The organism is Microbacterium aurantiacum, assembly GCF_040532595.1.
In the GTDB taxonomy this organism is placed as follows: domain Bacteria; phylum Actinomycetota; class Actinomycetes; order Actinomycetales; family Microbacteriaceae; genus Microbacterium; species Microbacterium chocolatum_B.
Genome location: NZ_JBEVYX010000002.1, coordinates 565,575 through 622,442, shown reverse-complemented (window position 1 = coordinate 622,442; position 56,868 = coordinate 565,575). Strand labels below are relative to the sequence as shown.

General features: G+C 69.7%; 55 protein-coding genes (2 of these 55 running past the window's edge). 40 read left to right on the top strand and 15 right to left on the bottom strand.

Annotated features, from left to right (window positions below; translation table 11 throughout):
• Positions 1-575 carry the 5' portion of an alkene reductase gene (locus ABXJ56_RS15200; protein WP_354000558.1) on the bottom strand. 502 nt of this gene lie to the left of the window's left edge, so the window shows 575 of its 1,077 coding nt (coding positions 1-575); it begins with the start codon at positions 573-575; the stop codon falls past the left edge of the window.
• Positions 576-698: 123 nt separating this feature from the next.
• Between ABXJ56_RS15200 and ABXJ56_RS15195 the strand changes: the two genes are divergently transcribed.
• Entirely contained in the window at positions 699-914 is a 216-nt protein-coding gene (locus ABXJ56_RS15195) for a multidrug transporter (protein WP_354000557.1), read from the top strand.
• A gap of 18 nt (positions 915-932) precedes the next feature.
• On the opposite strand, the gene ABXJ56_RS15190 is transcribed toward ABXJ56_RS15195, so the two are convergent.
• Both ABXJ56_RS15190 and ABXJ56_RS15185 read right to left on the bottom strand, forming a co-directional pair.
• A complete protein-coding gene (locus ABXJ56_RS15190) occupies positions 933-1,772 on the bottom strand; it encodes a MerR family transcriptional regulator (protein WP_354000556.1) in 840 nt (279 codons plus the stop codon).
• A 68-nt stretch (positions 1,773-1,840) separates the two neighbouring features.
• Positions 1,841-2,341, bottom strand: coding sequence for a glutathione peroxidase (locus ABXJ56_RS15185; RefSeq protein WP_354000555.1), 501 nt, complete (start codon positions 2,339-2,341; stop codon positions 1,841-1,843).
• Between the two features lie 132 nt (positions 2,342-2,473).
• On the opposite strand from ABXJ56_RS15185, the gene ABXJ56_RS15180 reads away from it, so the two are divergent.
• The gene (locus ABXJ56_RS15180; RefSeq protein ID WP_354000554.1) at positions 2,474-2,977 is read left to right on the top strand and encodes a cupin domain-containing protein; all 504 of its coding nucleotides are present in this window, start codon (positions 2,474-2,476) and stop codon (positions 2,975-2,977) included.
• 52 nt (positions 2,978-3,029) lie between these two features.
• Positions 3,030-3,983: a L,D-transpeptidase gene (locus tag ABXJ56_RS15175; protein WP_354000553.1), complete on the top strand. Its 954-nt coding sequence runs from the start codon at positions 3,030-3,032 to the stop codon at positions 3,981-3,983.
• Between the two features lie 12 nt (positions 3,984-3,995).
• Here the strand turns inward: ABXJ56_RS15175 and ABXJ56_RS15170 are convergent, their stop codons facing one another.
• Positions 3,996-4,778: an SDR family oxidoreductase gene (locus tag ABXJ56_RS15170; RefSeq protein WP_354000552.1), complete on the bottom strand. Its 783-nt coding sequence runs from the start codon at positions 4,776-4,778 to the stop codon at positions 3,996-3,998.
• A 174-nt stretch (positions 4,779-4,952) separates the two neighbouring features.
• On the opposite strand from ABXJ56_RS15170, the gene ABXJ56_RS15165 reads away from it, so the two are divergent.
• From ABXJ56_RS15165 to ABXJ56_RS15145, 5 genes are all read left to right on the top strand, one after another.
• Positions 4,953-5,945, top strand: a complete 993-nt coding sequence (locus tag ABXJ56_RS15165) for an aldo/keto reductase (protein WP_354000551.1) — start codon at positions 4,953-4,955, stop codon at positions 5,943-5,945.
• Positions 5,946-6,013: 68 nt separating this feature from the next.
• Positions 6,014-6,505 carry an A24 family peptidase gene (locus ABXJ56_RS15160; protein WP_354000550.1) on the top strand — a complete coding sequence of 164 codons (492 nt, stop codon included), beginning with the start codon at positions 6,014-6,016 and terminating at the stop codon, positions 6,503-6,505.
• Positions 6,506-6,575: 70 nt separating this feature from the next.
• Positions 6,576-7,631: a YihY/virulence factor BrkB family protein gene (locus tag ABXJ56_RS15155; protein ID WP_354000549.1), complete on the top strand. Its 1,056-nt coding sequence runs from the start codon at positions 6,576-6,578 to the stop codon at positions 7,629-7,631.
• Positions 7,624-8,343: an NAD(P)H-hydrate epimerase gene (locus ABXJ56_RS15150; RefSeq protein WP_354000548.1), complete on the top strand. Its 720-nt coding sequence runs from the start codon at positions 7,624-7,626 to the stop codon at positions 8,341-8,343. Before ABXJ56_RS15155 ends, ABXJ56_RS15150 begins: the two co-directional genes overlap by 8 nt.
• A 114-nt stretch (positions 8,344-8,457) precedes the next feature.
• Positions 8,458-10,959: a glycogen/starch/alpha-glucan phosphorylase gene (locus ABXJ56_RS15145; protein WP_354000547.1), complete on the top strand. Its 2,502-nt coding sequence runs from the start codon at positions 8,458-8,460 to the stop codon at positions 10,957-10,959.
• A gap of 42 nt (positions 10,960-11,001) precedes the next feature.
• Here the strand turns inward: ABXJ56_RS15145 and ABXJ56_RS15140 are convergent, their stop codons facing one another.
• Positions 11,002-11,733 (bottom strand): glutamine amidotransferase, encoded by a 732-nt coding sequence (locus ABXJ56_RS15140; RefSeq protein ID WP_354000546.1) that lies wholly within the window; start codon positions 11,731-11,733, stop codon positions 11,002-11,004.
• 67 nt (positions 11,734-11,800) lie between these two features.
• On the opposite strand from ABXJ56_RS15140, the gene ABXJ56_RS15135 reads away from it, so the two are divergent.
• Both ABXJ56_RS15135 and ABXJ56_RS15130 read left to right on the top strand, forming a co-directional pair.
• Positions 11,801-12,022, top strand: a complete 222-nt coding sequence (locus ABXJ56_RS15135; RefSeq protein WP_354000545.1) for a response regulator — start codon at positions 11,801-11,803, stop codon at positions 12,020-12,022.
• Positions 12,019-12,714: a CYTH domain-containing protein gene (locus ABXJ56_RS15130; RefSeq protein WP_354000544.1), complete on the top strand. Its 696-nt coding sequence runs from the start codon at positions 12,019-12,021 to the stop codon at positions 12,712-12,714. Before ABXJ56_RS15135 ends, ABXJ56_RS15130 begins: the two co-directional genes overlap by 4 nt.
• 57 nt (positions 12,715-12,771) lie before the next feature.
• Here the strand turns inward: ABXJ56_RS15130 and lpdA are convergent, their stop codons facing one another.
• Positions 12,772-14,169 carry a dihydrolipoyl dehydrogenase gene (gene lpdA / locus ABXJ56_RS15125; RefSeq protein ID WP_354000543.1) on the bottom strand — a complete coding sequence of 466 codons (1,398 nt, stop codon included), beginning with the start codon at positions 14,167-14,169 and terminating at the stop codon, positions 12,772-12,774.
• 10 nt (positions 14,170-14,179) lie between these two features.
• Entirely contained in the window at positions 14,180-14,857 is a 678-nt protein-coding gene (locus ABXJ56_RS15120) for a copper resistance CopC family protein (protein WP_354000542.1), read from the bottom strand.
• 129 nt (positions 14,858-14,986) lie between these two features.
• Here ABXJ56_RS15120 and ABXJ56_RS15115 point away from each other — a divergent pair, with 129 nt between their 5' ends.
• From ABXJ56_RS15115 to ABXJ56_RS15105, 3 genes are all read left to right on the top strand, one after another.
• Positions 14,987-15,496, top strand: coding sequence for an FHA domain-containing protein (locus ABXJ56_RS15115; RefSeq protein ID WP_354000541.1), 510 nt, complete (start codon positions 14,987-14,989; stop codon positions 15,494-15,496).
• Positions 15,496-16,188 (top strand): transcriptional regulator FtsR, encoded by a 693-nt coding sequence (gene ftsR / locus ABXJ56_RS15110; RefSeq protein ID WP_354000540.1) that lies wholly within the window; start codon positions 15,496-15,498, stop codon positions 16,186-16,188. The genes ABXJ56_RS15115 and ftsR overlap by 1 nt, the downstream gene beginning before the upstream one ends.
• Positions 16,189-16,288: 100 nt before the next feature.
• Entirely contained in the window at positions 16,289-16,834 is a 546-nt protein-coding gene (locus ABXJ56_RS15105; protein WP_354000539.1) for a MerR family transcriptional regulator, read from the top strand.
• Between the two features lie 43 nt (positions 16,835-16,877).
• Here the strand turns inward: ABXJ56_RS15105 and ABXJ56_RS15100 are convergent, their stop codons facing one another.
• Positions 16,878-17,687 carry a ParA family protein gene (locus ABXJ56_RS15100; RefSeq protein ID WP_354000538.1) on the bottom strand — a complete coding sequence of 270 codons (810 nt, stop codon included), beginning with the start codon at positions 17,685-17,687 and terminating at the stop codon, positions 16,878-16,880.
• A gap of 72 nt (positions 17,688-17,759) precedes the next feature.
• Here ABXJ56_RS15100 and ABXJ56_RS15095 point away from each other — a divergent pair, with 72 nt between their 5' ends.
• Genes ABXJ56_RS15095 through def form a run of 3 tightly spaced genes read left to right on the top strand, consistent with a single transcriptional unit; the run spans position 17,760 to position 23,330 of the window.
• The gene (locus ABXJ56_RS15095) at positions 17,760-21,167 is read left to right on the top strand and encodes a pyruvate carboxylase (protein ID WP_354000537.1); all 3,408 of its coding nucleotides are present in this window, start codon (positions 17,760-17,762) and stop codon (positions 21,165-21,167) included.
• A 49-nt stretch (positions 21,168-21,216) separates the two neighbouring features.
• Positions 21,217-22,836, top strand: coding sequence for a MinD/ParA family ATP-binding protein (locus tag ABXJ56_RS15090; RefSeq protein ID WP_354000536.1), 1,620 nt, complete (start codon positions 21,217-21,219; stop codon positions 22,834-22,836).
• A gap of 2 nt (positions 22,837-22,838) precedes the next feature.
• Complete coding sequence (gene def / locus ABXJ56_RS15085; protein WP_354000535.1) at positions 22,839-23,330, top strand: peptide deformylase; 492 nt, start codon at positions 22,839-22,841, stop codon at positions 23,328-23,330.
• A 133-nt stretch (positions 23,331-23,463) separates the two neighbouring features.
• Here the strand turns inward: def and ABXJ56_RS15080 are convergent, their stop codons facing one another.
• Positions 23,464-25,290, bottom strand: coding sequence for an AMP-dependent synthetase/ligase (locus ABXJ56_RS15080; protein WP_354000534.1), 1,827 nt, complete (start codon positions 25,288-25,290; stop codon positions 23,464-23,466).
• Between the two features lie 182 nt (positions 25,291-25,472).
• On the opposite strand from ABXJ56_RS15080, the gene ABXJ56_RS15075 reads away from it, so the two are divergent.
• The 3 genes from ABXJ56_RS15075 to ABXJ56_RS15065 are packed head-to-tail and all read left to right on the top strand — an operon-like array spanning position 25,473 to position 28,488.
• Positions 25,473-26,408: an ROK family protein gene (locus tag ABXJ56_RS15075; RefSeq protein ID WP_354000533.1), complete on the top strand. Its 936-nt coding sequence runs from the start codon at positions 25,473-25,475 to the stop codon at positions 26,406-26,408.
• A 4-nt stretch (positions 26,409-26,412) separates the two neighbouring features.
• On the top strand, positions 26,413-27,108 hold the full coding sequence (locus tag ABXJ56_RS15070; RefSeq protein ID WP_354000532.1) for a lysophospholipid acyltransferase family protein: 696 nt from the start codon (positions 26,413-26,415) through the stop codon (positions 27,106-27,108).
• 42 nt (positions 27,109-27,150) lie between these two features.
• Complete coding sequence (locus ABXJ56_RS15065) at positions 27,151-28,488, top strand: class II 3-deoxy-7-phosphoheptulonate synthase (RefSeq protein ID WP_354000531.1); 1,338 nt, start codon at positions 27,151-27,153, stop codon at positions 28,486-28,488.
• Between the two features lie 19 nt (positions 28,489-28,507).
• On the opposite strand, the gene pknB is transcribed toward ABXJ56_RS15065, so the two are convergent.
• The gene (pknB, locus tag ABXJ56_RS15060; RefSeq protein ID WP_354000530.1) at positions 28,508-30,451 is read right to left on the bottom strand and encodes a Stk1 family PASTA domain-containing Ser/Thr kinase; all 1,944 of its coding nucleotides are present in this window, start codon (positions 30,449-30,451) and stop codon (positions 28,508-28,510) included.
• A 43-nt stretch (positions 30,452-30,494) separates the two neighbouring features.
• Positions 30,495-31,475 carry a LysM peptidoglycan-binding domain-containing protein gene (locus ABXJ56_RS15055; RefSeq protein WP_354000529.1) on the bottom strand — a complete coding sequence of 327 codons (981 nt, stop codon included), beginning with the start codon at positions 31,473-31,475 and terminating at the stop codon, positions 30,495-30,497.
• Between the two features lie 144 nt (positions 31,476-31,619).
• Between ABXJ56_RS15055 and ABXJ56_RS15050 the strand changes: the two genes are divergently transcribed.
• Positions 31,620-31,967, top strand: coding sequence for an Rv2175c family DNA-binding protein (locus tag ABXJ56_RS15050; protein WP_354000528.1), 348 nt, complete (start codon positions 31,620-31,622; stop codon positions 31,965-31,967).
• Between the two features lie 39 nt (positions 31,968-32,006).
• Here the strand turns inward: ABXJ56_RS15050 and ABXJ56_RS15045 are convergent, their stop codons facing one another.
• Complete coding sequence (locus tag ABXJ56_RS15045; RefSeq protein ID WP_354000527.1) at positions 32,007-33,101, bottom strand: polyprenyl synthetase family protein; 1,095 nt, start codon at positions 33,099-33,101, stop codon at positions 32,007-32,009.
• Positions 33,102-33,166: 65 nt separating this feature from the next.
• Here ABXJ56_RS15045 and ABXJ56_RS15040 point away from each other — a divergent pair, with 65 nt between their 5' ends.
• The 10 genes from ABXJ56_RS15040 to ABXJ56_RS14995 all read left to right on the top strand — a co-directional run bounded on the left by ABXJ56_RS15040 (position 33,167) and on the right by ABXJ56_RS14995 (position 44,026).
• Complete coding sequence (locus ABXJ56_RS15040) at positions 33,167-33,541, top strand: DUF3040 domain-containing protein (RefSeq protein WP_354000526.1); 375 nt, start codon at positions 33,167-33,169, stop codon at positions 33,539-33,541.
• A gap of 163 nt (positions 33,542-33,704) precedes the next feature.
• The gene (gene mraZ / locus ABXJ56_RS15035; RefSeq protein ID WP_354000525.1) at positions 33,705-34,136 is read left to right on the top strand and encodes a division/cell wall cluster transcriptional repressor MraZ; all 432 of its coding nucleotides are present in this window, start codon (positions 33,705-33,707) and stop codon (positions 34,134-34,136) included.
• A gap of 101 nt (positions 34,137-34,237) precedes the next feature.
• The gene (rsmH, locus tag ABXJ56_RS15030) at positions 34,238-35,191 is read left to right on the top strand and encodes a 16S rRNA (cytosine(1402)-N(4))-methyltransferase RsmH (protein ID WP_354000524.1); all 954 of its coding nucleotides are present in this window, start codon (positions 34,238-34,240) and stop codon (positions 35,189-35,191) included.
• Positions 35,188-35,784, top strand: a complete 597-nt coding sequence (locus ABXJ56_RS15025) for a hypothetical protein (RefSeq protein ID WP_354000523.1) — start codon at positions 35,188-35,190, stop codon at positions 35,782-35,784. Before rsmH ends, ABXJ56_RS15025 begins: the two co-directional genes overlap by 4 nt.
• Positions 35,785-35,816: 32 nt before the next feature.
• The gene (locus ABXJ56_RS15020; protein ID WP_354000522.1) at positions 35,817-37,604 is read left to right on the top strand and encodes a peptidoglycan D,D-transpeptidase FtsI family protein; all 1,788 of its coding nucleotides are present in this window, start codon (positions 35,817-35,819) and stop codon (positions 37,602-37,604) included.
• A gap of 25 nt (positions 37,605-37,629) precedes the next feature.
• Entirely contained in the window at positions 37,630-39,042 is a 1,413-nt protein-coding gene (locus ABXJ56_RS15015; RefSeq protein ID WP_354000521.1) for a UDP-N-acetylmuramoyl-tripeptide--D-alanyl-D-alanine ligase, read from the top strand.
• Complete coding sequence (mraY, locus tag ABXJ56_RS15010) at positions 39,039-40,151, top strand: phospho-N-acetylmuramoyl-pentapeptide-transferase (RefSeq protein WP_354000520.1); 1,113 nt, start codon at positions 39,039-39,041, stop codon at positions 40,149-40,151. Before ABXJ56_RS15015 ends, mraY begins: the two co-directional genes overlap by 4 nt.
• A complete protein-coding gene (gene murD / locus ABXJ56_RS15005; protein ID WP_354000519.1) occupies positions 40,133-41,695 on the top strand; it encodes a UDP-N-acetylmuramoyl-L-alanine--D-glutamate ligase in 1,563 nt (520 codons plus the stop codon). Before mraY ends, murD begins: the two co-directional genes overlap by 19 nt.
• The gene (gene ftsW / locus ABXJ56_RS15000) at positions 41,652-42,896 is read left to right on the top strand and encodes a putative lipid II flippase FtsW (RefSeq protein ID WP_354000518.1); all 1,245 of its coding nucleotides are present in this window, start codon (positions 41,652-41,654) and stop codon (positions 42,894-42,896) included. The genes murD and ftsW overlap by 44 nt, the downstream gene beginning before the upstream one ends.
• 32 nt (positions 42,897-42,928) lie before the next feature.
• Positions 42,929-44,026: a UDP-N-acetylglucosamine--N-acetylmuramyl-(pentapeptide) pyrophosphoryl-undecaprenol N-acetylglucosamine transferase gene (locus tag ABXJ56_RS14995; protein WP_354000517.1), complete on the top strand. Its 1,098-nt coding sequence runs from the start codon at positions 42,929-42,931 to the stop codon at positions 44,024-44,026.
• Here ABXJ56_RS14995 and ABXJ56_RS14990 read toward each other — a convergent pair.
• Together ABXJ56_RS14990 and ABXJ56_RS14985 are read right to left on the bottom strand one after the other, a co-directional pair.
• On the bottom strand, positions 44,016-44,399 hold the full coding sequence (locus ABXJ56_RS14990; RefSeq protein WP_354000516.1) for a GntR family transcriptional regulator: 384 nt from the start codon (positions 44,397-44,399) through the stop codon (positions 44,016-44,018). The genes ABXJ56_RS14995 and ABXJ56_RS14990 overlap by 11 nt on opposite strands.
• The gene (locus ABXJ56_RS14985) at positions 44,396-45,322 is read right to left on the bottom strand and encodes a hypothetical protein (RefSeq protein WP_354000515.1); all 927 of its coding nucleotides are present in this window, start codon (positions 45,320-45,322) and stop codon (positions 44,396-44,398) included. Before ABXJ56_RS14985 ends, ABXJ56_RS14990 begins: the two co-directional genes overlap by 4 nt.
• Before the next feature lie 100 nt (positions 45,323-45,422).
• On the opposite strand from ABXJ56_RS14985, the gene murC reads away from it, so the two are divergent.
• The 9 genes from murC to ABXJ56_RS14940 all read left to right on the top strand — a co-directional run bounded on the left by murC (position 45,423) and on the right by ABXJ56_RS14940 (position 52,930).
• On the top strand, positions 45,423-46,835 hold the full coding sequence (gene murC, locus ABXJ56_RS14980) for a UDP-N-acetylmuramate--L-alanine ligase (RefSeq protein WP_354000514.1): 1,413 nt from the start codon (positions 45,423-45,425) through the stop codon (positions 46,833-46,835).
• Between the two features lie 3 nt (positions 46,836-46,838).
• A complete protein-coding gene (locus tag ABXJ56_RS14975) occupies positions 46,839-47,831 on the top strand; it encodes an FtsQ-type POTRA domain-containing protein (RefSeq protein WP_354000513.1) in 993 nt (330 codons plus the stop codon).
• Between the two features lie 165 nt (positions 47,832-47,996).
• Positions 47,997-49,136 (top strand): cell division protein FtsZ, encoded by a 1,140-nt coding sequence (gene ftsZ / locus ABXJ56_RS14970; RefSeq protein WP_053547280.1) that lies wholly within the window; start codon positions 47,997-47,999, stop codon positions 49,134-49,136.
• Between the two features lie 13 nt (positions 49,137-49,149).
• Positions 49,150-49,866 (top strand): YggS family pyridoxal phosphate-dependent enzyme, encoded by a 717-nt coding sequence (locus tag ABXJ56_RS14965; RefSeq protein WP_354000512.1) that lies wholly within the window; start codon positions 49,150-49,152, stop codon positions 49,864-49,866.
• A gap of 32 nt (positions 49,867-49,898) precedes the next feature.
• A complete protein-coding gene (locus ABXJ56_RS14960) occupies positions 49,899-50,360 on the top strand; it encodes a cell division protein SepF (RefSeq protein ID WP_354000607.1) in 462 nt (153 codons plus the stop codon).
• Positions 50,361-50,369: 9 nt separating this feature from the next.
• The gene (locus ABXJ56_RS14955; protein ID WP_354000511.1) at positions 50,370-50,675 is read left to right on the top strand and encodes a YggT family protein; all 306 of its coding nucleotides are present in this window, start codon (positions 50,370-50,372) and stop codon (positions 50,673-50,675) included.
• Between the two features lie 129 nt (positions 50,676-50,804).
• Complete coding sequence (locus ABXJ56_RS14950) at positions 50,805-51,416, top strand: DivIVA domain-containing protein (RefSeq protein WP_354000510.1); 612 nt, start codon at positions 50,805-50,807, stop codon at positions 51,414-51,416.
• 4 nt (positions 51,417-51,420) lie between these two features.
• Positions 51,421-52,008: a signal peptidase II gene (lspA, locus tag ABXJ56_RS14945; protein ID WP_354000509.1), complete on the top strand. Its 588-nt coding sequence runs from the start codon at positions 51,421-51,423 to the stop codon at positions 52,006-52,008.
• Position 52,009: 1 nt separating this feature from the next.
• Positions 52,010-52,930 (top strand): RluA family pseudouridine synthase, encoded by a 921-nt coding sequence (locus ABXJ56_RS14940; RefSeq protein WP_354000508.1) that lies wholly within the window; start codon positions 52,010-52,012, stop codon positions 52,928-52,930.
• A 4-nt stretch (positions 52,931-52,934) separates the two neighbouring features.
• Here ABXJ56_RS14940 and ABXJ56_RS14935 read toward each other — a convergent pair whose 3' ends face one another.
• The gene (locus tag ABXJ56_RS14935) at positions 52,935-53,408 is read right to left on the bottom strand and encodes an NUDIX hydrolase (protein WP_354000507.1); all 474 of its coding nucleotides are present in this window, start codon (positions 53,406-53,408) and stop codon (positions 52,935-52,937) included.
• Positions 53,409-53,591: 183 nt separating this feature from the next.
• On the opposite strand from ABXJ56_RS14935, the gene dnaE reads away from it, so the two are divergent.
• Positions 53,592-56,868: the 5' portion of a DNA polymerase III subunit alpha gene (gene dnaE / locus ABXJ56_RS14930; protein ID WP_435405016.1), read on the top strand. The gene runs 194 nt beyond the window's last position; only the first 3,277 of its 3,471 coding nucleotides appear in the window; it begins with the start codon at positions 53,592-53,594; the stop codon falls past the right edge of the window.

The following is a 56,868-nucleotide window of genomic DNA, read 5'->3' as shown; positions in this document are numbered from 1 at the left end:
TCGCGGCGGTTGGAGGCGGGGGAGAGGAACTCGTGAAGGAGGTAGCCGTTCGCGGAATGCAGCTCGACGCCGTCGATTCCGGCGTCGACGGCGCGCCGTGCGGCACGGACGATCTCGTCGCGCACCGTCGCCAGCTCCCCGGTCTCCAGCGCGTGCGGCACGGGGAAGTCGACCTTCGACCCGTCGGCGAGGCGGGTCTGGCCCTCGATGGCGATCGCGGACGGCGCGACGATGCGAGCGGTTCCGGTGATGCCGGTGTGCGACACACGGCCCCCGTGCATCATCTGCATGAAGACGGTGCCGCCGGCGGCGTGCACGGCCTCGGCGACACGCGCCCATCCCGCAGCCTGTGCGTCGGTGGCGATGCCGGGCTGCCCGGGGTACGCGCGCGACTCGGCGCTCGGGAACACACCCTCGGTGACGAGCAGACCGATCCCGGCACGCTGGGCGTAGTACTGCGCGACCAGATCACCGGGCACACCCGCGTCGTCCGCGCGAAGCCGGGTCATCGGGGCGAGCGAGACGCGGTTGCGGAGAGCGAGGGACCCGACGGTGATGGGGGAGAAGAGCGTCACGGAGAATGTCCTTTCGTCGACCATTGTTCCGGGCCGGGACAACGGTCGGGTCGGGATCGCTATTCCTGAGAGCTCTCTGTCAACCCCGCCGCCCGCGCAGCAGGAGAGCCCTAGCGTGAGGGCATGGACACACCCTCCGAGCAGGACGCGCAGCGCGCGAAGGATCGGCACGACCAGTTGACCACCGCGCCCGAGGCGACGGAGGAGGATGCCGCGCCCCGGATCCGGGTGACCGAGCATGACGGCATCCGTCGGATAGACATCGACCCGGATGCCGCGGTGCGGCCCGGAATGGGGCAGACCGGCGCTGATGCCGGGGAGCCCGGGTCATCCCGCTGATCCGACCTCGCCGTCGGATCACCGGGCGACGGGCACCTGCAGCTCGGTGACCCAATCGGGACCGGGCACGTGCCCGTCCGCCTGGAGGTACACCTCGCGGCAGTCGCCGACGATGCGATAGCCGTCGGCGACGACCCTTTCCATCAGCATCCCCCAGGACTCCCCGATTCCCGCCATATCGCCGTGGTGACGCAGCGTGGCGGCGAGCGGGATCGGGGGCAGCGTGACCACGTCGTACCCGACACCGGGCACAGGGTCGGCCTCCGCGGTGTACGCGACGTGCACACCGAGCCGATCGTCGTCGCGGGGTTCGTACCAGAAGATCCCGGGCTCGATCACACGGCGCCCGGCCTGCGCCAGCGCTCGATCGAGTCGATCGATGAGTGGTCCGATCGTGGGTGAGACGTTCTCGGGTCCCACGCCTGGAGCCACGCCGTCCATGGCGTAGACGGTGACGGGTGCAAGCTCCGCGTAGACGACATCCGGCAGGGTGGTTCCCTCCAGCTGACGGAGTCTTCGCTCGATGCGGGCGAGGCGGCGCCGGTCGTCGTCGACGGATGCCGACAGCTCGCGATGTCGCTCGGCGAGCACCGTCCGCAGCGCGGCATCGTCGTCGCCGGCGGAGCCCATGGCGGCGATGCGCTCGAGCCCGACCCCCAGGCCCCGCAACTCCGCGATCCTCAGCGCTTGTGGGAGCTGATCGATCGTGTAGGAGCGGTAGCCGGTGCGGTCGTCGACGCGGGCAGGCCGCAGGAGCCCGATCGCGTCGTAGTGCCGCAGCATCCGTGCACTCACCCGTGTGAGGGCGGCGAATTCTCCGATGGTGTACATGATGTCGACCACGATCGACCTTGACACGGTGTGAAGGTCAAGTCCACGGCGAGGGAGCGCCGCCGAGGACGGCTCGTAGCGCGCCGGATCTCGTGTCAGGCGGACGCGCCTCCGCCGGGCAGCGCCTTCTCGATCGCCGCGATGACCTCGGGCGCATCGGGCTTCGTCCGCGGGGAGAAGCGGGAGACGTGGCCGTCGGGACCGACGACGAATTTCTCGAAGTTCCAGCTGATCCCGCCTGCCTTGCCGTCGTCGGTCGGGACGGTGGTGAGCTGCTGGTACAGCGGGTGCGCCTTCTTGCCGTTGAGCCGCACCTTCTCGGACATCGGAAAGGTGACGCCCCACGTCGTCGAGCAGTACTCCTCGATCTTCTCCTCCGAGCTCAGCTCCTGCAGGAACTGATTGCTCGGGAACCCGATCACCGTGAAGCCGCGCGGGCCGTACTCCTTCTGCAGCGCCTCGAGGGTCTCGTACTGCGGCGTCAAGCCGCATCGCGAGGCGACGTTGACGACGAGCGCGGCCTTTCCGTCCGTCAGTGCGCCGAAGGTCGTCTGCTCGCCGCGGATCGTGGTGATGGGGATGTCACGAAGGTCCATGCCCGCATCATCCCGCGCCGCGGCGTTGTGAGCGGTGACTTCGGCCCGGTTCTCAGCCGATTCTTACGCGCGCGCGTCGCGCGCCCTAGGCTGGCCACACCCGGGAGGGGGTCGCCCATGAGGAATCGTTCTGTGCGCACGCTGCTGCTCGTCCCGACCGCCGCACTCGTGCTGGCGATCGCGGCCTGCTCCGCCCCGGCGGGACCGTCCCCCGTATCCGGAACCCCGTCGGTCGGCCTCAGCGGGGAGGCGTCGCCGTCCGCGGCTCCCGTCTCAGCCGTGGATGTGGCGACCGGCGAGATCGACGAGGGGGTCGTGGTCGACGTCCCCGATGCCGGCGACGGTGTCGGCGTGACGTTCCGCGAGATCACCCTCGCGCCCGGCGCAAGCACGGGCGTGCACTGCCATCACGGGCAGCTCATCGCCGTGGTCCAGGCGGGGGAGCTCACGCACTATGCCGCGACACATCCCGACGGCGTGCGCGTTTACGCCACGGGGGAGGCGATCATCGAGGGAGCGGGCTACCCGCACGAGGGCGTCAACGAGGGTGATGACCCCGTCGTCCTGTGGGTCACCTACGTCATCCCCGAGGGCGAGCCCCTCGCCGAGACCGACCTCGATCGGTGCGATCCCTGAGCGACGGCGACGGCGGCTTGCAGGCAGGCCGCGCCCGGGCGAGCATGGACGCATGACGGATGCGCCCGACCCCGACGCCGCCCCCGAGTCATCCGCGCTCTCACGCCGCCGGTGGCCGTGGGTCGTCGGCGGGGCCGCGACGCTCACGATCGCGGTGGGGGTGGCGCTCGCCGTCTCGGGACTCACTGCCGCGCCCGACGCCGCGCCGGCCCCGTCGCCCACGTCGACAGCGGTGACGACCCCGTCTCCCGCACCCACGTCCACTCCCACTCCCACCCCGACAGTCGCGGAGTTCCCCGCTAATACCGTCGCGTACGACCCCGCGGGGCTGGCGCAGGTGGATGTCTTCGCCGTCAACGCGGGGCTTCCCATCGACGACGACCCGTACGCGGTGCCGAGCGAAGCGATCGCGACTCCGCGCGCGGCGGGCGCTCCCGTCTTCGCCGACCCGACGGCGGAGCCGATCGGCTTCCTCCCGGCGACCCTCCCATTCGACGGGACGTCGGTTCCGGTCGTCGAGCGCCAGGAGCACTGGCTGAAGGTGCTCCTCGTCGGACGACAGGCCGTTCCCTCTCAAGGGAACGCCGCGCAGGTCGCCGGGTGGGTCCGAGCCGCCGACGTCGACGTCGTCCCCTCCGACGCGCACGTCGAGGTCGCCATCGGCGCCCGCACGATCGACATCGTGCGGGGCGGGGAGCGGCAGACGATCGCGACGGACTTCGCCTGGGGCACAGACGCGACACCGACCCCGCTCGGGCGGTCGTACATCATGACCACGCGCGTCGTCCCCGAGTTCGGCTATACCCGCGGGCACCCCATCGTGTACCTGTCGGTGCAGTCCCCGACGCTCGACGGGTTCGGCGGAGCGGATGCCGCGGTGACGGCGTTCCACTACCACGACGAGCGGTCGGGGGCGATCTCCAACGGCTGCGTGCGGGTGGATCCCGCCGCGATCGCCGCGCTCGCCGAACTGCCGCAGGGAACCCCGGTCCTGATCAATCCGTGACGGCGGTGTCGCTCACCACGTGGAATCGCCTCGCATGACCGCGTCCGAGCCGCCGTCGATGAAGATCACCTGGCCGCACAGGTGCGCGTTCTCCTCGCTGACCAGCCACGCCAGAAGGTAGGCGGCGTCGCGCGGGGGGAAGATCCCGTTGAGCGGCATCGGCACCATCTGCAGGATCGCGTCCCGCGCCTCCTGCGTGCTGGTGAACTGCTCCGTCATCGCCGTGGACACGACCCCCGGTGCAATGGCGTTCAGGGGGATCCCTGCACCCGCCCACTCCGGGCTGGGCGCGTGGCGGCGTATCCACCGGGCGAGCGCGCGCTTGGTCGTGCCGTAGATCGCGTTCGCCTCCTCCGGCGATCCCGCCGCCAGCTCACCCGCCCGGCTGAGTGCTGCGTCCTCGTCGCCGTCGAGCAGCCGATCGAGGAGTGCCTCGTCGGGCGGATACAGCGACGCCATGGACGCCGTGGCCACGGCGCGCGGCGCGGGGGACTCGGCCAGCAGCGGCCGGAGCCCTTCGAGCGTCGCGACGGCGCCGAAGTAGTTGACCGCCGCAGTGGCGACGGTCGGCGACGCGAGACCTGCATTAGCGATCACCCCGTCGACGACGCCGCCGGAGAGGTCTCGGACGCCGGAAACCATCGCCGCGCGTCCCTCGGATGTCGTCAGATCCGCGTCGATGTCGCTCCCGCGCAGGTCGACGCCGATGATCCGGTTCCCGCGCTCGGCGAGCAGCTCCGCCGTCGCCCGCCCGATGCCGCTCGCCGCGCCGGTGATCACGATCGTGCGTGTCATGGCTTCCGTCCTCCATTCCCTCCGGCGCCGATGCCGATGGCAGCTAGGATGCGCCGACATCTCGAGTGTGCGGCTTCGGCCGACGTACCGCCACCGCGCGTGGCCGTGAATATCGCGGTGCCCGCAGGCGCTGCCGTGCGTGACATGCTGGGCGAGGACTATCGAGGAGGATCCATGCAGCAGCGACCCTTGGGGCACACCGGCCGGAACGTCTCGGTGATCGGACTCGGCACCTGGCAGCTCGGTGCCGACTGGGGCGCGGTGACCGAGGAGGACGCCATCGCGGTCCTCGCGGCATCCGTCGAGCACGGCGTCACGCTGTTCGACACCGCCGACGTGTACGGCGACGGGCGCAGCGAGTCGATCATCGGGCGATTCCTCGCGGAGCGGCCCGGCCACGACGTCACCGTCGCGACGAAGATGGGGCGGCGCATGCCCCAGGAACCGGAGAACTACAGCCCGGACAACTTCCGCGCATGGACGGAGCGGTCGCGACGCAATCTCGGCGTGGACACGCTCGATCTCGTGCAGCTGCACTGTCCTCCGTCCGCGGTCATCGAGGCGGACGGCACGTTCGACGCCCTCGACGCTCTGGTCGCGGACGGCGCCATCGCGGCGTACGGCGTCTCGGTGGAGACGGTCGCGCAGGCGCGCGCCGCCATCGCCCGCCCCGCGGTGACGAACGTCCAGATCATCTTCAATCCGTTCCGGCTCAAGCCGTTGGACGAGGTCCTTCCCGCCGCCGCTGCCGCCGGTGTCGCCGTGTTCGCGCGCGTTCCGCTGGCATCGGGTCTGCTGTCGGGCCGCTACACCTCCGCCACCACGTTCTCCGCCGATGACCACCGGAGCTACAACCGTCACGGCGAGGCCTTCGACCGAGGCGAGACCTTCTCGGGCGTCGACTACGACACCGGTGTCGCGGCGGCGACGGAGCTGGCGGCCGCGCTGCCGGAGGGCGTCTCCCTCCCGGCCGCGTCGCTCGCCTGGATCGCGGCACAGCAGGGCGTCACGAGCGTCATCCCGGGGGCGCGCAACGTCGGTCAGGCGCAGTCGAACGCCGCCGCTGCGCATCTGCTCGAGGGCGGATTCGACCTCGCCGCGTTCGATGCAGCCGTCCGCCGGGTCTACGACGAGAGGCTCCGCGCGGACATCCACCCGCAGTGGTGAACGGTCTGCGCGCCGGGGTTGTCCACAGCCTGTGCGCGCAGACTCCGCGCCGCGGCTAGCCTCGGCTCGTGCTCCCCGAGATCCTGCGCGCCGGCATCCTGCTCGCGTTCCTCGGGTGGGGCGCCGTGCTCGCCGTCATCGACGTGCGTTCGCACCGCCTCCCGAACCGGATCGTGCTTCCCGCGTATCCGGTCGCGATCGCGGCACTCGGGCTCCTGGCCGCGGCATCCGGCGATGCGGGCTCCTTCATCCGCGCTCTCGTCGGCGGGGTCATCCTCTTCGGCGCCTATGCGCTCCTGCGCAGCGTGCGCGGGAGCGGACTCGGCGGGGGAGACGTGAAGCTCGCCGGCGTCCTCGGCCTCCTCCTCGGCTTCGCCGGGTGGGGAAGTCTCCTGGTCGGCGCGGCGGCCGCGTTCGTCTCGGGCGGCCTGTACGCCGTCGCTCTCCTCGCCCTTCGCCGCGCGGACCGCCGCACCGCGATCCCGTTCGGGCCGTGGATGCTCCTCGGCGCGTGGATCGGTCTCCTCGTGCCGAGCCTGACGGGGAATCCGCCGCTCTGACGTCCCTGTCACACATCGCCGAGCCTGTCGACCCCCGGGAGGCGTCATCGACGATGGATAGGGTGGCGGAATGGCAGACCTGATCGCGAAAGTGACCGCCTGGGCGCTCTCGCTCCGTCTCGTACGGACGTTCCTGCACTACTCCGAACGCCGCGGCGCGATGCTCGCGGACTCGATCACCTATCGAGCGCTGTTCTCCGTGTTCGCCGGCGTTCTGCTCGGGTTCTCCTTCGCCGCGCTGTGGCTGAGCGACAACCCCGTCGCATGGCAGTCGCTCATCAGCGCCGTCGACTCCGCGATCCCCGGGCTGCTGGGCGAGGGCGGCCTCATCGACGTCAACGACATCGCCGCCCCCGCGGGTCTCACGGTCGCCGGCATCCTGTCGCTCCTCGGACTCGTCGGCGCGGCGATCGGCGCGATCGGATCGCTCCGCGCGGCGCTGCGGGCGCTCGCCGACCGCGTCGCCGAGGACACGCTGTTCCTCTGGGTGATCCTGCGGAACCTCGCCCTCGCCATCGCGATCGGTGGGGGATTCGTCCTCTCCGCCGCGGCGACCTTCGCCGGCACCGCCTTCATCGGCAGCGTGCGGGAGTGGATCGGCATCGGCGACGGCACGTTCGCCGAGATCGCGACCCGAGGATTCTCCATCGTGGTGGTCTTCCTCCTCGACGCCGGCCTGATCGCCCTCGCTTTCGTGACGCTCGCCGGGGTGAAGGCGCGCCCGAAGACGATCATCGGCGGGGCGGCCATCGGCGGCGTAGGGCTGGTGGTGCTGCAACAGCTGTCCGGACTCTTCGTCGGAGGTGCCGGATCCAACCCCCTCCTCGCCTCCTTCGCCGCTCTCATCGCGCTCCTCCTGTGGTTCAACCTGTCGGCGCAGGTCATCCTCCTGGCCTCCTCGTGGATCATCCTCGGCGTCGCCGAGGATGCCGACCGGGTGCGCGAGCGCCACGGGGCCCCGACGTTCATCCTGCGACGCGTGCGCAAGGCCGAGGACGGCGTACGCGTGGCGACCGAGGAGCTGGCTGCCGCGCGGGCGGCGGCAGATACCGAGCGCGAAGCGACGCTCGCCCGAGCGACTGATGCCGGAGCACACGGCTCAGTGAAGGACGACGCCCGTGGCTGAGGCCGGAGTGGTCGTCCCGGTGTTCACCGCCGACGTCATCCGGAGGGCCGAGAAGCCGTTCCTGGAGAAGGGCGAGCCGCTCATGCGTCGCGCGGCGACGGCGCTGGCGGATCTCGCTCGCGCAGAAGTCGCGTCTGCCGCCGAGAAGATCCCGAGCGGCACGCACATCCGACGTCCCCGTGTCCTCGTCCTCGCCGGGCCCGGCGACAACGGCGGCGACGCGCTGTACGCGGCCGCCGAGCTGGCCGAGGGGGCCGACGTCGATGTCCTCCTCGTCAGCGACCGCTTCCACGAGGCGGCATTCGCCGCGGCGCTCGCCGCGGGGGCGCGTCGCGTCGAGATGTCCGCGGCGCGCGATTCCGCGTCGGAGTACGCGCTGATCCTCGACGGCATCGTCGGCATCGGAGCATCCACCTCGCTGCGCGGGACCGCGCGCGAGGCCGTCCGGGTACTGCGCCCGCTCGTGGAGGGCACCGAGACGAGCGTGATCGCCGTCGACGTGCCGAGCGGCGTGCACCCCGACACCGGCGCGCACGACGGCGAGGTGTTCGCGGCATCCCTCACCGTCACCTTCGGCGGGACGAAGGTCGGCCTTGTCAGCGACGACGGTGCGCCCGTCGCGGGACGCGTCGTCCTGGTCGACCTGGGGTTGGACCTGTCGCCCGACGACGGCAGGGGAACGGCGGAGATCAGCGCGATCATCGCCGGCTGAGGCACCCGCTCGGACGCGTCGCGCGCCTTCGCGCGACGTGACGACTTCATTAAGGTCTGCTGGATCTTTCCCTGCCGGTATGCGTCCGGGCCCTCGCACCGCTATTTTCTTGTCGTGCCCGATCAAATCTCGCCTGTCTCGAGCAAGCCGACTCACGCGCTCGCCCTCGCCCCCGTCCCCACGCCCCCCAGCACGGTCGACGGCTTCGTCAAGCAGTTCCTGGAGAACCTCAACCTGGAGCGGGGCGTGACCCTCTCCACCGCCAGCCCGAACGACCGGTACATCGCGCTCGCCACCACCGTCCGCGACTTCCTGGTCGCCCGGTGGCTCGAGGACATCCGGCGGCAGAAGGAAGCGCAGGCGAAGGGCGTCTGCTACCTCTCGGCCGAGTACCTGCTCGGTCGTCAGCTCGACAACAACCTGCTCGCCACGCGTCTCACCGACATCGCGACCGAGGCTCTCGCGTCGTGCGGCATCGACATCGACGACATGCGCGCGCTCGAGGTCGAGCCGGGCCTCGGCAACGGCGGACTCGGTCGCCTCGCCGCGTGCTTCATCGATTCGCTCGCGACGATGAGCGTCCCGAGCATCGGGTACGGCATCCGATACGAGTACGGCATCTTCCGCCAGACGTTCGTGGACGGCCAGCAGGTCGAACAGCCCGACGCGTGGCTGACGCTCGGGTCGCCGTGGGAGTTCGCCCACCCGGAGGCCGCGCAGACCATCTCGTTCGGCGGATACACCGAGACCTATGACGACGACGGGGTCCCCCGCAGCCGCTGGGTTCCGGGGTGGAACGTGCAGGCCGTCCCCTACAACTACATGGTCCCCGGCTACCACAACGGCCGGGTGAACACCCTCCGCCTGTGGCGGGCGGTGGCGACCAACGCCTTCGACCTCCGGATCTTCAACTCCGGCGACTACGAGGAGGCGGTCCGCGCGCAGACGTACGCGGAGAACATCTCCAAGGTGCTGTACCCCGAGGACTCCACCCCGCAGGGCAAGGAGCTGCGTCTGCAGCAGCAGTACTTCTTCGTCGCAGCATCCATCCGCGACTTCCTCGACCACATGCTGGCTCCGGGCTTCGACCTGTCGAAGCTGCCCGACCGCGTCATCTTCCAGCTCAACGACACCCACCCCGTGATCGCCGTCCCGGAGTTCATGCGGGTCCTGGTCGACGAGGAGCACATGGAGTGGGATGCCGCATGGGAGATCACCCGGCAGTGCTTCGCCTACACGTGCCACACCCTCCTCCCCGAGGCGCTCGAGGTGTGGTCCGTCGAGCTTCTCGGTCGGCTACTGCCGCGTCATCTGGAGATCATCTACCGCATCAACGACGCCTTCCTCGAGGAGGTGCGCGAGCGCTTCGGTGACGACGAGATGCGCATCCGCAACATGTCGATCATCGCGGAGTTCCCCGAGCGGTCGGTGCGCATGGCGTACCTCGCCACCGTCGCGGGAGCGAAGGTCAACGGTGTCGCCGAACTGCACTCTCAGCTGCTGCGCGAAAAGGTCCTCCCTGACTTCGATGAGTTCTACCCGGGGAAGTTCACCAACGTCACCAACGGCGTCACGCCCCGACGGTTCCTGCGGTTGGCCAATCCCGGGCTCGCCGGTCTCATCACCGACGCACTCGGTGCCGGGTGGACCGTCGACCTGGAGCGCCTGCGGGGGCTCGAGTCCTTCGCAGAGGATCCCGAGTTCCGGGCGCGCTTCGCGGAGGTCAAGGCCGCCAACAAGCGTGTGCTCAGCGACGTCCTGCGCGCGCGCGACGGGTTCGAGGTCAGCGACGGCCACATGCTCGACGTCATGGTCAAGCGCCTCCACGAGTACAAGCGGCAGATGCTGAAGGTGCTGCACATCGTCACGTCGTACGAGCGCATCGTGTCCGGCCGGGTGCGGGCGGAGGACGTCCAGGGCCGAGCATTCATCTTCGGCGCCAAAGCCGCGCCCGGCTACGCGATGGCCAAGCGCATCATCCACCTCATCAACGCGGTGGGCGAGGTGGTCAACAGCGACCCTCGCGTCCAGGGGCGGCTGCAGGTCCTCTTCCCGCCGAACTACAACGTCACCCTCGCTGAGCGTGTCATCCCCGCCGCGGATCTGTCCGAGCAGATCTCGCTCGCGGGCAAGGAGGCCTCGGGTACCGGGAACATGAAGTTCGCCCTCAACGGCGCGCTCACCATCGGCACCGACGACGGCGCGAACGTCGAGATCCGCGAACTCGTCGGCGACGACAACTTCTTCCTGTTCGGCATGACCGAGCCGGAGGTCGAGGCGCTGTGGAGCCGCGGGTACAAGCCGGCGGAGTTCTACCAGCAGGACGACGATCTGCGTCGCGCGATCGACCTGATCGCCTCCGGCGCGTTCTCCCACGGAGATCGGACCGTCTTCGAGCCGATCGTGTCGAATCTGCTCTACGACGACCGCTTCATGGTCCTCGCCGACTATGCCTCGTACATCCAGGCGCAGGATCGTGTCGACGCCGCCTACGCCGATCAGGACGCGTGGACGAAATCGGCGATCCTCAACATCGCCCGATGCGGCTTCTTCTCGTCGGACCGTTCGATCCGTGACTACATCGACCGGATCTGGCACACGCCGCCGATGCTGTGACGCCGGACGGAGGACGTCCGCTGACGCCGGGATCCGTCGGCGTCAGCGGGCGTACCGCTCGACGAAGGCCCGGAGCATGTGCGGGGGTTCGCTGACAGCGGCGCGTCGCACGGCCGCGAGGGTGAGGTCGAGCTCGTCCGAGGCGAAGTACCCGTAGTCGGCGTACGCGTGGATGCGAGTGGTGATCCCGGCGAGATCGAGCTCCGGGTGGAACTGGGTCGCATAGACGTTGCGTCCCACGCGGAACATCTGCACCGGGCACGCTGCCGACGAGGCCAGGAGGGTCGCCGACGGCGGCAGTCGCGAGATGGCCTCCTTGTGGCCCACGAAGGCGGAGAAGGACGCCGACATGCCGGCCAGCAGCGGGTCCGCGCGGCCTTCGGCCGTGAGCGTCACGTCGACGACGCTGATCGGTTCGGAGTGGACGCGGTCGATCACCGCGCCCTGGTGTGCGCCGAGCGTGCCCACGCCGTAGCACGCACCCAGAAACGGGATGTCGCGGGCGACGACGTCATCGAGGAGCGCGGCGAACTCCCGCTCCACACGCACTTGGACCGCTGACTTGCGCTCCGCAGGATCGGACGCGTTGAACGGGCCGCCGCCGACGAAGACGCCCGAGACGGTGTCGAGATCGAACGCGGGCATCGGCCCCGACTCCAGACGCACCCGGATGAGTTCGCGCTCTTCGAGGCCGGTGTAGCGCAGGAACAGCGCGTACTCCTCGTCGGCGGGCACGTCTTCGGCGCGCGTGGCGAGGAGGACGAACGGCTTCACGTGACCACGATAGTGCGCGACGCGCAAGTGCCTGCTCCCGCCTCCGGGGCCGGACTATGCTCACGGCATGGCTATCGCACGACTGCATCAAGGACCCCTCGACGGACAGCTCCTCCCGCTGGAGGAGGACGACCTCGAGCGCCTCATCGTCCCGTACAGCGAGACTCAGGTCGTCTACGAGCGCAAGGGCGAGCCGGAGAATACCGGTGACAGCGACGGACCGACCGAGATCAACTTCTGGTTCGTCGCGGCGGAGGACGTCATCGATCCTGCGGGCGATTCGGTGTGAGCGCAGCGATCGATCCGGCGGCGCCGTCGCCCGCAGACGCGGAGCCGTCGCGGACGGTGGAGATCGAGCTCAAGTTCGATGTCGACGACACCGTCTCCATTCCGGACTGGACCGTGCTGCCCGGGGTGACGGCCGTCGGCGATCCGGAGTTGCGCGACCTCGATGCGCTCTATTTCGACACGCTCGACTTCGCCCTCGCCCAGCGCGGGTACGCTCTGCGGCGACGCCTGGGCGGACCCGACGCCGGCTGGCACATCAAAGGCCCGCGCGTGCGGGGCGCTCGCGTGGAGATCGGCTGGCCGCTGGGAGAAGAGGATCCGGCCACCGCAGAGGCGGAGGGCATCGGCCTGGTCCCGGCGCTCCCGGACGAGGTTCGGGCGGCGGTCGCGGAGATCGTCACCGGCGCCGTGGGCCCCATCGCCCGCCTGCGCAACGCCCGCACGGCGTACGCCCTGACGGATGCCGCCGGCGGCATGGTGGCGGAGGTCGTCGACGACCACGTCGCCGCGCTGGATGCACGCACCGGCGCCGAGCGCGGCTGGCGCGAGTGGGAAGTCGAGCTCGGCCCGGCGGCCCCGGCGGACGATCACGAACGCGCCGCGTTCTTCGCCGCCGTCGTCGAGGCGGTGTCTTCTGCGGGCGGCCGGGAGGCGGCCTCCGCATCGAAGCTCGCCCGTGCCCTCGGCTACTGACGGCAGACACGCAGAAGGGGCGCGGGCTGAACGCCCGCGCCCCTTCTGCGTGTCTGATCAGAGGTTGATCATGTGCCCTGCGAGGCCGTGGAACGCCTCCTGCAGACCCTCCGACAGCGTGGGGTGGGTGTGGATGTTCCGGGCCGCCTCGAGCGCGGTGAGGTCCCACTTCTGCGCGAGGGTGAGCTCGGGGAGAAGCTCCGAGACGTCGGGACCGATGAGGTGTCCGCCGAGGAGCTCGAGGTGCTCTCCGTCGGCGATGAGCTTGACGAAACCGATCGGCTCGCCGAGGCCGTTGGCCTTGCCGTTCGCGGAGAAGGGGAATTTCGCGACCTTGACGTCGTATCCGGCGTCGCGTGCCTGCTGCTCGGTGAGTCCGAACGATGCGACCTGCGGCGAGCAGAACGTCGCACGCGGCATCATGCGGTAGTCGCCGAGGGTCATCGTCTCGGCCTTGCCGATGGTCTCCGCAGCCACGACACCCTGGGCCTCGGCCACGTGGGCGAGCTGGAGCTTCGCGGTGACGTCGCCGATGGCGTAGATGTGCGGCACCGAGGTGCGCATGTGGTCGTCGATCTCGATGGCACCGCGGTCGGTGAGCTTCACGCCGGTGGTCTCCAGGCCGAAGCCCTCCACGTTCGGGGCGAAGCCGATCGACATCAGGACCTTGTCGGCCTCGATCGAGCCCTGGGCGCCGTCCTTGCCGGTGTACGTCACGGTGACCTTGTCGCCGGAGTCGACGACCGTCTCGACCTTCGTGGAGGTGAGGATGTCGACGCCGTACTTCTTGTACTGGCGTGCGATCTCCTTCGAGACGTCCGCGTCCTCGTTGGGGAGGGCGCGATCGAGGAACTCGATGATGGTGACCTTGACGCCGTAGTTCGTCATCACGAAGGCGAACTCCATGCCGATCGCGCCGGCGCCCACGATCACGATGGAACCGGGGAGGTCGCGCGTCATGATCTGCTCTTCGTAGGTCACGACGTTCTCGCTCAGCTCCACACCCGGGAGCAGGCGCACCTTCGATCCGGTCGAGATGATCGCGTTGTCGAAGGTCACCTCCTCGGTGGAGCCGTCGCTCTTGGCGACCGAGAGGGCGTTCGGGCCCGTGAAGGTGCCTCGCCCCTCGTACTCGGTGACCTTGTTCTTCTTCATGAGGAAGTGGATGCCCTTGACGTGGGTGTCCGAGACCTTGCGGCTGCGATCCCACGCGACACCGAAGTCGAAGTGCACGTCACCCGAGATGCCGAACAGCTCGGCCTTGTCGTGGAACGTGTGGGCGAGGTCGGCGTTCTTCAGGAGAGCCTTCGAGGGGATGCAGCCGACGTTCAGGCACACACCACCCCAGTACTTCTCCTCGATGATCGCGACCGTGAGGCCGAGCTGTGCGGCGCGGACGGCCGCGACGTACCCGCCGGGGCCAGCGCCGAGGATGGCGACGTCGTAGTGAGGCATGGCTCCCAGCCTATCGCCCGGCGGCGGCGTCGGAACCGGCGCGCGCACCCGCGCGGTTACGACGCGCGCGGGAGACCACCAGATAGGTCACGGCGGCGACGAGCAGCAGCAGGACGACACCGCCGACGATCCATGGCGTGGCCGACGAGGCCGGTTCGCTCGTGACCGGTGCGGGGGTGGCCGTCTCGACGGGCGCCACCGTCGCCTCTGCGGTCGGCGTCGCCTCCGCCGTCGGCGTGGTAGGCGCCGTCGTGGTGGGGCTCGGTGCGGGGGGAGCGGTCACGGTGAAGGCGAACTCGCCGGAGATCGGGTGCCCGTCGCTGGAGACCACCTTCCACAGGACCGTGACATCGCCGGATGCCGCGCCCGAGAGCGGCTGCGTGAGGGTGGTGCCGTCGACGACGGGTGCCCCGTCCGTCAACGTCGTGCCGGCGGCATCCGTCACCTGGACCTCGGAAGCGCCCTCGTCGGGGGCGATGTTCGCGCTGAAGGTCAGTACCAGGGCGTCCGGGAGCGTCTCCACGGCGGAACCGGCAGCGGGATCGCTCCCGATCAGCTCGTCGTGCGCTGCTGCCGGGGACGCGGGGAGGAGGATCGCGGCGAGCAGGAAGGCGAACGCCATGCATGCGGCGGCGAGCGTCTGACGGGGGGAGCGGCGGACGGGGAGGGAGGAGCGGGTGATCGTCACGCGGACGAGGGTATCGACCCCCGTTCCACGGAAGCTGAACGGCATCGACCCCCGACGGCTCCGGCGCCTCGTCCCGCTCTCATCCAGGTGCGAGCATCGGCTAGGCTGGCACCTCGAAAGGAGCACCACGTGGAGGACTACCGCCGGCCAGAGCCGGACGACATCCGTCGGTCTGCCGATGCACGGGGCGACTTCGTCGGCTCCGACCGTGGCAGCGACGTGACCCAGACGTTCGGGCACGATTCCGACCTGTCGTTCGTGCCGTTCGGCAGCGACCTCGGCGAGGCCGAACTGGAGGCGATCGACGCGCTGCCGTCGGGTGCCGCGCTTCTCATCGTCCGGTCGGGTCCGACCGCCGGTGCGCGCTACCTCCTCGACTCCGACGTCACGACCGTGGGTCGTCACCCCGAGGCCGACATCTTCTTCGACGACGTCACGGTATCCCGTCGTCACGCGGAGATCACCCGTCAGGGAGCCGCGTTCGAGCTCGTCGACCAGCGCTCCCTCAACGGCACGTACGTCAACGGCGAGCGGGTCGATCGCGCGACGCTGATCAACGGCGCCGAGGTGCGGGTCGGGAAGTTCCGTCTGAACTTCTTCGTCTCGCCCGTCGATCTCGCCGCTTCCTCGGAAGGCTGATGCCGGCCGCCGCCGCCCGCGAACGCTCGTCGTCCGCGGGTCTTCTCAGCATCGGCCAGGTCCTGGCCCGGCTCTCTCCGGACTTCCCCGCGCTCACCTCCAGCAAGCTCCGCTTCCTCGAGGTCCAGGGCATCGTCACCCCGATGCGTACGGAATCCGGCTACCGGAAGTTCTCGACGGCCGATCTCGATCGGCTGCGTCTCGCCCTCACGCTCCAGCGCGACCACTACCTGCCGCTCTCGGTCATCCGCGATTATCTCGCCGACGTCGATGCGGGGCGCGACCCGGCCACACCCACGGCCGTCCCGCCGCCGTCGATCGTCCCCGCGCCGCGCCGCTACCGCCGCGACGAGCTGCTGTCCGCGTCGGGGGCTGCTCCACAGCTGCTCAACGACGCGATCAGCACCGGCATCATCACCGCCGCGGAGTCGTACCCGGAGCAGACGGTCGCCCTGATGCGATCGCTGGTCGCCCTCGACCGGCACGGCATCGAACCGCGCCACGTCCGAGCCCTGCGTCAGAACGCAGAACGCGATGTGGCGCTGGTGGAGCAGGCGCTCGCACCGATGCTGCGCCGCACCGACGCGAACTCCCGCGGGCGCGCCGGCGAAGTGGCCGGAGAGTTGACCCGGCGCCTCGATGAGGTGCGCTCGACGTTCGTGCGTGCCGCGCTCGACAGACTGCTGTCCTGATCGTGTCGGGCGACACGCCGAGGCCCGATCGCCGGATGTCATTGCCGGAGGGCCCCGGCTCACCTAACGTGGAGACATCCGAATCTGAGGGGGGACGAGCATGAGCGCTCGTGAAGCGGCCGACGAACAGCCTTTCGTCGCCGACCTCCTGTTCACCGACGGTCTGCCCCAGATGGATGACGAGGTCGGGTACCGCGGTGCCGTCGCCGCGCGGGCCGCGGGAATCACCTACCGTCAGCTGGACTACTGGGCCCGCACCGAGCTGGTCGAACCCACCGTCCGCGGCGCGAGCGGCTCAGGGTCGCAGCGCCTCTACGGATTCCGCGACATCCTCGTCCTGAAGCTCGTCAAGCGACTGCTCGACACCGGTATCTCGCTGCAGCAGATCCGCACCGCGGTCGACCAGCTCCGCGCCGCCGGCATCCGCGACCTGGCCGGGACGACGCTGATGAGCGACGGCGCCTCCGTCTACCTCTGCACCTCGAACGACGAGGTGATCGATCTGGTCAGCCGCGGGCAGGGCGTGTTCGGCATCGCCGTCGGCAAGGTGCTCCGCGAAGTCGAGTCGACGCTCGTCGACTTCGATGCGCAGACGCCCGAGATCATGGACGAGCTGTCCGCTCGTCGCGCCGCACGCTCGGCCTGATCAGCACCCCGACCGCCCCGCTCGGAACGGCACGCTGCGCGGATCAGGTCGTGACGGCGCCGGGAACCGGGATGCGCCCGGTACGGATGATGCGATCGAGCAGTGCGTCGAAGTCGGCGGCGAGCTCCTGTGCCGAGTCGCCGGGCCAGATGTGCAGCGGCTTGGCCGCACCCTGCGCCTGCTGCAGCGACGTGCGCTCGGGCAGCTGCGGGGTCAGGACGAGCGGGCCGAACATGTCGCGCAGCTCCTTGATGCGGAACTGGTGCTCGATCGACTGCGGACGCACCCGATTGACGACGATCCCGAGCGGCTGCAGCCGCGGCGAGAGACCGCGACGGATCTCTTCGATCGCGCGCAGCGCGCGATCGGCCGCGGCGACGGAGAAGAGGCCCGGCTCGGTCACCACGACGACGCGGTCGGATGCCGCCCACGCGGTGCGCGTCAGGGCGTTGAGCGACGGGGCGCAGTCGATCAGCACGAGGTCGTACTCGTTCTCGATGGTCGCGAGCGCTTCCTCGAGCTTCCAGACATCCCGCACCGACGGGTGCGGACCGTCGAAGTTGATGGCGGACGGACTGCCGATCATCACATCGATCGTGCCCGGGTGCACCTTCGCCCAGCCGCTGGAGGTGATCGCCTGCTTGACGACCTTGTCCTTGGGGTTCGCCAGGACGTCGGCGACGTTCAGGCGACCGGCGACCTGGATGTCCATGCCCGTCGACACGTCGGACTGCGGGTCGAGGTCGACGACGAGCGTCCGGACTCCCCGCGCGAATGCGGCGGAAGCGAGTCCCAGCGTCACGGTCGTCTTACCCACCCCGCCTTTGAGCGAGCTGACGGAAAGTACGTGCACAAGGCCCTACGTTACCGTCCCCTAGGCTGAGAGCACACTCAGCCCGTCCGCACCTCACCGCTCGGAGGTCGAATGTTCCGCAAGATCCTGGTGGCCAATCGTGGGGAGATCGCGATCCGCGCCTTCCGCGCGGCGTTCGAACTCGGTGCGCGCACCGTCGCGGTGTTCCCCTACGAGGACCGCAACTCGCTGCACCGGCTGAAGGCCGATGAGGCGTACCAGATCGGGGAGAAGGGGCATCCCGTCCGCGCGTATCTCGACGTCGACGAGATCATCCGCGTCGCTCGCGAGGCCGGGGCGGACGCCATCTATCCGGGGTACGGCTTCCTGTCGGAGAACCCCGAGCTGGCCGAGAAGGCCGCCGCGCAGGGGATCGCATTCATCGGGCCCCCGGCATCCGTTCTCGAGATGGCCGGCAACAAGGTCACGGCCAAATCCCACGCCGTCGCCGCCGGGGTTCCGGTCCTCCGCTCGACCGAGGCGTCCGACGACGTCGACGCCCTTCTCGCGCAGGCCGAGGACATCGGCTTCCCGATCTTCGTCAAGGCCGTCGCCGGCGGCGGCGGGCGGGGCATGCGCCGGGTGGAGACCGCCGGTGAGCTGGCACCGGCGCTCGCCGAGGCGATGCGCGAGGCGGGAAGCGCCTTCGGCGACGCGCGGGTGTTCCTCGAGCAGGCGGTGCAGCGGCCGCGCCACATCGAGGTCCAGATCCTCGCCGACACGGCGGGGGAGACGGTGCACCTTTTCGAGCGCGACTGCTCGGTGCAGCGGCGCCACCAGAAGGTCATCGAGATCGCACCGGCCCCGAACCTCGACCCGGATGTCCGCGACGCCCTGCACGCGTACGCGGTGGCCTTCGCGCGATCCATCGGCTATCAGAACGCAGGCACCGTCGAGTTCCTGCTCGAGACGGCGGGCCCCCGCACGGGCGAGGTCGTCTTCATCGAGATGAACCCGCGTATCCAGGTCGAGCACACCGTGACGGAGGAGGTCACCGACGTCGACCTCGTCCAGTCGCAGATGCGCATCGCGGCCGGTCAGTCGCTCGAGGACCTCGGGCTCACGCAGGATCGCATCCACCTGCGGGGCGCCGCGCTGCAGTGCCGCATCACGACAGAGGACCCGGCACAGGGCTTCCGCCCGGACACCGGCAAGATCACGACGTACCGGTCGCCGGGTGGAGCCGGCATCCGCCTCGACGGCGGGACGACCGCCGCGGGAGCGCAGATCAGCCCGCACTTCGACTCGATGCTCGCCAAGCTGACCTGCCGTGGTCGCGACTTCGGCGCCGCGGTCGTGCGCGCCCGACGCGCCCTCGCGGAGTTCCGCATCCGCGGAGTCTCCACGAACATCCCCTTCCTGCAGGCCGTCCTCGACGACGCGTCCTTCGTCGCCGGCGATGTGAGCACGGCGTTCATCGACGAACGGCCGGGACTCGTTCGCGGTCGGGAATCGAAGGACCGCGGAACGAAGATCCTGAACTGGCTCGTGGACACCACGGTCAACAAGCCGAACGGCGACAACCCGCTCACGGTCGACCCGCGCCTGAAGCTTCCCGCCGTCGACCTCACCGCGTCGGCGCCGGAGGGATCCCGCCAGCGCCTCCTCGCCCTCGGCCCCGAGGGATTCGCCCGGGACCTGCGGGCGCAGACCGCCCTCGCCGTCACCGAGACGACCTTCCGCGATGCGCACCAGTCCCTCCTCGCCACCCGCGTGCGCACGAAGGATCTGGTCACCGTCGCTCCCTACGTCGCCCGGCTCGCACCTCAGCTGCTGAGCGTCGAGGCGTGGGGCGGGGCCACCTACGACGTCGCGCTGCGCTTCCTCGGCGAGGACCCCTGGGAACGCCTGGACAGGCTGCGGCAAGCGCTGCCCAACGTCGCGATCCAGATGCTGCTGCGCGGCCGCAACACCGTCGGCTACACCCCGTACCCCACGGAGGTCACCGATGCCTTCGTCGCGGAGGCGGCGTCCAGCGGCATCGACATCTTCCGGGTGTTCGATGCGCTCAACGACGTCGCGCAGATGCGTCCCGCGATCGACGCGGTGCGCGCGACCGGCACCGCTGTCGCCGAGGTGGCCGTCTGCTACACGGGTGACCTGCTGAACCCCGCCGAAGACCTCTACACGCTCGACTACTACCTCCGCCTCGCGGATCAGATCGTCGACGCCGGTGCGCACATCCTCGCGATCAAGGACATGGCGGGCCTGCTGCGTCCGGCCGCGGCGAGCCGTCTGGTGTCTGCCCTCCGCGAGCGTTTCGACGTGCCCGTGCACGTGCACACGCACGACACCGCCGGTGGTCAGCTCGCCACGCTGCTCGCGGCCAGCGCCGCGGGAGCGGACGCCGTCGACGCGGCCGCCGCGCCGATGTCGGGCACGACGAGCCAGCCTTCGCTGTCCGCGCTGGTCGCCGCCCTCGCCCACACCGAGCGCGACACGGGGCTGGACCTCGAGGCGGTCGGGGACCTGGAGCCGTACTGGGAGGCGGTACGTCATCTCTACGCTCCCTTCGAGTCCGGTCTGCCCGGACCGACCGGTCGGGTCTACCACCACGAGATCCCCGGGGGTCAGCTCTCGAACCTCCGCCAGCAGGCGATCGCCCTCGGCCTGTCCGAGGACTTCGAACTCATCGAGGACATGTACGCCGCGGCGAACCGCATTCTCGGCCGCGTTCCCAAGGTCACTCCGTCGTCGAAGGTCGTGGGTGACCTGGCGCTCCATCTCGCCGCGGTCAAGGCGGATCCCGCCGACTTCGAGGCGAATCCCGGAAAGTACGACATCCCCGATTCCGTCGTCGGCTTCATGGCGGGCGAGCTGGGTGACCTCCCGGGCGGGTGGCCGGAGCCCTTCCGCAGCAAGGTGCTCGCAGGGCGCGACGTCCGCGTGGCGGTGACCCCGCTGACGGATGCCGAGGCGCAGGCGCTCACGGAGGACCGCGACACACGCCGGCAGACGCTCAATCGACTGCTCTTCCCCGGGCCCACGCGAGCGTTCGCACAGGTGCGCGACGTGTTCGGCGACGTGAGCGTTCTCGACACCGCCGACTACCTCTACGGACTCGCCCCCGGAAGCGAGCACGTCGTGGAGATCGAGCGCGGCGTGCAGCTGTTCGTCGGGCTCGAAGCCATCGGCGAGGCCGACGACAAAGGCATGCGCACGGTCATGACGACCCTGAACGGACAGCTCCGACCGGTCTTCGTCCGAGACCGGAGCATCCAGGTCGAGGCGCGACAGGCCGAGAAGGCGGACACCACGCGGCCGGGTCAGGTCGCCGCACCGTTCTCGGGCGTCGTGACGCTGAAGACCGGCGTGGGGGAACGGGTGAGCGCGGGCGACGCGGTCGCGTCGATCGAGGCGATGAAGATGGAGGCCGCCATCACGGCCCCCGTCGACGGCGTCGTGGAGCGCCTCGCGATCGCCCCGACCGCACAGGTCGAGGCCGGCGACCTTTTGGTCGTCATCCGCCCCGCCCAGTAGCCTGGAGCGCGGCGAGATCGCCGCCCCCTGGCTTTTGGAGACATCCGCAGTGACGCCCGACCATCCCGACCACCCCGCCGACGACGCCGAGAACGGCGTCCTCGCCGACACGGGCAGCATCGATTCCGCGCCCCTCGGTCTCCTGGGAACCCCGACGGCGCACGTCCCCGTGCAGCTGCCGAGCGAACCCGAGGACGACGACCTCGTCGAGGACGACGTCATCAGCGGAGAGGTGCCCTTCGTGGTCGAGATCCCCGCCGAGACGGCGGAGGCGGAGATCGTGGAGGACGCCGAGATCGCCCCTGACGCCGAGGTGTCGGTCGAAGAACCGCGGGAGGGCGACGACGAATCCCCTCCCGCGTCGGAAGACGGTGAGGAAGCCGCCCCGGCGGCGACCGCGGCCGTCGACAGCGGGACCGTCCCGCGCATGGAGGAGGACATCCACGACGCGGAGATCGTCGAGACCGAGCCGGCCGCCGCCGCTGCGTCGCCGACATCCGACCCGGTCCCGGCGCCGACGCCTGGAGCGGTTTCCCGTGCGGCCGCCGATCCCGTCCCCGTGACGGGGGCGCAGCCCGTCGTTCCGACGACCGCGCCTGCGACGGGTCCCGCGCCGGCGATGACGCGTGCCGAAGCGCATGCCGCCGCGGCGAACGAGAAGCCGCGTCGTCGATCCGAGGTCGCGCTGACCTCGAAGCGGCTCGGAGAGTTCGAACCCGATCGGGAGACCGCCGATCTCCTTACCGCCGACCGGCTGCTCGATCCGAGCCGGACCACGCGTCCCGAGCCGGATGGGCTCTGGCAGCACCTGATCTACTCGCTGTCCGGTCATCGCATCAATCTCGGCGACGGTAAGCGTGCACGTGCGCGCAAGGAACTGGACCGCCGCATCTCGGCTCCGCTGGCCGGCGGCGCGCGCTTCGTCCCCGTGCTCTCCCGCAAGGGCGGAGTCGGGAAGACGACCATCACCACTCTTCTCGGCATGGCGCTCGCCGATGCCCGCGACGACCGGATCATCGCCGTCGACGCCAACCCCGACCGTGGCACCCTCGCCGAACGCATCTCGCGCACGAGCAACCGCACCGTGCGAGATCTCGTGCGTTCGCGCGCCGACGTCTCCGGCTACAACAACCTGTCGGCGATCGTCGCGCGCGACGAGACCCGTCTCGACGTCCTCGCGTCGGACACCGATCCGCACGTGTCGGAGGCCTTCAGCGACACCGACTACCGTCAGGTCGCCGAGCTCGCCGCGCATTACTACTCGGTGGTGCTCACGGACACCGGCACCGGCATCGTCCACTCGGTCATGGGGGCGACCCTGGATCTCGCCGACCAGGTGGTCATCGTCGCGGGTCTGAGCGTCGACGAGGCGCGGCTGGCGTCTGAGACGCTCACCTGGCTGGAGACGAACGGGTACGCGGAGCGGGTGCGTTCGGCCGTCGTGGTGCTGAACAACTCGCGTCCCGGCCGTCCCGTCGTCCAGTTGGACGAGCTGGAGGCGCATTTCCGTTCGCGTGTCCGCAGCGTCGTGCGGATGCCGTACGACCCGCTCATCGCGGCCGGGAGCGCGATCACCTTCCGTGATCTGCAGCCCGAGACGCGGCAGGCGGCGCGCGAGATGGCGGCGACCGTGGTCGAGGGACTGCGTTCGCTGGCTTCGGCGGCCTGATCATGGCCGTCCGTCCCATCCGCGTCTTCGGCGACCCGGTTCTTCGTGCCGCCTGCGCGCCCATCGAGTCCATCGACGACGGGGTGCGCGCCCTCGTGCAGGATCTGCTCGACACCGTCGCCGTTCCGGGTCGTGCGGGAGTGGCCGCTCCCCAGATCGGCGTGGGTCTGCGTGCCTTCAGCTACAACATCGACGGTGACATCGGCTATGTCCTCAACCCGGTGCTGGTCGAGGTGTCCGGGGAGCCGTCGCGCATCGGCGAAGGATGCCTCTCCGTCCCCGGGCTCTGGCACGATGCGCTGCGATATCCGCAGGCGAAGGTCGTCGGCATCGATCTGAACGGCGACGAGGTCGTCGTGGAGGGGGAGGGCCTGATGGCGCAGGCGCTCCAGCACGAGACCGACCACCTCGACGGGATGCTGTACCTGCAACGCCTGGCACCGGAGGACCGGCGCCAGGCGATGAAGCAGATCCGCGAGTCCGAGTGGTTTTGAGTCGACCCGGATCAATGCTGCGCAGCAGCGTTGACGCGGGTCGACTCAAGATCGAGTAGTCCGCGGAGCGGACGTACCGAGATCCTCTCTGCCACGTCCGCTCCGACCCGCTCCTCGGCGACTGATCGGGAGATCAGCTGATGGACGTCGACGTCGTGTTGACGGGCACTGTGTAGAGCTCTTCGATCTGCGGGGCGAAGTCGTCCATGATGACGTTGCGCTTGATGCTCATCTTCGGCGTCAGATGCCCGCTCGCCTCGGTCCACTCCGTGGGGAGGATCACGAACTTCCGGATCGACTCGGCGCGCGAGACGCTCTTGTTGGCCACGTCGATGGCGCGCTGCACCTCCGCGCGGACGGCATCGTTCTCGGCGGCATCCGTCAGCGACATGTCGGCGGGCAGTCCGTTGTTCCCGAGCCAGGTCGGGAGCATCTCGGGGTCGAGCGTGACGAGCGCCGAGATGAAGGGCTTCTGATCGCCCACGACGACGACCTGACCCACGATCGGGTTGGCGCGGATCGGATCCTCGAGTCCGGCCGGGGCGACGTTCTTCCCGCCGGCGGTGACGATGATCTCCTTCTTGCGACCGGTGATCTTCAGGAACCCCTCCTGGTCGAACTCGCCCAGGTCTCCGGTCTTGAACCACTCGCCGTCGAACGCGGCCGCGGTCGCCTCGGGGTTCCGCCAGTACTCCTTGAACACGTTGATCCCGCGGACCTCGACTTCGCCGTCCTCGGCGATGCGGATGCCGACACCCGGGAGGACCGGGCCGACGGTGCCGATCCTGGACTTGGTCACGAGGTTCACCGTCGCCGGGGCCGTGGTCTCGGTCAGGCCGTAGCCCTCGAGGATGACCACGCCCAGGCTGTGGAAGAAGTGCCCCAGCCGCGGACCGAGCGGAGCGGACCCCGACACCGCGTGGCGGACACGGCCGCCCATGGCGGCGCGCAGCTTGCTGTAGACGAGCTTGTCGAACAGCGCGAACTTCACCCGCATGCCGAGCGGCACGCGCCCGCCCTCCTGCAGCAGCCGCGAGTGGTCGATCGCGGTCTGCGCGGCCGCGCGGAAGATCTTCCCCTTGCCGCCCGCCTCGGCCTTCTGCTCGGCGGAGTTGTAGACCTTCTCGAACACGCGCGGCACGGCGAGGAGATAGGTGGGCTTGAAGGAGCCGAGGGCCGGCAGCAGCTGCTTGGTGTCCGGCTGGTGTCCGGTCTTCACGCCCGCGTGGACGTTGAGGATCGAGATGAATCGGGCGAACACGTGCGCGGTGGTGATGAACAGCAGCGTGGACGCGTCCGGTTCGGCGACGACCTCCTGCAGAGCCTTGCCGGAGTTCCGGGCGAGCTCGACGAAGTTGCTGTGCGTGAGGACGCAGCCCTTGGGGCGCCCGGTCGACCCGGACGTGTAGATGAGCGTGGCGATGTCCGAGCCGACGGCGATCTTGCGACGACGCTCGATCTCGGCATCCGATACGGCGGCGCCCTGGCCGACGAGCGCGTCGAGGTCTCCCGCGTGCATCTCCCACACGGACTTCACGAGCGGGACATCGGAGCGGACCTCGGCGAGCCGCGCGGAGTGGTCCGCGGACTCGGTGATGCAGGCCACGGCGCCGGAGTCCCCGAGGATCCACCCGATCTGGGCGGCCGAGCTGGTCTCGTAGATCGGGACCATGACCGCGCCGGCGAAGAAGAGGGCGAAGTCGACCAGCGTCCAGTCGTAGGTGGTTCGGGCGATGAAGCCGACCTTGTCGCCGGGCTCGATGCCTGCCGCGGCGAAGCCCTTGGCGAGCGCGATCACCTGCGCGTGGAACTGCGCGGCGCTGATGTCGCGCCAGCCGTCTCCGTCAGGCACGGCGAACAGAGCACGCTGCGGGGTCAGGTCGACGCGGTCGACCAGCAGGTCGCTCACGTTCGCGGTGGGGTCGGCGGGGACGATCGCGGGGACGTCGAATTGTGCCACGGCAGCTCCTTCGGTACCGGTACGGAATCTCGGGTTCGTTCGTACTGAGTCTAATCAGAGCAGTCGCCCCGCACAGGAGCGCGCTGCCGACGCGCGCACGCGGGTGACGTGCCGAGGGCCGATCCGCGCGCGCCACTAGACTTCAAGGCGCCGTCGCGCCTGCGCCGGCGGAGAGGGGCGCGGTGCTCAAGGTCGGAATCGACATCGGCGGCACGAAGATCGCCGGTGGGGTCGTGGATGCCGAGGGGCGGATCGTGGAGAAGCTCCGCGTGGATACGCCCAAGGACACCGCGGCGCTTGCGCGCGCGGTCGTGGACATGGCGGCCCACTTCCGCGCCGCGCACGAGATCGCCGCGGTCGGCGTCGCCGCTGCCGGCTTCATCGACCGGGACCGCGCCGTCGTCATCCATGCCCCGAACATCGCATGGCACAACGAGCCGCTCAAGGCGACCCTCGAGCAGGGCATCGGCCTCCCCGTCACCATCGAGAACGACGCGAACGCCGCCGGGTGGGCCGAGTTCCGCTTCGGCGCGGGGCGCGATGTCGATCACATGGTGATGCTCACGATGGGGACGGGCGTCGGTGGCGCCGTGGTCCTCGACGGGGCGCTCTTCCGCGGAGGCCACGGCATCGGCGGCGAGCTCGGGCACACGCGCTTTGCCCGCGACGGACGTGCGTGCGGATGCGGGCAGAACGGATGCCTCGAGCAGTACGCCTCCGGACGCGCTCTCCAGCGGGAGGCCAACGACATCGCGGACGGTGGCGGCATCGGCGAGGCTCTCGCCCAACTCCGCGAGGAGAACGGCGTGATCAGCGGACCGGCGGTCTCCCGTCTCGTCCTGGCCGGCGACGCGGGCGCGATCGAGGCGCTCCGGCGTGTCGCCACCGCGCTCGGCGAGGCGTGCGGCGGCTTCCAGGCGGTCCTCGACCCCGAGCTGTTCGTCATCGGGGGTGGCGTCGCCCAGCTCGGCGATGATCTGCTGGAACCCGTGCGCATCGCCTACGAGACGTCGCTTCCGGGCTACGGCGACCGCCCGGTGGCGCGGTTCGCCATCGCGCAGCTCGTCAACGACGCCGGGGTCATCGGCGTCGCCGACCTCGCGGGGGAGCAGGCGTAGTCGGATGTTCTACTGGCTGATGAAGTACGTCGTGATCGGGCCGATCGTCAAGGCGATCTTCCGACCCTGGATCGTCGGCCGTCGCAACGTCCCCGCCGAGGGGGGTGCCATCCTCGCCAGCAACCACCTGTCCTTCGTGGATTCGATCTTCCTCCCGCTCATGATCGACCGACCGGTGGCGTTCCTCGCCAAGAGCGACTACTTCACCGGCACCGGCATCAAGGGCTGGGCCACCCGGGTCTTCTTCAAGGCGACCGGCCAGCTCCCCATCGACCGCTCCGGAGGCAAGGCGTCGGAGGCGTCACTCAACACCGGCCTGCAGGTGCTCGGGCGCGGGGAGCTCCTCGGCATCTATCCGGAGGGCACGCGGAGTCCCGACGGCAAGCTCTACCGCGGGCGCACCGGCATCGCCCGCATGGCTCTGGAGGCGCGCGTCCCGGTCGTCCCGGTCGTCATGGTGGACACCGACACCATGATGCCGATCGGCACGCGCATCCCGCGGGTGGCTCGGGTCGGCGTGGTCATCGGAGAGCCGCTCGATTTCTCCCGGTTCGAGGGGATGGAGGGCGACCGGTACATCCTCCGCTCCATCACCGACGAGATCATGGTCGCCCTGCAGCGGCTCGGTGAGCAGGAGTACGAGGACGTCTACGCCTCGACGGTGAAAGACCGCCTCCTCACACGCCCTCGCCGTCGCTGAAACGTGCATCTGCCCGCGCGCCCGCGCGGATAGACTGAGCGGATGCTCCAGCAGCTCGATGCCCTCGACCACTGGCGGACCCTGCCCATCAAGCAGCAGCCGTCGTGGTCCGATGCCGAAGCGGTCGCCGCGGTGTCCGCGGAACTCGCGACGCTTCCGCCGCTCGTCTTCGCCGGCGAGGTGGACAACCTCCGCGACCGGCTCGCCCGCGTCGCCTCCGGCCGTGCCTTCCTCCTGCAAGGCGGCGACTGCGCCGAGACCTTCGCCGGGGCGACCGCGGAGAAGATCCGCAACCGCATCAAGACCGTGCTCCAGATGGCCGTCGTCCTCACCTACGGCGCGTCGATGCCGGTCGTGAAGATGGGCCGTATGGCGGGTCAGTTCGCCAAGCCCCGTTCCAGCGACTCCGAGACGCGCGGCGACGTCACGTTGCCCGCATACCGCGGCGACATCGTCAACGGGTACGACTTCACCGAGAACTCCCGCCAGGCCGACCCCGCGCGCCTGCTCAAGGGCTACCACACGGCGGCGTCGACCCTGAACCTCATCCGTGCTTTCACGCAGGGCGGGTTCGCCGATCTCCGCGAGGTCCACTCGTGGAACAAGGGGTTCGCCGAGAACCCGGCGAACCAGCGCTACGAGCGCCTGGCCACCGAGATCGACCGGGCCATCAAGTTCATGGAGGCCGCGGGCGCGAACTTCGACGAGTTGCGCGGGGTGGAGTTCTACACCGGCCACGAGGGTCTCCTCATGGACTACGAGCGCCCCATGACGCGGATCGACTCGCGCACGAGCACGCCCTACAACACCTCCGCGCACTTCCTGTGGGTGGGGGAGCGCACGCGCGAGCTCGACGGTGCGCACATCGACTACTTCTCCCGCATCCGCAACCCCATCGGGGTCAAGCTCGGCCCCACGACGTCGCCCGACGTGGCCCTGCAGCTCATCGACAAGCTCGACCCGGAGCGCGAGCCCGGACGCCTGACGTTCATCACGCGCATGGGTGCTGGGAAGATCCGCGACGCGCTTCCGCCGTTGCTGGAAGCGGTGAAGGATGCCGGGGCGACACCGGTGTGGGTGACGGACCCGATGCACGGGAACGGCATCACCACCCCGACGGGGTACAAGACGCGTCGTTTCGACGACGTCGTGGACGAGGTCCGCGGATTCTTCGAGGCGCATCGCGCCGTGGGGACGTTCCCGGGGGGCATCCACGTCGAGCTGACCGGCGACGACGTGACCGAATGCCTGGGTGGCTCGGAGATGATCGACGAAGCGACTCTCGCCACCCGGTACGAGTCGCTGTGCGATCCGCGCCTGAACCACATGCAGTCGCTGGAACTGGCGTTCCTCGTGGCCGAGGAGCTCGAGAAGCGCTGACGCGATCCGCGTCGGCGGATCAGCCGCTGACGGAGATCTCGATGTACACGCGCGATCCTCGCAGCAGCAGGGAATCGGCCGCGGGGTTCGAACTCGAGACCCGCGTGATGGCGTCGGGGAACGGCGCCCAGAGGGCCGAGTAGTCCACCTGGAACCCCGCGTCCTCGAGCGTCGCGATGGCCTCGTCACGCGTCTGCCCCACCACATCCGGCACGGCGAAGAGCGGCGGACCGGTGGAGACGATCAGGGAGATCGAATCTCCGGGACGCCACCATCCGCCACCGTCGCGGTCGGTGGTGCCGACCACGAGACCTGCCGCGATGTCCTCGCTGGACTGCTCGAGCGCGCCCTCGGCCACCTCGAGGCCCGACGAGGTCAGGGTCGCACGCGCATCGTCGGTGTTCATCCCACGGACGTTCGGCAGCGTTCCGAGCGACACCCACAGGGTGGCCGAGTCGCCCTGTGTGGCGGTGCATCCGTCACCACACGGGACGTCCTCGCCCCCCGCAGCAGGCCGGACGACGACTCCGACGACGCTGTCCCGGGCGGCATCGGTGTAGAAGCCGGACTCACCGTCGACGGTGATCTCCTGCTGCGCCAGCGCGTCGGTCGCCTCGGTCTTCGAGGTGCCGATGAGGGCGGGGACCTGTACCTGCGCGGGGCCCAGGGAGACGATGACCTCCACCGCGGCATCCTGCTCCAACCGGGTGCCGGCCGTGGGGTCGGTGCCGATGGTGCGCCCGGCCTCGACCTCGAGGCTGTGCTCGCCGCGCTCGCGCGCGACCAGTCCCTCGTCGGCGAGACGCTCGCTCGCGGCCTCGAACGTGAGTCCGGTCACGTCGGGGACGGCCACCAGGCTTCCGGGTCCGGACCCGAACCACCATCCGGCGCCGGCGGAGGCCGCGGCGAGTAGGACGACGAGGAAGAACAGCCATCCGCCCGCGGCGCGCCGGCGCTTGGAAGCCCGACGGAGGCGCGCGGCGTTGTCAGCGCCGTCCGGGGTCGCGGTGGGTGCGGTTCCCGTCGTCGCCGGCAGCACGGCGGTGAGATCGCCGGACGCCACCCCGTCGGTGCGGGTCGCCGAGATCGGCCCGGTGCGGGTGACCACGGGTGCGATGTCCAGCTGGCGCTCGATCTCGCGCAGCCGGTCGAGCATCTCCTTCGCATCGGCGGGCCGATCGTCGGGCACTTTCTCGGTGGCCCACAGGACGAGCTCGTCGAGGGGCTCCGGCACGGCGGGGTTCTTCACGCTGGGGCGCGGGACCGAGTCGGTCGCGTGCTGGAAGGCGATCTGCATGGGCTGCTCGCCCTTGTAGGGCTGCTCGCCGACGAGCATCTCGTAGAGCATGATGCCCAAGGCATAGATGTCGCTGCGCGCGTCGGCCGTGCCGCGCGTGACCAGCTCGGGTGCCAGGTAGGCGATCGTCCCGAGCAGCTGCGCGCCGGTGGCGGTGTTGGCGGTGGTCGCGCGCGCGAGTCCGAAGTCGCCGATCTTGATGCGGCCGTCCTCCGCCAGGAGCACGTTCTCGGGCTTGACGTCGCGGTGGATGATCCCCGCCCGGTGCGCGGCCGAGAGCCCCGACAGGATGGCGTCCATGATCGTCACCGCCTGCGGCACCGTCAGGCGCCGCTGATCCCTGAGCAGGTCGCGCAGGGTGATCCCGGGCAGATATTCCATGACGAGGTAGGCCATCTCGCCGTCTTGACCCTGGTCGAAGACGTTCACGACGTGGGGATCCGCCAGCCGCGCCGCCGAGCGGGCCTCCTGGATGAATCGGCTCTGGAAGACGCTGTCGTCGCTGAGGTGCCCATGCATCACCTTCAGGGCCACACGCCGTTCGAGGCGCAGATCCGTCGCGACGTACACCGTCGCCATTCCGCCCCGCGCGATGCGAGCACGCACCCGGTACCGACCGTCGACGAGACGGCCGATCAGCGGGTCGGTCTGCTGACTCGTGCTCACGCTCAGAGTCTACGGACGCCGAGCCGTGAGTCCGCGGAGCGGCTCACCCCAGGGCGGCCAGCCACTCGTAGGCGGCATGCTCCCAATCGCCGTACCGATCCGGATAAGCCGAGATCTGGACGGCCTGCGCCGCGTCGGCGAACGACATCTGCTCCCACCCCGGGATGTCCAGGAGACCGCGCGTCATCGATCCGTTGGGGTCGAGCGGGCCGCCGAAGAAGGCGCGGATGGCGTGGTCCGGTGTGCGCAGCTTTTCCTCGGTTCCCCACCCCGTGCTCGGCCGCTGCTGGAAGAGCCCGAGCGAATCGCGATCGCCCCAGTCGAGATTCCGGATCCAGGACTCCTGCATCGCCGCGCCGAGGGCGATTGCGATCCCCCGATCGGGCACCCCGAGTTCGCGTCCGACGGCGATGATGTGGCGGGCGTGGGCGGATTGCTCGTCGTCGAGCGGCACAGACACGGACGCCGCGGGAGCGGGTGAGCTCGTCGCCGCGGCCGGGGTCGCGGCCAGGGGGAGGGCGAGGGTCTGGCCGGGATAGATGATCGACGACCAGGTGAGACCGTTCGCAGACAGGACGCTCTCTGTGCTCACGCCGTGACGGCCGGCGATCCCGCTGATGGTGTCGCCCGCGACGACGGTGTGCGAGGCGGCCGGTGTCGGTGCGGGGGCCGACGTCGCGTCGGCGGCGCGGACGACGAGTTCTTGACCAGGATGGATCACGGACTCCCAGCTGAGGCCGTTGAGGGCGAGGACGTCCTCGGTGCGGACACCGAACTGCGAGGCGATCCCGCTCACGGTGTCTCCGGGGACGACGGTGTGCCTGATCTCGCCGCTCTCCTGCGCCGTCGCCACGACCGCGGCCGCCCGCGGAAGGGCGGACGGATGCGGCGCGGTCTTCGTCGCGGAGTGCGGGCGCGGTGCATCGGCGTGCGCCGGCGGGGCCGTCGACAGCGCGACGGCGAGCGAGCCGACGACCGCGAGGGGGAGAGCGGGCCCGCGGGTCGGGACGGTGAGGTGACGCATGGCTTCTCCTTCATCGAGGCACACGATGCGTGTCGCGCGTCGGCGTTCGTGTGCCCCATGTTAAAGGAGTGACTGCTGAGGTTCATGAGGTTCACGTGAGATTTGCGAACCGACGGGCGCCGGTCTCGGTGAGATAGTGGAGATGTGACTCTCGACGCTTCCCCTCCTCCGACCGATTGGCTGACGCTTCCGGATCTCGTCGAGCTCCTCGACGAGCCGCTCGGCCGGGTGCGACGACTCCTCGACGATCACCACCTCGTCGGGTCGCGTCGCGACGGCACGCTGAAGGTTCCGGCAGTCTTCGTCGTCGACGGCGCCCCGCTTCCGTCCCTGCGGGGGACGGTCATCGCGCTGCACGATGCGGGCTTCAGCGACGACGAGGCCATCGATTGGCTGCTCGCGGACGAGGACACCATCGGCATGCCGCCGATCGCGGCACTGCGCGCGGGCCGCAAGAGCGAGGTGCGTCGGGTGGCGCGCGCGCTGGCCTGATCCGCCTCAGCCCGTGATCCGACCGGTTCCGGTGAGGGATCAGGTGACGCGCACGGTGGCCGCGCGCGCCAGCTCGCGCAGATCACCCACGGCGGCGTTGTCGAGGCGCGCGCCGGACAGTGCGCGCTCCGCCTGACGCGCATAGTCGGCGATCAGCTCTTCCACCCGCTCGAGCGCTCCCGCGTCGATGATCGTCTGCTGGAGCGAGGCGATCTGGGTCCGGTCGAGGGAGGGATCGCCGAGCAGGTCGTCCATGACCCGACGGGCGGGCAGCGGAAGGGCTTCGCGCGCATATGCGATCAGAACCGTGCGCTTCCCCTCCCGGAGATCGTCGCCCGACGGCTTCCCCGTCTCCCTCTCGTCACCGAAGACGCCGAGGACGTCGTCGCGCAGCTGGAAGGCCATGCCGAGGGGGTGCCCGAACGCTGCGAGCGCCGCGGACTGCGCGCTGTCGGCGCCCGCGATCGCGGCGCCGACCACCAGGGGCTGCTGGATGCTGTACCGGGCGGATTTGAGGGAGGCGACGCGCAGAGCGCGCTCGGCATGACGCTCGTCCGGCTCGGTGCGGAACGCGGACTCCTCAGCGACGTCGAGGAACTGTCCGATCGTCACCTCGCTGCGCATCTTGGCGTACTCGGACCGGGCCGTGTGAGCGCGCGCCGTCTCGACCGTCGCAAGGGCCTCCTCGAGCAGGTCGTCGCTCCACGCCACCAGCAGATCGCCGAGGAGGATCGCGCCGGAGCGACCGAAGGATTCGGCATCGCCCTCCCACCGGGCGTCGCGATGCGCGGCCTCCAGGGCGCGATGGGCGGAGGGGTGCCCGCGCCGGGTGTCCGAGTTGTCCACGACGTCGTCGTGGACGAGTGCGGCGGCGTGGAAGACCTCGAGTGAGGCGGCCACCCCGATCAGGGCTTCGGGGAAGTCCTCCACCGGTGCGCTCGCCGCCTCGACCGCGCGCCATCCTGCGATGCAGAACCGGCCGCGCAGGCGCTTTCCGCCCGCCAGCGCGGCGCCCGCGGCGTCGGTCAGGAGGCGTGCTTCCGGTCCGAATTCGGCGGTGCTCGCGCGTTGGACACTCAGGAATGTGTCCAGACGCTGAGAAATGGCTTCGATCGGAGCGCGAGAGGGTGACACGGGCCTAGCCTAGTGATCTACGGGCCACGTAGAATCGATGAACCACAGCCTTTAGAGGGGGACGCATGCCACTCTCCGAACAGGAGCAGCGCCTGCTCGATGAGATGGAACGCCATCTCATGCGGAACGACGCCGACGTCGTCAGTGCGCCTCAGGACGGACGCACGCTCAGTTACCGGAACATCGTCTACGGCACGATCCTCGTGCTGCTGGGCCTCGGCGGTCTGATCGTCGGCGTCTCGCAGCAGCTGATCGTCGTGGGCGTGATCGGGTTCGTCGTCATGCTGGGCGGCGTGATCTTCGCGGTGACGCCGGGGAAGACGTCCGGCAAGGCGCCCGTCGAGGCCGACATCCCCCGGGCGCGCGCACCCAAGCAGAACTCCGCCTCCTTCATGGACCGCATGAACGACCGATGGGACAAGCGCCAAGAAGGACGCTGACCGCCGCACTCCGAAAAAGAGCACCGACCTCCGGGTCGGTGCTCTTTTTCGTGTGCCGTGGAGGTGGTGGGGAGGATGGGGCGCGAATGGGTATCGAAGTGGAGGAAAGTGGAGTAAAGTGGCGTGAAACTTCGGGGCCGGACGAAGGGGGTGGGATGAGCCGATGCTGCTGGGCACGCACACTCCCAAACTCGACGACAAGGGCCGGGTCATCCTCCCCGCGAAGTTCCGCGACGATCTGGGGGACGGCGTCGTGGTGACGCGCGGGCAGGATCGGTGCCTCTACGTCTTCTCGACCGCCGAATTCGAGCGCGTGCACGAGCGCATCCGCGAGGCACCACTGGCGAACAAGCAGGCGCGGGACTTCCTGCGCATGTTCCTCTCCGGCGCCAGCGCGGAGAAGCCGGACGGGCAGAACCGCATCACGATCCCCGTGCCCCTGCGCACCTACGCGGGCCTCGGCAAGGAGCTCGTGGTCACCGGCGTCGGCGCCCATGCCGAGATCTGGGACGCCGAGGCATGGAACGCGTACGCCGAGGCGAACGAAGAGGCGTTCGCCGACCTCGAACAGGAGGTGATTCCGGGACTGTTCTGAGCCCTCGGCCGTGACTCCCAGCCGCTTCGCCCTGACGCACTTCCCCGGCGCCAGGTCCGAGCGGATGGGGATCAGGGTCGAGGGACACGTCCCCCACGATCATGGACCTCCGCGACATCCACACCCCCGTCCTCCTCGACCGCTGCGTCGAGCTGCTCGGCCCTGCACTCGACTCGGAGGAGGCGCTCCTCGTCGACGCCACCCTCGGGATGGGCGGTCACGCCGAGGCCTTCCTCGACCGCTTCCCCCGGGCTCGCCTGATCGGGCTCGATCGGGATCGTGATGCGCTGCGCATCGCGGGCGAGCGACTCGCGCGCTTCGAGGACCGCGTGCATCTGGTGCACACGGTCTACGACGGCATCGCCGATGCGGTCGCGTCCGTGGGGCTCGGTGCACCCACCGCGATCCTGTTCGATCTCGGCGTGTCCTCCCTGCAGCTCGATGTCGCCGACCGCGGGTTCGCCTACTCGCGGGATGCGCCCCTGGACATGCGGATGGACCAGAGTGCGGGCATGACGGCTGCCGAGGTGGTGGCCACCTATGGCGAAGGCGACCTTCGACGCATCTTCGAGCGGTACGGGGAGGAGAAGCTCGCCGGCCGCTACGCGCGTGCGATCATCGCCGCGCGTTCCGAGGAGCCCATCGAGCGGTCCGGGCGGCTCGTCGACATCCTCGTCGCCGCCACCCCCCACGCCGTCCAGCGTGCGGGACATCCCGCCAAGCGGGTCTTCCAGGCCCTGAGGATCGAGGTCAACCGCGAGCTGGCCGTCCTCGAGCACGCGATCCCCGCTGCTCTGTCCGCCCTCCCCGTGGGCGGGCGGATCGTCGTGCTCTCCTATCAGTCCCTCGAGGACCGCCTGGTCAAGCGCGAGTTCGCGGCGGCCTCGGCGTCGACGGCGCCGCGCGGTCTGCCGGTCGAGCTGCCCGAGCACGCGCCGCGTTTCCGTCTGCTGTCGAAAGGCGCGGAACTCGCGACCGACCAGGAGCGCGCGGTCAACCCCCGCGCCACCCCCGTGCGCCTGCGCGCGGCCGTCAGAATCCGGGAGGACGCATGAGCGCCGCCGCTCCGTGGAGTACCGCCCTTCCGCACCACGCCCCGGAGCGCCGCCCGGACGGCATCCGACCGCTCCGTGTCGTGGACGCCCCGGCACGACGCCGTCGCCCCCGGCGCGCGTTCGGCGTGATCGCCGTCGTCGGCGCGTTCCTCATCGCCGGCGCGCAGATGGCGCTGTCGATCCTGACGACGCAGGGCGCGTACGAAGTCGCCGCCCTCACCCAGCAGCAGCGCGATCTGACCTACCAGTCCCAGATCCTCTACGACGAGGTGGCGGGTCTGTCCTCACCCCAGTATCTGGCGGCGAACGCCTCGGCGCTCGGCATGGTGATCGGCGACGCGCCCAGCTATCTGCGACTCAGCGACGGCGCCTTCCTCGGGGCGGGCGAGACGGCGGGCGGATCGGCCTCGATCGACGCCGCCGCCCGCGGAAGCGTGCCCAACGCCCTGATCACGGGAACCCCCCTCGTGACGGACCCGGACGCCACGATCGCCGGTGCGCCGGCGCTGGACGCGATCGTGGGTGCGGACGGAGTGGTCTCCGACACGCCGCCCCCGATCACCGACGGCCTGCCCACCCCGACCACACACTGATCCCACCGGTCCGACACGACGATGCGAGAGACATGACCACCCGCACCACCCGCAGCCCGCGCAGGCGCACCGTCGTCGCGCTCGCCGTGGTCCTCGCGGTGCTGGCGGGCTTCATCGTGCGGCTGGTCGACATCCAGATCGTCAACGCGGACGAGCACGTCGCGGACTCCATCGAGAACGCCCTCGGCGGCTCGCAGACGCTCTACGGGGCGCGCGGCGAGATCGTCGACGAGCAGGGCGACACCCTCGCGGGCAGCATCCTCCTCTACGACTGCCAGCTCGATCCGCTGCTCATCACGCAGATCGACACGCAGATCCTCGACGGGACGTCCTCCCGGAAGCCCTGGATCGAGGTCTCCGACGATGTCGCGGAGATCACGGGACAGGAGGTCGCGGCGGTCCGCGCCATCGTGGCGGACGCGCTGGCGGAGAATCCCGACTCGCGCTTCGCCTACCTCCAGCGCCGCGTGACCACGGAGCAGTACCGGGCGCTCGCCGATCTGGCGATGCCGTACATCGTGTGCGTCCCGCACCCGGCCCGGGCGTACCCCGACGGGGCGGTGGCGGGCAACATCATCGGATTCGTCGGATCCGACGGGACGGCGCTGGAGGGCTACGAGCTCTCCGAGAACTCGTGCCTCGCCCCCACCGAGGGTTCACGCACCTTCCAGCGGGGCAAGGACGGCGTCCTGATCCCGGGCACCGAGAAGGTGCAGCCCGCCGAGGACGGCGGCACCCTCGCGCTCACGATCGACCGCGACCTGCAGTGGTACCTCCAGCAGCTCATCGGCGAGCAGGTGCAGGACATGGGCGCCCAGCGCGGCGGCATCCTCGTCGTGGAGACGAAGACCGGCAAGATCCGCGCCGCCGCGGAGTACCCGAGCGTCGATCCCAACGACCCCCTCGCGAGCGAGCTCAACGACCGCGGCAACTGGATCTTCCGCGGCACCTTCGAGCCGGGGTCGACCTTCAAGGCGCTCACGGCCGCCACGGTCGTCGACGCCGGGGGGCAGAACACCGAGTCCACGGTCGTCGCCTCGAGCCAGGAGACCTTCGCCAACGGGGCCCGGGTGCGCGACGCGTTCGCCCACCCCGCGTACGCCTACACCCTCACCGGCGTGCTCATCGACTCGTCCAACGCCGGCATCTCGAAGTTCAGCGAGACGGTGGACGCGCAGACCCGGTACGACTACTTCCAGAGGTTCGGCATCGGTGAGGGGAGCGCCGTCTCGTTCTACGGCGAGGAACAGGGTGTGCTGCGTCCATCCGACCAGTGGGACAACCAGACGCTCTACAACACGTCGTTCGGCCAGGGCCTGACCACCACGATGCCCGAGCTCGCGGGCGCCTACGCCGCGATCGCCAACGACGGGGTGCGGATGCCGCTTTCCCTGATCGAGTCGTGCACCGCCGCCGACGGCACGGTCACCGAGCCCGAGCTGCCCGAGCCGGAGCGCGTGATCAGCGAGGATTCCGCCGCGCAGGTGCGCGCCATGCTCGAGAACGTCTTCCTGCAGGCGTCCTACTCGCCGCAGGTCGCGATCCCCGGGTACCGGGTCGCCGGCAAGACCGGAACGGGTGAGAAGGTCGACCCCGTGACCGGCGGATACAAGGCCGGCGTCTACTACACCTCGATGGTGGGATTCGCCCCCGCCGACGACCCCGAGTACCTCGTCGTGGTCACCCTCGACGAGCCGACGAAGGTAACATCGTCTGCGGCCAACGCGACCGCGTTCCAGAAGGCCATGACCCAGGTCCTCAAGACCTATCGCGTCATGCCCTCCACGACGTCGCCCGAGGTTCTGCCGAAGTTCGGATGAGCACTCCGACCCGGCCGGAGAACACATGATCCCTCTCAGCATCGCCCAGATCGCCCGCGCCACCGCCGGCGAACCCCGCCTCTTCGGCGACGACACCCTTGACACCATCGTGTCGGGCACGGTCGACACGGACTCCCGCCTCATCGGTCCCGGGGACGTCTTCGTCGCCAAGCCCGGGGAGACCACCGACGGCCACCGCTTCGTCTCCACCGCGGCGGATGCCGGAGCGGCGCTCGCGCTCGTGGAACGGCCGGTCGACGCGCCGCTGACCCAGATCGTCGTCGCGGATGCCGTGGCGGCCCTGGCCGATCTCGCCCGTGCCGTCGTCGCCGACGTCCGGGAGCGCGGCGACCTGCGCATCGTCGGCATCACCGGCTCGAACGGCAAGACGACGACGAAGAATCTCCTCGCCCGGATCCTCGAGGGCGAGGGGGAGACGGTCTCGCCCCGGGCCTCGTTCAACAACGAGGTCGGGGCGCCGTTGACGATGCTCCGCGTCGGAGCCGGCACGCGGTACCTCGTCAGCGAGTTCGGTGCGAGCGCGCCGGGGGAGATCGCCCGGCTCGCCGGTCTCGTCCACCCCGACGTCGGCATCGTGCTCATGGTCGGAATGGCCCACGCCGGCGGGTTCGGGGGGATCGAGGCGACGTTCCACGCGAAGTCCGAGCTGGTCCGCGCCGTGCGACCGGGAGGGCTTGCGGTCCTCAACGCGGACGACGCCCGCGTGGCGGCGATGGCGCCGATCGCCGCGGAGGGCGGGGTGCGTGTGCGATGGTTCGGCCGCGGCGCCGACGCCGACGTCCGCGCCGAATCCGTCGAGGTGACCGCGTCCGGGACGCACTGCACCGTGATCGCGGATGGTGGGTCAGCGGCCCTGCATCTGCGTGTGCTCGGCGAGCACCACGTGATGAACGCCCTCGCGGCCATCGCCGCGGCGACGGCGCTCGGGGTCAGCCTCACGGATGCGATCGCCCGCGTGGAGACCTTGGAGCTCGCCGAGCGCTGGCGCATGCAGCCCCTCGGCTCCGAGCGTGTGCGCATCATCAACGACGCGTACAACGCCAGTCCGGACTCGATGTCGGCAGCCCTGCGCACCCTCGCGCAGATCACCCGTCCCGGGGAGCGCACGGTCGCGGTCCTCGGCGCGATGAGCGAGCTGGGCGAGTACGCGGAGGACGAGCACGATCGCATCGGGCTCCTCGCCGTTCGGCTCGGCATCCAGCGCATCGTCATCGTCGGGCCCGAAGCCCGCCGCATGTACCTCGAGGCGATCGCCCAGGGCTCGTGGGACGGCGAGGCGGTCTTCTTCGCCACGGCCGACGAGGCGTACGACTACCTCCTGGGTGAGCTCCGCGACGGAGACCGCGTGCTGGTGAAGTCGTCCAACTCGGTGGGGCTGCGGTTCCTCGGCGACCGTCTGGGAGAATCCTTCTCGTGAGATCTCTTCTGACCGCGGCGGCGATCTCGCTGGCATTCACCCTCTTCCTCACTCCGGTCTTCCTCCGGCTGTTCCGCCGGTGGGGGTGGGGGCAGGTCATCCGGACTCCCGAGAACCTGCACAATCCCAGCCACGGCGCCAAGCGCGGCACGCCGACCATGGGCGGGACGATCTTCATCGTCGGCACCATCGTGGGATACCTGGTCGGCGGCTACACCGGGAACAACCCGCCCACGATCTCCGGGCTGCTCGTCCTCTGGCTCATGCTCGGATTCGGCACCGTGGGGTTCATCGACGACTACATGAAGGTGCGTCAGCAGCGGAGTCTGGGGCTCTCGGGGTGGCGGAAGATCGTCGGTCAGGTCCTCGTCCTCGTGCCGTTCGCGATCGTCGCGCTGAACTTCCCCAACCCGTGGGGTCAGACGCCCGCATCCCCCTACATCTCCGTCTTCCGTGACGTTCCCGTGTTGTCTTTCATGGTGCTCGGTCCTATCCTCGGCTGGCTGCTGTATCTCGCGTGGATCTCATTCATCGGCACGGCGTTCTCGAACTCGGTGAACGTCAGCGACGGGCTCGACGGTCTCGCCGCCGGCGCCGGCATCTTCGTCGCGGGCGCGTACAGTCTCATCGCCTTCTGGCAGTTCAACCAGGCGTGCTGGGGAGGCGAGGCGCTCTCGGCGTCGGCACAGCCCGCCTGCTATGCCGTCCGTGATCCGTTCGATCTCGCGATCGTCTCCGCCGCATTCGTCGGCGCGCTCGTCGGATTCCTCTGGTGGAATGCGCCGAAGGCGAAGGTCTTCATGGGCGATGTGGGGTCCATGGCGATCGGCGGTGTCCTGGCCGCGATGGCGATCTTGACCCGCACCGAACTCCTCGCGGTGCTCGTGGCCGGCGTCTACGTCATCGCCTCCGGATCGGTGATCCTCCAGCGCGCGTACTTCAAGGTCACCCGCGGCAAGCGCCTGTTCCTCATGAGCCCCCTGCACCACCACCTCGAGATGCGGGGCTGGCCCGAGATCACGATCGTCGTGCGCATGTGGATCATCGCCGGTCTTCTCGCCGTCTCGGGCGTCGGCTTCTTCTACGTCGAATGGCTGACCCGCACGTGAGCGCCGAGCGCCTGCAGGGGCTGACCAGCTGGTACGCGGACTGGGCGGGACTGCGCGTCGCCGTCCTGGGCCTGTCCGTCACCGGGTTCTCCGTCGCCGACACTCTGGCCGAGCTCGGAGCAGAGGTGCTCGTGGTCAGCGAGGGCGCCGATGAACAGTACGCGCGGCTCCTCCCCGTCATCGGCGTCGCGGCCTGGACCGGGCCCCTGGACGCGGTGCCGGACCCCCTTGTCGCCTTCGCACCCGAGGTCGTCGTGGCCTCACCCGGATTCGCCCCGAGCCACCCGCTGGTCCGTTGGGCGCAGGACGCCGGCATCCCGCTGTGGGGGGACGTCGAGCTCGCCTGGCGCGTGCGCGACAAGGTCGTCCGCCCCGACGGGCGGCCCGCGGATTGGGTGCTCATCACCGGCACCAACGGGAAGACGACGACCACCCGCCTGACCGCCACGATGCTCGTCGCCGGCGGCCTTCGCGCCGCCCCGGTCGGCAACATCGGGACGCCCGTGCTCGACGCGATCCGCGATCCCGGAGGCTTCGACGTCCTCGTCGTCGAGCTGTCGAGCCACCAGCTGTGGTACCTCGGCGGTCAGGACTCCGCCGAGCCGGTGTCGCCGCACGCCGCGGTGTGTCTGAACCTCGCCGCCGATCATCTGGAGTGGCACGGCTCCTACGACGCCTATCGCGACGCCAAGGCGCACGTCTACGACCGCACGCGCGTCGCCTGCGTCTACAACAAGGCGGATGCCGCCACCCGTGTCATGGTCGAGGACGCCGAGGTCGTCGAGGGTGCCCGCGCGATCGGCTTCGATCTGGGCGTCCCCGGTCCGAGCGATCTCGGTGTGGTCGACGGCATCCTCGTCGATCGGGCCTTCCTCGAGGAACGGCGGACGAGCGCTCTGGAACTCACCACGGTCGCCGAGCTGGACGAGGCCGGGCTGGCGGCTCCGCACATCGTCGCCAACATCCTGGCGGCATCGGCACTCGCGCGCTCCCTCGACGTCGAACCTGCGGCCATCCGCGACGCCCTCCGATCCTTCCGGCTGGATCCCCACCGCATCGAGGTCGTCGCCCGGCACGCCGGAATCACCTGGGTCGACGACTCCAAGGCGACCAACCCGCATGCGGCGGCATCGTCGCTCGCGGCCTACCCGGGGGCGGTGTGGATCGTCGGCGGTCTGCTCAAGGGCGTCGACATCTCGGAACTCGTGGCCGCCCGCGCGGCCTCGATCGCCGCGGCGGTCGTCATCGGAGAGGATCGCGCGGCCGTCGTCGACGCGTTCGCGCGACACGCGCCGGGGGTGCCCCTGTTCGAGGCGGTCGCCGCTCAGACTGAAGACGTCATGGCGAGGGCTGTCGAACTGGCCGCCGGGATCGCGCGTGACGGCGACGTGGTCCTCCTCGCGCCGGCCGCGGCATCCTTCGATCAGTTCTCCTCCTATGCGGACCGCGGGCGCCGATTCGCCGCGGCGGTGCACGATCGGATCCGGACGGGAGCGCAGGGTGAGCACGACGCATCCCCGGAATCTCCCGACCTCGGCCCCTGAACCCGAGCGGCGCGGCCTCTCGGCGCGCGTCAACCTCGGTCGGGTGTTCGCCCCGGTGCCGAGCGAATTCCTCCTCATCGCCTCCACGGCGCTGCTGCTGACGCTCTTCGGTCTGGTCATGGTGCTGTCCGCGACATCGGCGACGACCACGGCGGCCGGTGTCGCGCCCTGGGACGCGGCGGTCAAGCAGCTCGTGTTCGCCGCCCTCGGCATCCCTCTGATGTTCATCGCCAGCCGCCTGCCCCTGGCCTTCCTCAAGCGCATGGCGTGGCCCGCGCTCATCGGGGCGACGGTGCTGCAGCTGCTCGTCTTCACGCCCCTCGGCGTCTCGAACGACGGAAACCGCAACTGGATCAACATCGCAGGGCTCCAGGCGCAGCCGTCGGAGTTCCTCAAGCTCGCCCTCGCCCTGTGGGTGGGCTACGTGCTGTATCGCAAACAGACGCTCATGGCCCTGTGGCGACATGTCTACATCCCCCTCGTTCCCGTCGCGGTGCTCGTGATCGCCACCGTCCTCGCCGGCCACGACCTCGGCACGGCGATGATCCTCGCCCTGCTGGTCCTCGGCGCCCTGTTCTTCTCCGGCGTGCGCCTCCGGATCTTCGTGCTGCCCGCCCTCGGCGCCGCGGCAGCGGTGGCGTATCTGGCCGTCGCGAGTCCGGACCGGATGCGGCGCTTCATGAGCTTCCTCAACACCGACTGCCTCTCGGACTACCTGAACGACTGCTATCAGCCGCTCCACGGCATGTGGGCGCTGGCCGGCGGGGGAGTGTTCGGGCTCGGCCTCGGCAACTCCCGTGAGAAGTACGACTGGCTCCCCGCCGCGGCGAACGACTACATCTTCGCCATCGTCGGCGAGGAACTCGGCCTGATCGGCTGCGCGGTCGTCCTCGGACTGTTCGCCCTCTACGCGGTGGGTGCCTTCCACATCATCCGCAAGACCGATGACCCGTTCGTGCGTATCGTCTCCGGTGCGATCACCGTGTGGATCGTCGGACAGGCGCTCATCAACATCGGCGTCGTGCTCCGCGTCTTCCCCGTCCTCGGCGTCCCCCTGCCGTTCATGTCGCAGGGCGGGACGTCGCTGATGTCGGTGCTGCTCGCCAGCGGTGTGCTGCTGGCCTTCTCCCGCACGCTTCCGGACGTCGCCCGACGCCGGGAAGCGGCGCGCGCCGCCGTGCGTCGCCCCCGGGCGCGCTGAGCTCGTCGACCGCCGCGGGTAGGCTCGATGCGGTGACGACGTATCTTCTGGCCGGCGGCGGGACAGCCGGACATGTCAACCCTCTCCTGGCCGTCGCGGATGGACTGCGCGAGCGCGAACCCGACGCGCGGGTCCTCGTCCTCGGCACGAGGGAAGGACTCGAGTCCCGCCTCGTCCCGGCGCGCGGGTACGACCTCCTGATCGTCGACAAGGTGCCCTTTCCGCGCCGCCCGGATCGCGCGGCGGTCGGATTCCCCGCGCGTTTCCGCCGCGCCATCGCGCAGGTGCGCGCGCACATCCGCGCGCACGACGTCGACCTCGTCGTCGGGTTCGGCGGCTACGCGGCCGCTCCCGCGTACGTCGCCGCGCGTCGCGCCGGCGTTCCCGTCGTCGTCCACGAGGCCAACGCCAAGCCGGGCCTCGCGAACGTGCTCGGCGCCCGCCGGGCAGCGGCCGTCGGAGTGGCGTTCGAGGGCACACCGCTGCGCGGCGGGCGATTCGTCGGGATGCCGCTGCGGCGCGAGCTGGTCGACCTCGATGTGCAGGCCGTGCGCCCGCGCGCTGCCATGGATCTCGGGCTCGACCTCGACCGGCCGACGCTCCTGGTCTTCGGCGGCTCGCTCGGCGCTCAGCGCTTGAACGAGGCGCTCGGTGAGGGGCATGGCGCCGCATGGCGGGACGTCCTGGATGCCGGTTGGCAGCTCGTGCACGTGACCGGAGAGAGGTCCGACCTGGTGGACCCGGGTGTTCCCGGGTACGTGGTCCGTCGCTACATCGACCGGATGGACCACGCGTTCGCGGCGGCCGATTTCGTCGTCTCGCGTTCCGGGGCAGCGACCGTGAGCGAGATCGGCGCGCTGGGGCTGCCCGCGGCGTACGTGCCCTATGCGGTCGGGAACGGCGAGCAGGCGCTGAACGCGGCGTCCGCGGTGCACGCCGGCGCCGCCGTGCTGCTGGCGGACGCGGGGTTCGACGGCGACACCGTTCGGCGCGACATCCTTCCGATCCTCGGTGACGCCGAGCGTCGCACCGCGATGGCCGAGGCCGCCGCGCGCGTGGGTACGCGGCACGGCACGGAGAACCTGATCGCGCTCGTCGACGAGGCCCTCGCCGGTCGCGTCACGAGGTGACCGGACCGCCGTCCGCGGCGGGCGACCGCAGCGCCGCGGTCACGAGGGCGATCGTGGTGTCGGCATCCACGCGCAGCGCTCGCATCTGCGCCACGAACTCCGATGCCGCGCGCTGAGCGCGGCGTTCGGTCTCGTCTCCCCGCGGGGCGACGAAGGTGCCGTTGCGTCCGCGCGTCTCGATGAAGCCCGTCGATTCGAGTTCGCGATAGGCCCGTGCGACCGTTCCCGGTGCGATGCCCAGGTCTTCGGCGAGTCGGCGCACCGTGGGCAGCCGCGAGGCGGGGGCCAGTTCTCCCGACACCATCGCGTCGATCATCCGCGTGCGGAGCTGCTCGAACGGCGGTACCGCCGAGCGCGGATCGATGACGATCATGCGGGGCTCCCGTCCGGGGTCGCGCGAGACCCGCGTGGGAAGAGGTCGGGGCTGAGTCGACCCTGCCCGAGCGTGTACAGCACCTGCAGGGCGGGAATGCCCCACCACGGGAAGACCCCGAGGACCGCTGCGGCGTCGGTGGTGGACAGCGGGAGGCCTGCACGCAGCAGCACCGCGAACGACAGGCCGACGGGGACCCAGGCGGCGAGGGCTGCGCTCATCCGCAATGACCGGAGGGCATCCGAGCGGAAAAGATCGTCCCATGCCAGCTGCAGCCCGTCTTTCGCCGGTTGCGGATGGGCGAGGATCCGTCGCTCCATCGCGGTCGTCGTCACCCGGACAGCGACCGCGAAGACCAGGGCGAGGAGCGCGACGCCGACCCACGTCGGCGGGACGAGCGCGACGATCGAGGCGATGCCGACGCCGATGGTCGCGACGGCTCCGATGAAGAGGAGCACGTCCGGCGTCCGCGTGCGCCACCCGTCCAGATAATGACGGATGCCGACCGAGGTGAGACGCGCGACACGTGGGTCGGACGGCGCGGGGTGGAAGGTGGTGTCCCGCAGCTGCTCGATGAGCGTGCTTCCGGCGATGATCACCACGAGTATGACGAACGCGAGCGTCCACAGCAGGTACGGGGAGCGGGCGACGGGAACCGCGAGCCACAGGACGGCGGTGACCGAGACCGCCACGAGGATCGAGGACAGGCTCACGGTCGCGCTCCGCCGCACACGCGCGACCACGGCATCGTGGACCGTGTCGGTGCCGAACGGCAGTCCCGCGCGTTCCGACAGCCGGAAGGCCTGGCGCTCGGCCCACGACCGTCGGCGACTGATCGACAGCATCACGACCGCGAACACGGCGAGCGCGAGGAGGAACGAGGCGGTGAGTATCTGCACGGGATCGGCGAGGTCGAGGGGCATACGTCTTTTGTATCATCGATGTATCAATGTGTCGATACAGACTGCCCGCTCCGCGCGCCCACAGGGGAGGCGGAGCGAGCGGATCTAGGATTGTCGGGCCATGATCAGACCCGACCTCAGCCTCCCCATCCCCGATCGCATCGACGCCGCCCATTTCATCGGGATCGGCGGTTCGGGCATGTCCGGGCTCGCGCGCATGTTCCTCGCCCGCGGCATCCGCGTCTCCGGGTCGGACCGCGCCGACAGCGCGGTGATGCGAGAGCTGGCCGCGCTCGGCGCCGACGTGCACGTCGGCCACGATGCCGACCATCTGCCCTCCGACGCCGACACCGTCGTCCACACCGGGGCGATCTGGCCGGAGAACCCCGAGTTCCTCCTCGCGCGCGAGCGGGGCCTGGCCGTGATCCACCGATCGCAGGCGCTCCACTGGCTCATCGGCGGACGCCGTCTGGTCGCCGTCGCGGGGGCGCACGGCAAGACCACGTCGACCGGCATGATCGTCACCGCGCTGCAGGGGCTCGACGTGCACCCGACCTTCGTCAACGGCGGCGTCATCGCTCAGCTCGGGGTCTCCAGCGGGACGGGGTCGGACGAGCTCTTCGTCATCGAGGCGGACGAGTCGGACGGGACGTTCCTGCTCTACGACACCGCCGTCGCCCTCGTGACGAATGTCGATCCCGACCATCTCGATCACTGGGGGTCGCGCGCGGCGTTCTTCGACGCCTTCGTCCGTTTCGCCGATCGCGCCTCGGAAGCGGTGGTCATCTCGGCGGACGACCCCGGCGCGCGAGAGGTGCGGGCTCGCCTGTCCCACGGGCGGGTGATCACCTTCGGCGAAGCGGAGGACGCTGCCGTGCGCGTCCACGACATCGCCACCGAGGGAGGGCTGCGGTTCTCGGTGACGGCGGGCGGACGCACCGTGCGCACCCGTCTGCCGGTGCCGGGCGTCCACAACGCGATCAACGCCGCGGGAGCGGTAGCGGTCCTCGGGGCCCTCGGGGTCGATCTCGAGGATGCCGTCCGCGCGGTGGAGGGATTCGCCGGAACGGTGCGACGGTTCGACCTCCACGGCGTCCGCCGGGGGGTGAGCGTGTACGACGACTACGCGCACCACCCCACCGAGGTGGAGGCGGCCCTGACGGGTGCGCGCAGCGTGGTCGGCGACGGCCGCATCATCGCGATCCAGCAGCCGCACACATATTCGCGGACCCAGGAGATGTACCGCGAGTTCGCGCAGGTGCTCGAAGCGTGCGCCGATCACACGATCATGCTGGATGTCTACGGTGCTCGTGAGGATCCCGTGCCCGGCGTGACGGGGGAGCTCGTGAGCGCGGCGTTCCGCGACCCGGCGGCGGTGCACTATGTGCCCGACTGGCAGGAGGCCGCGGACTACGCGGCGTCCGTGGCGCGGGAGGGCGACTTCATCATCACGCTGGGATGCGGCAACGTGCACCTCATCATCCCGCAGGTCCTCGACGCCCTCGACGACGCCGGCGACAGAGGCGGGCGCTGAGGCATGCGCCGACCGACGCCCCTTCCGCCGCCGCCGGTCGACGACGGCGGCGGTGGTCGGCGCGATCGGCCCGAGCGTCCCTCCGTCGCGGAGAGCGAGGTCGATGGGGCGCGCGCCCCTGTCGAGCAGTCGCCGTTCGCCGTGGTGATCCCGCTCGACGCCGCGTCCACCGTCCCGCCGTCGGGGCCTGCGGCAGGATCGGCAGAGGACGGCCCGTCCGTCGCTCCCGCACCCGTCCGCCCGCGTGACGTGTGGCGCGCCGCACGCGCGCGACGGAGAGCGCTCCGCGCCGAGGTCCGCCGGTTCACGGTGCGGCAGCGGCGGCGGCGCGCGGTCTGGCTGGGAGCCGGCGGCGCGGTGCTCCTTCTCGCCCTCGCGACCCTCGGTGTCGCCTACAGCCCGCTGTTCGCGGTGGAGCAGGTGCGGGTGCTCGGCGCCGAGCAGCTCGACGCCACGCGTGTGGAGGCGGCCCTCGGCGATCAGGTCGGCACGCCGTTGCCCCTCGTGGATGCCGATGCCGTCCACGACGTGCTGGCGGAGTTCCCGCTCATCGAGACCTACGCGATCGAGGCGCGGCCGCCGCACGAGCTCGTCGTCCGCGTCGTCGAGCGCACGGCGGTCGGCGTCTTCGAGAGCTCGTCCGGATTCACCCTCGTGGATGCGGCCGGCGTGGTGCTGTCGACCACGGCCGAGGCGGGGCCCGGAACCCCGATCCTGCGGATCGACGGGGGTGCGCAGGGGGATGCGTTCGAGGCGGCGGGCCGCGTCATCCGATCGCTCCCGGCGGGTATCGCGGCGCAGGTGACCGAGGTGGAGGCATCGACCGCCGATGACGTCACCCTCGTGCTGGGCGAGACCGGCACGCGGGTGGTGTGGGGCAGCGCCGAGGACTCCGGGCTCAAGGCCGTGGTCCTTGAGGCGGCGATGACGGCGCGACCCCCCGCGGACGTCCGGGTCTACGACGTCTCGTCGCCCGCATCCGTCGTCTTCAGTTGAGGCGCCCCACGACATCGAGCGGCGATGTCGCGACACGCCCAGCCTGCTCCGGGCGCGGCGAGGAGCGCGGCCTACCTTCGAGCTAGGAATTGCATACCGGGTAATTCTTTATACCTCAACGAGAAGTTGAAGGTTACGCAGGTTTAGGGCGCTACGGAGGCCGGCATGAGCCAGAACCAGAACTACCTCGCCGTCATCAAGGTGGTCGGTGTGGGCGGAGGCGGCGTGAACGCCGTCAACCGCATGATCGAGCTCGGGTTGCGCGGGGTGGAGTTCATCGCGATCAACACCGATGCACAGGCCCTGCTGATGAGCGACGCCGACGTCAAGCTGGATGTCGGACGCGAGCTCACGCGCGGCCTCGGCGCCGGAGCGGATCCCGAAGTCGGGCGCCGCGCCGCCGAAGACCACACCGAGGAGATCGAGGAGGCCCTCCGCGGCGCGGACATGGTCTTCGTCACGGCGGGTGAGGGCGGTGGTACCGGCACGGGCGGCGCTCCGGTCGTCGCCAAGATCGCCAAGTCGATCGGCGCGCTGACGATCGGCGTCGTGACCAAGCCCTTCTCCTTCGAGGGACGTCGTCGCCAGAGCCAGGCCGAGGCGGGCGTGTCGCGACTCAAGGAAGAGGTCGACACGCTCATCGTCGTCCCGAACGACCGCCTCCTCGAGATCAGCGACCGCGGGATCTCGATGATCGAGGCCTTCGCGACGGCGGACCAGGTCCTGCTCGCGGGTGTCCAGGGCATCACCGACCTCATCACGACCCCGGGGCTGATCAACCTCGACTTCGCCGACGTCAAGTCGGTCATGCAGGGTGCGGGGTCCGCGCTCATGGGCATCGGCTCCGCCCGAGGCGCCGACCGCGCCATCAAGGCCGCCGAACTGGCGGTCGAGTCGCCCCTGCTCGAAGCCTCGATCGAAGGAGCACACGGCGTCCTGCTCTCCATCCAGGGTGGATCGAACCTCGGCATCTTCGAGATCAACGACGCTGCACAGCTGGTGAAGGAGGCCGCGCACCCCGAGGCCAACATCATCTTCGGAACCGTCATCGACGACACGCTCGGCGACGAGGTCCGCGTGACGGTGATCGCAGCCGGTTTCGACGGCGGCGAGCCCCAGGCACGGATCGAGCCGATCACCGCGGCCCGCGTCATGACACCGCCCGCCATGCCGGCGGCCGTCCCCGAGGCGCCCGCGCCCGAGCGCGCCGAGGCGGCTCCGGTGCCTGTCAGCGTCACCGCGGACACCAGCTACGACTCCGCGTTCGGCGACGACGACCTCGACATCCCCGACTTCCTGAAGTGACGTCGACCCCGCCGTGACCGACGCGCCCGTGCCCGACGGCGCTGAGACCCTCATCGAGCGTCTCGGCGCCGTCGACGCGCGCATCGCCGAGGTGGCGCGAGCGAACGGCCGTGATCCGGCGGAGATCACCCGGATCGTGGTGACGAAGTTCCACCCCGCCTCTCTCGTTCGCGCGCTCCGGGCAGCCGGAGTCCGTGACGTGGGGGAGAACCGCCAGCAGGAGCTCAGCGCGAAGGCACAGGAGCTCGACGATCTCGCCGACCTGCGATGGCATTTCGTCGGCCAGGCCCAGACGAACAAGGCGCGCGCGATCCGCGCCGTCGCCGACGGGGTGCATTCCCTCGACCGACCGCGACTCGCCGACGCGCTCGACGCGGCGGCGGGGGACCCGGACGCGCCCGCACTCGATGTCTTCCTGCAGATCAACCTCACGGACGATCCCGCGCGCGGAGGCGTGCACCCCGATGAGCTCCTCGCCCTCGCAGAGCACGTCACCGGATGCCGGACGCTGCGTCTGCGGGGAGTGATGGCCGTGGCGCCTCTCGACGAGGAGCCGGCGCGTGCCTTCGCCCGTCTGGCCCGGATGTCGGAATCCGTCCGGTCTGTGGATCCCTCCGCCTCGGCGATCTCGGCGGGGATGACGGGAGATTTCGAAGAGGCGATCGCCGCGGGCGCGACACACCTGCGCATCGGCTCGGCAATCACGGGTCCGCGCCCGCTCCGCGGTTAACCTCGGAACAGATGAGCACAACGGAGGATGCGATGTCGAACCCGCTCAAGAAGACCATGGTGTACCTGGGTCTGGCCGACGAAGAAGAGGTCTACGAGGAGCCGGCTCCGCAGCCGACGAATCGCAACAAGACCGCCACCGTCGAGAAGGCCGCACCCGTGACACCTCTGCACCGACCCGCTGTGGTCCGCCAGCCCGCTCCCACGGCTGTCAGCGAGATCCTGACCGTGCACCCGAAGCAGTACCGGGACGCGCAGACGATCGCAGAGAATTTCCGCGACGGCATCCCCGTCATCATCAACCTGTCGCAGATGAGCGACGCCGACGCGCGTCGCCTGATCGACTTCGCCAGCGGGCTGTCCCTGGGCCTGTATGGACGCATCGAGCGCGTCACCAGCAAGGTCTTCCTGCTCTCGCCGGAGAACGTCGCGGTGTCGGGTGACGGTGCCGTCGCACACGCCGACGCGGACGCCGTGCCCTTCACTCAGCCGTAGTCTGGCTACGTGGCCGTCGTCCAACTCATCGCATCGATACTCAACTTCCTGCTCCTCCTGTACGTGTTCGTGCTCTTCGCGCGCCTCGTCCTGGAGTGGATCCCGATCTTCAACCGGGAGTGGCGCCCGCGCGGTGCGGGCCTGATCGCGGCGGAAGTCGTGTACACCGTCACCGACCCTCCGATCCGCACCTTCCGTCGGTTCATTCCGCCGCTGCGCGTCGGCACGATCGCGATCGATTTCGGCTTCGCTCTGACGATGCTGCTGTGCTTCATCCTGCTCAGCGTCACCCGCAGCATCGCCGGAGCCGGATGACCCCCGTGCCGGGGCGGCGTCTTCGACAGCGTCCGCACCCGGCGACTATGCTTTCCAGATACGACCGGCCGCCCAGGTCGGCCGCCCGGACATCGGCCAGCGACCAGAGCGCTCGAAAGAGGAATCACCATGGCATTGACCCCGGATGACGTCGTCACCAAGCAGTTCCAGCACGTCCGCTTCAAGGAGGGTTTCGACCCGGACGAGGTCGACGACTTCCTCGACGAGATCGTCGTGGAGTGGCGCAAGACCATCGCGGAGAACGAGGAGCTGAAGGCCAAGCTCGCCGCGTACGAGTCGGGCTCCGCCCCGGAAGAGGCCGCCGAGCAGGCGCCCGCGGCGGTCGACGAAGAAGTCCCGGCCCCCGCGGCTGAGACCGCTCCGGCGCCGGAGACGACCGGCTCCACGGCGCCGAGTGCCGCCAGCGCCGGAATCATCGAGCTCGCTCAGCGTCTGCACGACGAGCACGTCGCGGAGGGCCGCGCGCAGCGCGATCAGCTCATCGCCGACGCCCAGGCGCAGGCTGCGTCGATCATCTCCGAGGCCGAGACGCGCGGCCGCGAGGAAGTGGCCCGTCTCGACCGCGAGCGCGCCACCCTCGAGAACCGCATCTCCGAGCTCCGTCAGTTCGAGCGCGACTACCGCTCGCAGCTGCGCAGCTACATCGAGGGCAAGCTCCGCGACCTCGAGACGACGGCGACGACGTCCGGCTCGCAGCCGGTGTCTGCCATCGGCCTGTAAGAACTTGGCGGCGAAAAGACCGCTTCGTCGTTCGGCGGCCGGCGCCCTCATCGCGATCCTCGCGGTGACGGTGCTGGCCGCCGATCAGTTCACGAAGCACCTGGCACTCGAGAACCTCCCGTACGCGGAGACCGTGCCGGTCCTCGGTGACTTCCTCTCCTTCTATCTGATCGGCAATCCCGGCGCCGCATTCTCCTTCGGCGAGGGCGCGACCTGGGTCTTCACGCTCGCGCTCGCGGCCGTGGCCGTGATCATCGTGTGGCTCGCAGTGACGCGGGTGTCGTCCCGGCTGTGGGCCGTCGGACTGGGCCTCCTCCTGGGCGGTGTCCTCGGCAATCTCACCGATCGTCTCCTGCGCGAGCCCGGCTTCGCCGTGGGGCACGTGATCGACTTCATCAACACCCCGTGGATGTGGCTGGGATTCCCGCCCGCGATCTACAACATCGCCGACATCTTCATCGTCTCGATGATGATCGGCGTCGCCATCCTCGTCGTCACGGGTCTCCGGATGGACGGCACGCGGGAAGGCCGCGATCGCGCCGAGGAAGCCGCTCCGGACGCCGATCCCGATCCCGCGGACCGCGTCGGCTGATATGGAATCCCGGAGCCTCCCCATCCCCGACGGGCTCGACGGGGCACGCGTCGATGCCGCGCTGGCGAAGATGCTCGGGTTCTCCCGCACATTCGCCGCGGAGGTGGCCGACGCGGACGGTGTGCGCATGGACGGACGTGCGCTGTCGAAGTCGGATCGCCTGCGCGCGGGCGCGTGGCTCGAGGTGACGTGGTCTCCTCGAGCCGAGCCCCGCGTCGTGCCCGTCGCCGTTCCGGACCTCGGCATCGTGTATGACGACGACGACATCGTGGTCGTGGACAAGCCGACGGGCGTCGCTGCACACCCCTCCGTCGGATGGGACGGGCCGACGGTCCTCGGTGCCCTCGCAGCGGGCGGATACCGCATCGCGACGACGGGTGCGGCAGAGCGGCAGGGCGTCGTCCATCGACTGGACGTCGGGACGAGCGGGCTCATGGTCGTCGCGAAGACCGAGCCGGCGTACACCGCCATGAAGCGGGCGTTCAAGGAGCGCGAGGTGGAGAAGATCTACCACGCCGTCGTCCAGGGGCACCCCGATCCCCTCGTCGGCACCATCGACGCGCCCATCGGGCGGCATCCGTCGCATTCGTGGAAGTTCGCGGTCACGCCGGACGGCAAGGACTCCGTCACCCACTACGAGACGCTCGAGGCCTTTCGCGGGGCCGCGCTCCTCGAAGTCCACCTCGAGACCGGACGCACGCATCAGATCCGGGTGCACATGGCCGCCCATCGTCATCCCTGCGTCGGCGACCCGCTGTACGGGGCTGATCCCACCCAGGCCGCACGCCTGGGACTGACGCGGCAGTGGCTGCACGCCCATCAGCTCGCGTTCACGCACCCGGCGACGGGGGAGTGGTCCTCCTTCGCGTCGCCCTACCCCGCCGATCTCGCCGGTGCTCTGGAGATCCTCCGCAACGGATGACGCCTCACCGGCCTCCCTCGAACCGGGCCGGGTCGTCCTCGGCCATCGCGTGCGCGATCCGCCGCCGCATCTCCGCAGAGACCGCATCCAGCTCGTGCAGGTCGAACCAGCCGACCTCGGTCATCTCCCCGTCGACGGGCTCCGGATGCCCCGACACCCACGCGCAGCGGAAGGTGAGGTCGAGGTAATCCGCCTGATCGCCGTTGGAGTAGGTGATCCGTGGGATCTGGTGCACCCAGGCCAGCCGCTCCACGCGGATGGCGACGCCCGCCTCCTCCCGTGCCTCGCGCGCGGCGGCGTCCGCCGGCTCCTCTCCGGGGTCGACGATGCCCGTCACCGGTGTGAGTGCGCCGTTGTCGCTGCGCCGCCCGAGGAGCACCTTCTCATCGCGGAAGATCACGGCGGTCACGCCCACGAGCGGGAGCGGACGTGTTCCGATGTGCCGCCTCAGGTCGAGGACGAAGTCAGGTGTGGCCATCTCCTCACCCTAGAGGCGCGTTCCGGGGGCGCAGCCTTCACCCTCAGGTAGAGGGTCAGCCGACCTGGGTGCGGGATCACGCGACGCCCGGGATCGGCCCGTGAGGGATGTCGGTCACGTTCGTAGACTCGAAGGGTGGCTGCCGACTCTTTCGTACACCTGCACGTGCACAGCGAGTACTCGATGCTCGACGGGGCGGCGAAGATCGGTGCGATGACACAGGCGGCGGCCGAGTACGGAATGCCCGCCATCGCCGTCACCGACCACGGGAACACCTTCGCGGCGTTCGAGTTCTACAACGCCGCCAAGTCCGCCGGAGTGAGGCCGATCATCGGGCTCGAGGCCTATGTGACGCCGGGTACGCATCGCAGCGACAAGTCCCGTGTCGCGTGGGGGAGTCCGGAGCAGAAGAGCGACGACGTCTCCGGCTCGGGTGCGTACACCCACATGACGATGTGGAGCCACAGCACCGAGGGGATGCACAACCTCTTCCGCCTGAGCTCGCTGTCGAGCATCGAGGGGTACTACTTCAAGCCGCGAATGGACCGCGAACTGCTCCAGACCTACGGGAAGGGGCTCATCGCCACGACCGGGTGTCCGTCGGGCGAGGTCCAGACCCGTCTCCGCCTCGGCCAGTACGACGCGGCGCGCGCGGCCGCCGCGGAGTTCCAGGACATCTTCGGCAAGGAGAACTACTTCGCCGAGATCATGGACCACGGTCTTTCGATCGAGCGCCGGGTCATGAGCGACCTCATCCGTCTGTCCAAGGACCTCGGGATCCCGCTGGTCGCCACGAACGATTCGCACTACACGCACCAGCACGAAGCCGACGCCCACGCAGCGCTTCTGTGCGTGCAGTCCGGGTCCACCCTGGACGACCCCAACCGGTTCAAGTTCGACGGTGACGGGTACTACATCAAGACCGCGCAGGAGATGCGCCAGATCTTCCGCGAGCACCCGGAGGCGTGCGACAACACCCTTCTGATCGCCGAGCGCTGCGAGGTCGAGTTCAACACCAGCGCCAACTACATGCCCCGGTTCCCCGTCCCCGACGGCGAGACCGAGGACAGCTGGCTGGTCAAGGAGGTCGAAGCGGGTCTGCACTACCGGTATCCCGGCGGGATCCCCGACCGGGTGCGGAAGCAGGCCGAGTACGAGACCGGCATCATCCTCCAGATGGGGTTCCCGGGCTACTTCCTCGTCGTGGCGGACTTCATCAACTGGGCCAAGGACAACGGCATCCGCGTCGGTCCCGGTCGCGGCTCGGGTGCGGGGTCGATGGTCGCCTACGCCATGCGCATCACCGACCTCGATCCCCTCGAGCACGGTCTCATCTTCGAGCGCTTCCTCAACCCCGACCGTGTCTCCATGCCCGACTTCGACGTCGACTTCGACGATCGGCGCCGCGGCGAGGTCATCGACTACGTCACGGAGAAGTACGGCTCCGAGCGTGTGGCCCAGATCGTCACCTACGGCACCATCAAGTCCAAGCAGGCGCTCAAGGATGCCGGCCGTGTCCTCGGATTCCCCTTCAGCATGGGGGAGCGGCTGACCAAGGCGATGCCGCCCGCGGTGATGGGCAAGGACATGCCCCTGAGCGGCATGTACGACAACCAGCATCCGCGTTTCAAGGAAGCCAGCGAGTTCCGCGCCCTCATCGACGGCGACCCGGAGGCGAAGACGGTCTTCGACCGCGCCCTGGGGCTCGAAGGACTCAAGCGCCAGTGGGGCGTGCACGCGGCGGGCGTCATCATGTCGAGCGAGCCGCTGCTCGACATCATCCCGATCATGCGTCGGGAGCAGGACGGCCAGATCGTCACCCAGTTCGACTACCCGTCCTGCGAGTCGCTCGGGCTCATCAAGATGGACTTCCTGGGCCTGCGCAACCTCACGATCATCTCCGACGCCCTCGACAACATCCGGATGAACCGGGGCGAGGAGCTCGACCTCGAGCACCTGGAGCTGGACGACCGCGCGGCGTACGAGCTGCTGGCCCGCGGCGACACACTCGGCGTCTTCCAGCTCGACGGAGGGCCCATGCGGTCGCTCCTGCGTCTGCTCAAGCCGGACAACTTCGAGGACGTCTCCGCGGTCATCGCGCTCTACCGACCCGGTCCCATGGGTGCGAACTCCCACATCAACTACGCGCTCCGCAAGAACGGCCAGCAGGAGGTCACGCCGATCCACCCCGAGCTCGAGGAGCCGCTGCGGGAGATCCTCGACATCAGCTACGGCCTGATCATCTATCAGGAGCAGGTGATGGCGATCGCGCAGAAGGTGGCCGGCTTCTCCCTGGGTCAGGCCGACATCCTCCGTCGCGCGATGGGCAAGAAGAAGAAGTCCGAGCTCGACAAGCAGTACGAGGGCTTCTCCGGCGGGATGAAGGAGCGCGGGTTCGGGGAAGCCGCCATCAAGGCGCTGTGGGACATCCTGTTGCCGTTCTCGGACTACGCGTTCAACAAGGCCCACTCCGCGGCGTACGGGCTGGTCTCGTACTGGACGGCGTACTTGAAGGCCCACTATCCCGCCGAGTACATGGCAGCGCTCCTGACCAGCGTCGGGGATTCGAAGGACAAGATGGCGGTGTATCTCAATGAATGCCGCCGCATGGGCATCAAGGTGCTCCCGCCGGACGTCGGTCAGTCCATCCGGTTCTTCGCCGCCGTCGGCGACGACATCCGCTTCGGTCTCGGTGCGGTCCGCAACGTCGGCACCAACGTCGTCGACGGCATCGTCGCCTCCCGCGCGGACGGGGGGTTCGCGAGCTTCCACGACTTCCTCGCGAAAGTCCCGGTGCACGTCGCCAACAAGCGCACGGTGGAATCCCTGATCAAGGCGGGGGCTTTCGACTCGCTCGGATCCACGCGCCGCGCGCTGATGGAGATCCACGAGGATGCCACGGAGGCCGCTGTCCTGGACAAGCGTCGCGAAGCCCACGGCGAGGTCGGCTTCGACTTCGATTCGCTGTGGGGGGACGACGAGCCCGCGCAGGCGCAGAAGGTTCCCGAGCGGCCCGAGTGGACCAAGAAGGACAAGCTGGCGTTCGAACGCGAGATGCTGGGGCTGTACGTCTCCGACCATCCGCTCGCGGGCCTGGAGATCCCGCTCGCCAAACACGCCTCCACCAGCATCCACGATCTCCTCGCGTCGGAGACCATCGATGACGGTGATCAGGTCACCGTCGCCGGGCTCGTCACGAGCGTGCAGCATCGCGTGGCCAAGCAGAGCGGCAATCCGTACGGCATGATCACCGTCGAGGACTTCGACGGTGAAGTGACGGTCATGTTCATGGGGAAGACCTACACGGAGTTCTCCTCGATGCTGCAGGCGGATTCGATCCTGGTGGTCCGCGGGCGGGTCTCCCGACGCGACGACGGACTGAACCTGCACGCGCAAGCCGCCTTCGTCCCCGATCTCGGGGCTGTGGACATCACCGGGGCCCTGACCCTCCTCATGCCCG

Bases quoted from the DNA above. Each gene is read 5' to 3' on its own strand.
- ABXJ56_RS15195 (WP_354000557.1), top strand. From the start codon at position 699: ATGGACACACCCTCCGAGCAGGACGCGCAGCGCGCGAAGGATCGGCAC.
- ABXJ56_RS15185 (WP_354000555.1), bottom strand. From the start codon at position 2,341: ATGGACCTTCGTGACATCCCCATCACCACGATCCGCGGCGAGCAGACG.
- ABXJ56_RS15175 (WP_354000553.1), top strand. From the start codon at position 3,030: ATGACGGATGCGCCCGACCCCGACGCCGCCCCCGAGTCATCCGCGCTC.
- ABXJ56_RS15170 (WP_354000552.1), bottom strand. From the start codon at position 4,778: ATGACACGCACGATCGTGATCACCGGCGCGGCGAGCGGCATCGGGCGG.
- ABXJ56_RS15165 (WP_354000551.1), top strand. From the start codon at position 4,953: ATGCAGCAGCGACCCTTGGGGCACACCGGCCGGAACGTCTCGGTGATC.
- ABXJ56_RS15155 (WP_354000549.1), top strand. From the start codon at position 6,576: ATGGCAGACCTGATCGCGAAAGTGACCGCCTGGGCGCTCTCGCTCCGT.
- ABXJ56_RS15135 (WP_354000545.1), top strand. From the start codon at position 11,801: ATGGCTATCGCACGACTGCATCAAGGACCCCTCGACGGACAGCTCCTC.
- lpdA (WP_354000543.1), bottom strand. From the start codon at position 14,169: ATGCCTCACTACGACGTCGCCATCCTCGGCGCTGGCCCCGGCGGGTAC.
- ftsR (WP_354000540.1), top strand. From the start codon at position 15,496: ATGCCGGCCGCCGCCGCCCGCGAACGCTCGTCGTCCGCGGGTCTTCTC.
- ABXJ56_RS15105 (WP_354000539.1), top strand. From the start codon at position 16,289: ATGAGCGCTCGTGAAGCGGCCGACGAACAGCCTTTCGTCGCCGACCTC.
- ABXJ56_RS15095 (WP_354000537.1), top strand. From the start codon at position 17,760: ATGTTCCGCAAGATCCTGGTGGCCAATCGTGGGGAGATCGCGATCCGC.
- def (WP_354000535.1), top strand. From the start codon at position 22,839: ATGGCCGTCCGTCCCATCCGCGTCTTCGGCGACCCGGTTCTTCGTGCC.
- ABXJ56_RS15070 (WP_354000532.1), top strand. From the start codon at position 26,413: ATGTTCTACTGGCTGATGAAGTACGTCGTGATCGGGCCGATCGTCAAG.
- ABXJ56_RS15065 (WP_354000531.1), top strand. From the start codon at position 27,151: ATGCTCCAGCAGCTCGATGCCCTCGACCACTGGCGGACCCTGCCCATC.
- ABXJ56_RS15055 (WP_354000529.1), bottom strand. From the start codon at position 31,475: ATGCGTCACCTCACCGTCCCGACCCGCGGGCCCGCTCTCCCCCTCGCG.
- ABXJ56_RS15040 (WP_354000526.1), top strand. From the start codon at position 33,167: ATGCCACTCTCCGAACAGGAGCAGCGCCTGCTCGATGAGATGGAACGC.
- mraZ (WP_354000525.1), top strand. From the start codon at position 33,705: ATGCTGCTGGGCACGCACACTCCCAAACTCGACGACAAGGGCCGGGTC.
- rsmH (WP_354000524.1), top strand. From the start codon at position 34,238: ATGGACCTCCGCGACATCCACACCCCCGTCCTCCTCGACCGCTGCGTC.
- ABXJ56_RS15025 (WP_354000523.1), top strand. From the start codon at position 35,188: ATGAGCGCCGCCGCTCCGTGGAGTACCGCCCTTCCGCACCACGCCCCG.
- ABXJ56_RS15020 (WP_354000522.1), top strand. From the start codon at position 35,817: ATGACCACCCGCACCACCCGCAGCCCGCGCAGGCGCACCGTCGTCGCG.
- ABXJ56_RS15015 (WP_354000521.1), top strand. From the start codon at position 37,630: ATGATCCCTCTCAGCATCGCCCAGATCGCCCGCGCCACCGCCGGCGAA.
- murD (WP_354000519.1), top strand. From the start codon at position 40,133: ATGGCTGACCCGCACGTGAGCGCCGAGCGCCTGCAGGGGCTGACCAGC.
- ABXJ56_RS14990 (WP_354000516.1), bottom strand. From the start codon at position 44,399: ATGATCGTCATCGATCCGCGCTCGGCGGTACCGCCGTTCGAGCAGCTC.
- ABXJ56_RS14985 (WP_354000515.1), bottom strand. From the start codon at position 45,322: ATGCCCCTCGACCTCGCCGATCCCGTGCAGATACTCACCGCCTCGTTC.
- murC (WP_354000514.1), top strand. From the start codon at position 45,423: ATGATCAGACCCGACCTCAGCCTCCCCATCCCCGATCGCATCGACGCC.
- ABXJ56_RS14975 (WP_354000513.1), top strand. From the start codon at position 46,839: ATGCGCCGACCGACGCCCCTTCCGCCGCCGCCGGTCGACGACGGCGGC.
- ftsZ (WP_053547280.1), top strand. From the start codon at position 47,997: ATGAGCCAGAACCAGAACTACCTCGCCGTCATCAAGGTGGTCGGTGTG.
- ABXJ56_RS14960 (WP_354000607.1), top strand. From the start codon at position 49,899: ATGTCGAACCCGCTCAAGAAGACCATGGTGTACCTGGGTCTGGCCGAC.
- ABXJ56_RS14950 (WP_354000510.1), top strand. From the start codon at position 50,805: ATGGCATTGACCCCGGATGACGTCGTCACCAAGCAGTTCCAGCACGTC.
- ABXJ56_RS14940 (WP_354000508.1), top strand. From the start codon at position 52,010: ATGGAATCCCGGAGCCTCCCCATCCCCGACGGGCTCGACGGGGCACGC.
- ABXJ56_RS14935 (WP_354000507.1), bottom strand. From the start codon at position 53,408: ATGGCCACACCTGACTTCGTCCTCGACCTGAGGCGGCACATCGGAACA.